Annotated in this window: 48 protein-coding genes and 1 tRNA gene; 25 read left to right on the forward strand and 24 right to left on the reverse strand. The window is 47.6% G+C overall.

Annotated elements, in window-relative coordinates; translation table 11 throughout:
* Window positions 1-286 precede the first annotated feature (286 nt).
* Window positions 287-396, forward strand: a tRNA-Asp gene (locus ACO1NU_RS01780).
* 194 nt (window positions 397-590) lie between these two features.
* The gene (locus ACO1NU_RS01785; RefSeq protein WP_448816734.1) at window positions 591-2,282 is read left to right on the forward strand and encodes an FAD-dependent oxidoreductase; all 1,692 of its coding nucleotides are present in this window, start codon (window positions 591-593) and stop codon (window positions 2,280-2,282) included.
* 62 nt (window positions 2,283-2,344) lie between these two features.
* On the opposite strand, the gene ACO1NU_RS01790 is transcribed toward ACO1NU_RS01785, so the two are convergent.
* From ACO1NU_RS01790 to ACO1NU_RS01825, 8 genes are all read right to left on the reverse strand, one after another.
* Window positions 2,345-2,758: a DUF6691 family protein gene (locus tag ACO1NU_RS01790; RefSeq protein ID WP_448816735.1), complete on the reverse strand. Its 414-nt coding sequence runs from the start codon at window positions 2,756-2,758 to the stop codon at window positions 2,345-2,347.
* 1 nt (window position 2,759) lies between these two features.
* Window positions 2,760-3,317 (reverse strand): YeeE/YedE family protein, encoded by a 558-nt coding sequence (locus tag ACO1NU_RS01795; RefSeq protein ID WP_448816736.1) that lies wholly within the window; start codon window positions 3,315-3,317, stop codon window positions 2,760-2,762.
* 5 nt (window positions 3,318-3,322) lie between these two features.
* Window positions 3,323-4,741, reverse strand: a complete 1,419-nt coding sequence (locus tag ACO1NU_RS01800) for an MBL fold metallo-hydrolase (RefSeq protein WP_448816737.1) — start codon at window positions 4,739-4,741, stop codon at window positions 3,323-3,325.
* Window positions 4,742-4,814: 73 nt separating this feature from the next.
* Complete coding sequence (locus ACO1NU_RS01805) at window positions 4,815-5,624, reverse strand: sulfite exporter TauE/SafE family protein (protein ID WP_448816738.1); 810 nt, start codon at window positions 5,622-5,624, stop codon at window positions 4,815-4,817.
* A 60-nt stretch (window positions 5,625-5,684) separates the two neighbouring features.
* Window positions 5,685-6,329 carry a Crp/Fnr family transcriptional regulator gene (locus ACO1NU_RS01810; protein WP_448816739.1) on the reverse strand — a complete coding sequence of 215 codons (645 nt, stop codon included), beginning with the start codon at window positions 6,327-6,329 and terminating at the stop codon, window positions 5,685-5,687.
* A gap of 141 nt (window positions 6,330-6,470) precedes the next feature.
* Entirely contained in the window at window positions 6,471-7,151 is a 681-nt protein-coding gene (locus ACO1NU_RS01815; RefSeq protein ID WP_448816740.1) for an MCP four helix bundle domain-containing protein, read from the reverse strand.
* A 145-nt stretch (window positions 7,152-7,296) separates the two neighbouring features.
* Window positions 7,297-8,130, reverse strand: a complete 834-nt coding sequence (locus tag ACO1NU_RS01820; RefSeq protein WP_448816741.1) for a universal stress protein — start codon at window positions 8,128-8,130, stop codon at window positions 7,297-7,299.
* Window positions 8,131-8,237: 107 nt separating this feature from the next.
* On the reverse strand, window positions 8,238-8,729 hold the full coding sequence (locus ACO1NU_RS01825) for a YajQ family cyclic di-GMP-binding protein (RefSeq protein WP_448816742.1): 492 nt from the start codon (window positions 8,727-8,729) through the stop codon (window positions 8,238-8,240).
* 160 nt (window positions 8,730-8,889) lie between these two features.
* Between ACO1NU_RS01825 and ppk1 the strand changes: the two genes are divergently transcribed.
* From ppk1 to ACO1NU_RS01875, 10 genes are all read left to right on the forward strand, one after another.
* Window positions 8,890-10,953, forward strand: coding sequence for a polyphosphate kinase 1 (ppk1, locus tag ACO1NU_RS01830; RefSeq protein WP_448816743.1), 2,064 nt, complete (start codon window positions 8,890-8,892; stop codon window positions 10,951-10,953).
* Window positions 10,950-11,831 carry a Ppx/GppA phosphatase family protein gene (locus tag ACO1NU_RS01835; RefSeq protein ID WP_448816744.1) on the forward strand — a complete coding sequence of 294 codons (882 nt, stop codon included), beginning with the start codon at window positions 10,950-10,952 and terminating at the stop codon, window positions 11,829-11,831. Before ppk1 ends, ACO1NU_RS01835 begins: the two co-directional genes overlap by 4 nt.
* Before the next feature lie 30 nt (window positions 11,832-11,861).
* A complete protein-coding gene (locus ACO1NU_RS01840) occupies window positions 11,862-12,698 on the forward strand; it encodes a sulfite exporter TauE/SafE family protein (protein WP_448816745.1) in 837 nt (278 codons plus the stop codon).
* Window positions 12,695-13,081 carry a DUF1634 domain-containing protein gene (locus ACO1NU_RS01845; RefSeq protein ID WP_448816746.1) on the forward strand — a complete coding sequence of 129 codons (387 nt, stop codon included), beginning with the start codon at window positions 12,695-12,697 and terminating at the stop codon, window positions 13,079-13,081. The genes ACO1NU_RS01840 and ACO1NU_RS01845 overlap by 4 nt, the downstream gene beginning before the upstream one ends.
* The gene (gene murI / locus ACO1NU_RS01850) at window positions 13,078-13,902 is read left to right on the forward strand and encodes a glutamate racemase (RefSeq protein ID WP_448816747.1); all 825 of its coding nucleotides are present in this window, start codon (window positions 13,078-13,080) and stop codon (window positions 13,900-13,902) included. Before ACO1NU_RS01845 ends, murI begins: the two co-directional genes overlap by 4 nt.
* A 228-nt stretch (window positions 13,903-14,130) precedes the next feature.
* Window positions 14,131-14,700: a DUF2975 domain-containing protein gene (locus ACO1NU_RS01855; protein WP_448816748.1), complete on the forward strand. Its 570-nt coding sequence runs from the start codon at window positions 14,131-14,133 to the stop codon at window positions 14,698-14,700.
* Between the two features lie 29 nt (window positions 14,701-14,729).
* Window positions 14,730-14,903: a helix-turn-helix domain-containing protein gene (locus ACO1NU_RS01860; protein ID WP_448816749.1), complete on the forward strand. Its 174-nt coding sequence runs from the start codon at window positions 14,730-14,732 to the stop codon at window positions 14,901-14,903.
* 131 nt (window positions 14,904-15,034) lie between these two features.
* Complete coding sequence (locus ACO1NU_RS01865; RefSeq protein ID WP_448816750.1) at window positions 15,035-17,689, forward strand: valine--tRNA ligase; 2,655 nt, start codon at window positions 15,035-15,037, stop codon at window positions 17,687-17,689.
* Window positions 17,690-17,776: 87 nt separating this feature from the next.
* Window positions 17,777-18,427, forward strand: coding sequence for a hypothetical protein (locus ACO1NU_RS01870; RefSeq protein ID WP_448816751.1), 651 nt, complete (start codon window positions 17,777-17,779; stop codon window positions 18,425-18,427).
* 33 nt (window positions 18,428-18,460) lie between these two features.
* Window positions 18,461-19,111: a hypothetical protein gene (locus ACO1NU_RS01875; RefSeq protein WP_448816752.1), complete on the forward strand. Its 651-nt coding sequence runs from the start codon at window positions 18,461-18,463 to the stop codon at window positions 19,109-19,111.
* A 1-nt stretch (window position 19,112) separates the two neighbouring features.
* Here ACO1NU_RS01875 and ACO1NU_RS01880 read toward each other — a convergent pair whose 3' ends face one another.
* The gene (locus ACO1NU_RS01880) at window positions 19,113-19,574 is read right to left on the reverse strand and encodes a type I restriction enzyme HsdR N-terminal domain-containing protein (RefSeq protein WP_448816779.1); all 462 of its coding nucleotides are present in this window, start codon (window positions 19,572-19,574) and stop codon (window positions 19,113-19,115) included.
* Window positions 19,575-19,640: 66 nt separating this feature from the next.
* Here ACO1NU_RS01880 and holA point away from each other — a divergent pair, with 66 nt between their 5' ends.
* The gene (holA, locus tag ACO1NU_RS01885) at window positions 19,641-20,669 is read left to right on the forward strand and encodes a DNA polymerase III subunit delta (RefSeq protein ID WP_448816753.1); all 1,029 of its coding nucleotides are present in this window, start codon (window positions 19,641-19,643) and stop codon (window positions 20,667-20,669) included.
* Window position 20,670: 1 nt separating this feature from the next.
* On the opposite strand, the gene ACO1NU_RS01890 is transcribed toward holA, so the two are convergent.
* Window positions 20,671-22,005 carry a dihydroorotase gene (locus ACO1NU_RS01890; protein ID WP_448816754.1) on the reverse strand — a complete coding sequence of 445 codons (1,335 nt, stop codon included), beginning with the start codon at window positions 22,003-22,005 and terminating at the stop codon, window positions 20,671-20,673.
* Between the two features lie 81 nt (window positions 22,006-22,086).
* On the opposite strand from ACO1NU_RS01890, the gene ACO1NU_RS01895 reads away from it, so the two are divergent.
* From ACO1NU_RS01895 to ACO1NU_RS01920, 6 genes are all read left to right on the forward strand, one after another.
* Complete coding sequence (locus tag ACO1NU_RS01895; protein ID WP_448816755.1) at window positions 22,087-23,448, forward strand: DEAD/DEAH box helicase; 1,362 nt, start codon at window positions 22,087-22,089, stop codon at window positions 23,446-23,448.
* Window positions 23,448-23,705 carry a hypothetical protein gene (locus ACO1NU_RS01900; protein WP_448816756.1) on the forward strand — a complete coding sequence of 86 codons (258 nt, stop codon included), beginning with the start codon at window positions 23,448-23,450 and terminating at the stop codon, window positions 23,703-23,705. Before ACO1NU_RS01895 ends, ACO1NU_RS01900 begins: the two co-directional genes overlap by 1 nt.
* A gap of 41 nt (window positions 23,706-23,746) precedes the next feature.
* Window positions 23,747-24,076, forward strand: a complete 330-nt coding sequence (gldC, locus tag ACO1NU_RS01905) for a gliding motility protein GldC (RefSeq protein WP_448816757.1) — start codon at window positions 23,747-23,749, stop codon at window positions 24,074-24,076.
* A gap of 9 nt (window positions 24,077-24,085) precedes the next feature.
* Window positions 24,086-24,496, forward strand: a complete 411-nt coding sequence (locus tag ACO1NU_RS01910) for a hypothetical protein (RefSeq protein ID WP_448816758.1) — start codon at window positions 24,086-24,088, stop codon at window positions 24,494-24,496.
* Between the two features lie 9 nt (window positions 24,497-24,505).
* Complete coding sequence (locus ACO1NU_RS01915; protein ID WP_448816780.1) at window positions 24,506-25,165, forward strand: heme exporter protein CcmB; 660 nt, start codon at window positions 24,506-24,508, stop codon at window positions 25,163-25,165.
* Between the two features lie 175 nt (window positions 25,166-25,340).
* Window positions 25,341-26,987, forward strand: a complete 1,647-nt coding sequence (locus ACO1NU_RS01920; RefSeq protein WP_448816759.1) for a L,D-transpeptidase family protein — start codon at window positions 25,341-25,343, stop codon at window positions 26,985-26,987.
* Window positions 26,988-27,557: 570 nt separating this feature from the next.
* Here the strand turns inward: ACO1NU_RS01920 and ACO1NU_RS01925 are convergent.
* Window positions 27,558-28,712 carry an AI-2E family transporter gene (locus ACO1NU_RS01925; protein WP_448816760.1) on the reverse strand — a complete coding sequence of 385 codons (1,155 nt, stop codon included), beginning with the start codon at window positions 28,710-28,712 and terminating at the stop codon, window positions 27,558-27,560.
* A gap of 115 nt (window positions 28,713-28,827) precedes the next feature.
* Between ACO1NU_RS01925 and ACO1NU_RS01930 the strand changes: the two genes are divergently transcribed.
* Entirely contained in the window at window positions 28,828-30,651 is a 1,824-nt protein-coding gene (locus ACO1NU_RS01930) for a MutS-related protein (protein ID WP_448816761.1), read from the forward strand.
* On the opposite strand, the gene fmt is transcribed toward ACO1NU_RS01930, so the two are convergent.
* Window positions 30,639-31,568 carry a methionyl-tRNA formyltransferase gene (gene fmt / locus ACO1NU_RS01935; RefSeq protein ID WP_448816762.1) on the reverse strand — a complete coding sequence of 310 codons (930 nt, stop codon included), beginning with the start codon at window positions 31,566-31,568 and terminating at the stop codon, window positions 30,639-30,641. The two genes, ACO1NU_RS01930 and fmt, sit on opposite strands and share 13 nt — an antisense overlap.
* Window positions 31,569-31,570: 2 nt before the next feature.
* On the reverse strand, window positions 31,571-32,848 hold the full coding sequence (locus ACO1NU_RS01940; protein ID WP_448816763.1) for an exo-beta-N-acetylmuramidase NamZ family protein: 1,278 nt from the start codon (window positions 32,846-32,848) through the stop codon (window positions 31,571-31,573).
* 78 nt (window positions 32,849-32,926) lie between these two features.
* Here ACO1NU_RS01940 and ACO1NU_RS01945 point away from each other — a divergent pair, with 78 nt between their 5' ends.
* Window positions 32,927-34,147 (forward strand): ABC transporter permease, encoded by a 1,221-nt coding sequence (locus ACO1NU_RS01945; protein WP_448816764.1) that lies wholly within the window; start codon window positions 32,927-32,929, stop codon window positions 34,145-34,147.
* 1 nt (window position 34,148) lies between these two features.
* On the opposite strand, the gene ACO1NU_RS01950 is transcribed toward ACO1NU_RS01945, so the two are convergent.
* The 5 genes from ACO1NU_RS01950 to ACO1NU_RS01970 all read right to left on the reverse strand — a co-directional run bounded on the left by ACO1NU_RS01950 (window position 34,149) and on the right by ACO1NU_RS01970 (window position 41,651).
* On the reverse strand, window positions 34,149-35,501 hold the full coding sequence (locus tag ACO1NU_RS01950) for a hypothetical protein (protein WP_448816765.1): 1,353 nt from the start codon (window positions 35,499-35,501) through the stop codon (window positions 34,149-34,151).
* Window positions 35,491-36,048: an RNA polymerase sigma factor gene (locus ACO1NU_RS01955; protein ID WP_448816766.1), complete on the reverse strand. Its 558-nt coding sequence runs from the start codon at window positions 36,046-36,048 to the stop codon at window positions 35,491-35,493. Before ACO1NU_RS01955 ends, ACO1NU_RS01950 begins: the two co-directional genes overlap by 11 nt.
* Window positions 36,049-36,167: 119 nt before the next feature.
* Complete coding sequence (gene mazG / locus ACO1NU_RS01960) at window positions 36,168-36,974, reverse strand: nucleoside triphosphate pyrophosphohydrolase (RefSeq protein ID WP_448816767.1); 807 nt, start codon at window positions 36,972-36,974, stop codon at window positions 36,168-36,170.
* A gap of 128 nt (window positions 36,975-37,102) precedes the next feature.
* Complete coding sequence (locus ACO1NU_RS01965; RefSeq protein ID WP_448816768.1) at window positions 37,103-38,290, reverse strand: aminopeptidase C; 1,188 nt, start codon at window positions 38,288-38,290, stop codon at window positions 37,103-37,105.
* 121 nt (window positions 38,291-38,411) lie between these two features.
* Window positions 38,412-41,651, reverse strand: coding sequence for an amidohydrolase family protein (locus ACO1NU_RS01970; RefSeq protein WP_448816769.1), 3,240 nt, complete (start codon window positions 41,649-41,651; stop codon window positions 38,412-38,414).
* Between the two features lie 112 nt (window positions 41,652-41,763).
* On the opposite strand from ACO1NU_RS01970, the gene ACO1NU_RS01975 reads away from it, so the two are divergent.
* Window positions 41,764-43,668, forward strand: coding sequence for a RecQ family ATP-dependent DNA helicase (locus ACO1NU_RS01975; RefSeq protein WP_448816770.1), 1,905 nt, complete (start codon window positions 41,764-41,766; stop codon window positions 43,666-43,668).
* Here ACO1NU_RS01975 and ACO1NU_RS01980 read toward each other — a convergent pair.
* The 6 genes from ACO1NU_RS01980 to ACO1NU_RS02005 all read right to left on the reverse strand — a co-directional run bounded on the left by ACO1NU_RS01980 (window position 43,659) and on the right by ACO1NU_RS02005 (window position 52,380).
* Complete coding sequence (locus ACO1NU_RS01980; RefSeq protein ID WP_448816771.1) at window positions 43,659-46,229, reverse strand: cation-translocating P-type ATPase; 2,571 nt, start codon at window positions 46,227-46,229, stop codon at window positions 43,659-43,661. The two genes, ACO1NU_RS01975 and ACO1NU_RS01980, sit on opposite strands and share 10 nt — an antisense overlap.
* A 122-nt stretch (window positions 46,230-46,351) precedes the next feature.
* The gene (gene trpA / locus ACO1NU_RS01985; RefSeq protein WP_448816772.1) at window positions 46,352-47,128 is read right to left on the reverse strand and encodes a tryptophan synthase subunit alpha; all 777 of its coding nucleotides are present in this window, start codon (window positions 47,126-47,128) and stop codon (window positions 46,352-46,354) included.
* Window positions 47,128-48,309 carry a tryptophan synthase subunit beta gene (trpB, locus tag ACO1NU_RS01990; protein ID WP_448816773.1) on the reverse strand — a complete coding sequence of 394 codons (1,182 nt, stop codon included), beginning with the start codon at window positions 48,307-48,309 and terminating at the stop codon, window positions 47,128-47,130. The genes trpA and trpB overlap by 1 nt, the downstream gene beginning before the upstream one ends.
* A gap of 5 nt (window positions 48,310-48,314) precedes the next feature.
* Window positions 48,315-48,956, reverse strand: coding sequence for a phosphoribosylanthranilate isomerase (locus ACO1NU_RS01995; protein WP_448816774.1), 642 nt, complete (start codon window positions 48,954-48,956; stop codon window positions 48,315-48,317).
* Window positions 48,956-49,948 carry an anthranilate phosphoribosyltransferase gene (gene trpD, locus ACO1NU_RS02000; RefSeq protein WP_448816775.1) on the reverse strand — a complete coding sequence of 331 codons (993 nt, stop codon included), beginning with the start codon at window positions 49,946-49,948 and terminating at the stop codon, window positions 48,956-48,958. Before trpD ends, ACO1NU_RS01995 begins: the two co-directional genes overlap by 1 nt.
* Window positions 49,949-50,274: 326 nt before the next feature.
* Window positions 50,275-52,380, reverse strand: a complete 2,106-nt coding sequence (locus ACO1NU_RS02005; protein ID WP_448816776.1) for an LruC domain-containing protein — start codon at window positions 52,378-52,380, stop codon at window positions 50,275-50,277.
* 664 nt (window positions 52,381-53,044) lie between these two features.
* Between ACO1NU_RS02005 and ACO1NU_RS02010 the strand changes: the two genes are divergently transcribed.
* The 3 genes from ACO1NU_RS02010 to ACO1NU_RS02020 form a co-directional block, all read left to right on the forward strand.
* Window positions 53,045-54,004, forward strand: coding sequence for a hypothetical protein (locus ACO1NU_RS02010; RefSeq protein ID WP_448816777.1), 960 nt, complete (start codon window positions 53,045-53,047; stop codon window positions 54,002-54,004).
* 502 nt (window positions 54,005-54,506) lie between these two features.
* A complete protein-coding gene (locus ACO1NU_RS02015) occupies window positions 54,507-55,838 on the forward strand; it encodes a TIGR00341 family protein (RefSeq protein WP_448816778.1) in 1,332 nt (443 codons plus the stop codon).
* 241 nt (window positions 55,839-56,079) lie between these two features.
* The coding region (locus ACO1NU_RS02020) for a transposase (RefSeq protein ID WP_448816781.1) at window positions 56,080-56,228 on the forward strand (149 nt) is incomplete at its 3' end.

A 56,228-nucleotide genomic window follows, 5' to 3' on the forward strand; every position in this document is an offset into this window, starting at 1 on the left:
AGACACACCTCCTTGTCTCGGTGGCGGAGAATATGGGAAACCAGCAATGGCTAACCACTCCTTGAAGGTTCGATTCCTTCCCTTACAGCTCCTTTCAATAATTTAGGTTTATAATTGGTTAGTTTGAGCTCTCGCCCATCGAGAGCTTATTTTTTGTTTACACAAATTGTACTGATAAACCTTTCGAATTAGCGTATTTTTAAATTTTCATATTTTTTCTTAAAACATTTGCAATTTACATTCGAGAGTTGTTATATTTGTTTTAACACTTCGAAAGAAGAAACACTGTAGGGTGGTGAAACTGGCAGACACACCTCCTTGTCTCGGTGGCGGAGATTATGGGAAATCCGGAAACGGGCTAACCACTCCTTGAAGGTTCGATTCCTTCCCCTACAGCCCTTTCATATAATTTAGGTTTATAATTGGTTAGTTTGAGCTCTCGCCCATCGGGAGCTTTATTTTTTTACTCCTTTTTTCCAAAAGTCCATATTCCATATAAATTAATAACCGCCATTACACTTGTATGTGACAAATGTCACCGGGATCCCTTGTTGATATTCAGGAAATTTGGATGATCAAATTAGAATAACGTGAAATACATTATCATAGGAGCTGTAGCAGGCGGAGCCAGTACCGCAGCACGCCTAAGGCGTTTAGACGAGCATGCCGAGATCGTCATCTTTGAAAAGGGACAGTATATTTCTTATGCCAACTGTGGCCTTCCTTATTACATAGGAAACGTCATCAAAGATAGGAATAAGCTGTTCGTTCAAACGGCTACCTCTTTTTCAACCCGCTTTAACGTGGATGTAAGGGTAAATACCGAAGTAATTGCCATCAACCGGCATTCCCGCTCCGTTACCGCCATAGACCTCGAAAGCGGTGAGGCTTACTCTGAGTCGTATGATAAGCTGGTACTTTCCCCTGGTGCCACTCCTGTGCGCCCTCCCTTACCGGGCATTCAGCACAAAGGCATCTTCACCGTACGCAACGTAGCTGACACCGACTATATCAAAGCTTTTGTTGCCGATTCGAACGCTAAGAAGGCCGTAGTTATTGGCGGCGGGTTTATCGGCCTTGAAATGGCTGAAAACTTTCAGGAGCTGGGCCTCGATGTCAGCATTGTCGAAATGAGTAACCAGATTCTCTTGCCGGTAGACCTTCCCATTGCAGCAATTGCTCAGAAGCATCTCCGCGAAAAAGGGATCGGGCTCCATCTGAATACCAGCGTGACGGGATTCGACTACGTGGACTCCCGGCTGCAAGTGCTGCTGAAGGACAAGCCGGCATTGGAAGCGGACCTGGTCATCCTGTCTATCGGTGTGCGCCCCGACACGCGCTTAGCCCAGGATGCTGGACTGAAGATCGGAGATGCTAAAGGCATTTGGGTAAATGAATACCTGCAGACCTCTGATCCGGATATCTATGCAGTGGGTGATGCGATCGAATTTCCGAACCCCATTTCTCATCAGCCAACAGTCACCTTTCTGGCTGGTCCTGCGAACAAGCAGGGGAGGATATGTGCAAACAACCTGGTGCACGGGCATGTGCAGCAATACAAAGGATCTATCAATACCGCCATCGTCAAAGTATTTGATCTGACGATAGCAGCTGCGGGAATGGCCATCAAGCATCTCGAGCAAAACAAAATCCCATACAAGACCACAACCATTCACGGCAACTCGCACGCAGGCTACTATCCGGGCGCGAGGCTGATGACCCTCCAGATTGCGTTCTCGCCTGACAAAGGCATACTGTTGGGCGCACAGATTATCGGTGGTGAAGGGGTAGACAAGCGTATCGATTTGCTCTCCTCCGTTATTTGCAACCAGGGGACGATCTATGACCTGAGCGAATTTGAACATGCCTACGCGCCGCCATTTTCTTCCGCAAAAGACCCGGTTAATATGGCTGGATTTGTAGCTGAGAATATTTTGCTCGACGGACTTAAGGTTGTCGAGTGCACAAGGCTTGATCCTGTTGATGAACAGGCGGCCCTGATCGACGTCCGCACACCTGTGGAATACAGCAAGGGAACCATCGACGGTGCTGTTAACATCCCGCTCGATGAGATCAGGGGACGGCTCGCAGAAATTCCTGTTGATAAGCCTGTGCATATCTTCTGCCAGCAGGGCATGCGGGGATATCTGGCCCAGCGTATTCTGGTCCAAAGCGGATTCAGAGACGTGACGAATCTTTCAGGAGGATACCTGCTCTGGAAGACCTATAATGAGGAGCTGGAACAACAGGCAGATCTGCAGGACTGGCTGAAATATAAATAAACAGGAAAGGACCTCTCGAAGGTCCTTTCTTGTGTATATAAACGGCCGCACGCGGCTATTGCCTAATGGGGCAGCTTGTCTTTGAATACGCCGTACCCATAGGTACCGAGAAGAGCACCCAGAACCACAATGAGCATCGGCCAATAACCATGTCCGATATTGACGAACATAGGACCCGGACAAGCACCTGTCAGTGCCCAGCCCAGTCCGAAGATGGATCCCCCGATCAGGTAGCGACGCCAGCTTTTGGTCTTATCGCGAAACACAATCGGGTTTCCCTGAACATCCCGGATATGGAATTTCTTGATCAGATAGACGCCGATAACTCCCAGGATCACCGCTGTGCCGATGATTCCGTACATATGGAATGACTGGAAGCGGAACATCTCCTGGATACGATACCAGGATATCGCTTCTGACTTGGACATGATGATCCCGAAAATCAAGCCTGTCAGTATATATTTTATTCCTTTCATCTTAAAAAATTAATGGCATTAAAAGGTGTGTCATAATCAGGCCGCCTATAAAAAATCCGACAACCGCGATTAGTGAAGGTACCTGCAAGTTAGAAAGTCCACTGATGGCATGGCCCGAGGTGCAGCCTCCCGCATAGCGGGTGCCAAAGCCAATGAGCAGTCCTCCGATCAATAGCAGAACAAGGCTCGCGGGCGAAGAAAATGCCTCGGAACCAAACAGCTGCGATGGGTTTAATTCACCGTCGAAAGCAATCCCTAAGGTTTTCAGGTCCGCAATCGTCGCTGCCGATAGGTCCATCGGCTGATCACTTTTCAAAAAAGTGGATGATACTATACCTCCCAGGACGGAGCCGACAAGGAACAGCAGGTTCCATTTTTGTGTCTTCCAGTCGAAGTCGAAAAACTTTACTTTTTTTCCTGCACCTGCAATGGTGCATATCGTTCGCAGGTTCGACGAGAAGCCAAATGACTTTCCGAAGAACAGCAATATCAGCATTATGAATGCCATAGCGAGACCCGAAGTGTACCAGGGCCACGGCTGTCTAAGTAACTCCAGCATTTTGATTAGGATAATGTTGTTGGACAAACAAAGGGGCTTAGTTCAAAGCTTCCTGATTCTTTCAGCGCTTTGAATCCACCCTTAACATCGATTAAATTGTTGTATCCTCGGGCTCTCAGTATAGAGGCGAAGATCATAGACCGGTAACCACCTGCACAATGAACATAATAGGGTTTCTCCCTGTCCACCTGGGCCATAGCCTCATTGATAAGGTCGAGCGCTACGTTCTCTGAGCCTATAAGGTGCTCTGAGGCATGTTCAGCAGGTTTTCTCACGTCGAGAATATTGACTTTTTCGCCTTTTTGAACTCGTTCTGCCAGCTCATCAGGGCTGATCGATTCGAGTTGGTCCATCTCTTTCCCAGCAGCCTTCCAGGCTTCGATACCCCCTTTCAGGTAGCCAATCGTGTTATCATAGCCAACCCTGGCCAGCCGTGTGACCACTTCTTCTTCGCGCCCTTCTTCTGTAATGATCAGCAGCTCCTGCTCAATATCAGAAACCAGGGTCCCTACCCATGGAGCGAAGCTTCCGTCAATACCTATGTTGATGGAGTTAGGAATAAATCCTGCAGCAAAGATCTGCGGATTCCGTGTATCGAGGAGCAGTGCGCCTGTCTCATTTGCCAGGGTCTCAAATGCCTCCGGCCCGAGCGCCTGAGTGCCTTTTTTCAATACGCTGTCAAAGCTGTCGTATCCTTCTTTGTTCAGCTTCACGTTGAGGGGAAAGTAGGCAGGAGGGGGCGTCAGGCCATTCGTAACTTCCCTGATAAATTCATCCCGGGTCATGTTTTCCCGTAGCGCATAATTCGTTTTCTTCTGGTTGCCCAGAGTGTCTTTAGTTTCCTTGCTCATGTTCTTGCCGCAGGCCGATCCTGCGCCATGAGCCGGATAAACAATGATCTCATCGCTCAGAGGCATGATCTTGCTCCGCAGTGAATCGAATAAGGTTCCCGCAAGCTGCTCCTGGGTCATGTGAGCTGCTTTCTGTGCAAGATCCGGGCGCCCCACGTCACCGATGAAGAGGGTGTCGCCGGAGAAGAGCGCGGTAGCCTGTCCCTGCTCATCGATCAGCAGGTAGCATGCAGACTCCATCGTGTGCCCCGGGGTGTGCAATACTTTAATTTTGATGTCGCCGATTGCAAACTCTTCGTTGTCTTTCGCGATATAGGCTTCAAAACCGGGATCAGCATCAGGACCGTAAATAATAGCAGCGCCTGTTTGTCTCGACAGATCCACGTGTCCTGAAACAAAGTCCGCATGGAAATGCGTTTCAAAGACGTATTTGATAGTTGCTTCGTTCTTCTGTGCCTTTTGAATATACGGGCGCACTTCCCGCAGCGGATCGATGATGGCCGCCTCATTTCCCGATTGGATGTAGTATGCACCCTGTGCCAGGCATCCGGTATATATTTGTTCAATGATCATATTAGTTGATTTTGCTGAAACTTGTTGATAGTTCAAAGTTCGACATTTGCTGAAACACCCTCGGTGATTTTAGTTACACAAGAAAAGATTTGCTGATTTCCCTGCCAAGTATGTAGAGGGCCATGATCAGGACGAACCATCCAAAGCCCTTCTTTAGCTTCTCTGCCGGAATCTTTCTGCTGAGTCGCTCCCCAATAAATATTCCGCCCGAGGCGATCGCGCTTACCGCAAGAAGGAAGCTCCAATGAATACTAAAGTGCCCAAGGTCTCCCACAAAGCCCATCAAAGAGTTGATGGCAATAATGGCGAGTGATGTTCCTACCGCCTTCTTCATCGGCAGCTTCAGCAGGAACACCAGCGCAGGAATCAGGAGAAAACCGCCTCCGGCTCCCAGAAGCCCGGTAATTAGCCCGATGCCGACACCGTACGCAATAAGCTTGACGAAGTGGAGGTCGAGGGGGCGTTCCTCTGCAGCGTCAACCGGATCCTGATCCCGGATCATGCTCGCGGAAGCCATCAGCATCAGTATGCCAAAAAGGACTAGTGTCAAAAAGGAGCTGGTAAGGGTAATGCCCCCGGGGGTGACGATATTCTGTGGGATCAAAGGCACCAGGAACTTCCGTACGGAGAACACTGTAAAAAGAGAGGCAGATCCGAAGGGCATAGTTGTTTTCCAGCTTACCAGCCCACTCCTGACATTATTGACTGCACCTACCAGACTGGTCGATCCGACAATAAAAAGTGAATAAGAGGTGGCCAGAATAGGATCTATCTGGAAGAGGTACACCAAAACCGGTACTGTCAGGATAGAGCCTCCTCCTCCGATGAGACCTAAAGAAACTCCTATTAGTGCAGATGCGATATAGCCGGTTACTTCCATCATGTTATTTTAATAACACAAAGATCGTCAGAAGCAAGTCCAGGCACGGTGACAATTGTCACACTACCTTTTCCACTCGATGTAGTTCCGGTGTAATACCACATCTCCGCGCTGCTCCATCTTCTTTAGCAGGCGGGAAATTACCTCCCGGGAGGTGCTCAGGTCATTTGCCACTTCCTGATGGGTGATGTTTAGCTGACGGGTTTGCAGCTTCTGATACTGTTGTTTCAGGTAGAATTCCAGCCGCTCGTCCATGTTTTTGAAGACAATGTTGTCAATCATCAGAAGGAGTTCTTCATAGCGGTTCCGGTATGTTTCGAGCACAAAGTAATACCAGGTTTTGTGTTCCTTCATCAGCTCATCCATCAGCTGTATCGGTATGAGCAGCGCAACGGTGTCGTCTACTGCTTTGGCCATAACCTCACTGGTCTCCTGCCTGGCGGCACATATCATCGACAATGCACAAGCGCTGCCTGGTTCGATGTAATACATAAAGAATTCGTTACCGTCTTCGCTCTGCCGGTACAATTTCACACGGCCTTCTACAATAAGCATGGTAGAACGAAAGTACTGGCCCGGTGACATCATGATATCCCCGGCGGTAAAATGCTTGACCGCGCAATTCTCAACGAGCTTTTCCCTGAGTGCAGGTTCAAACTGAGGGAAGAGCCGGTCCAGGTATCCGGATGCTGTTTGTTCATGGGTCATATACAAAGATATTGATAAAGCACCAGATGCGTGTGTGATCGGAACGTTGTTTGTACGCCAGCGTATACAGCGCGACATAAGTCCCGGGCAATCAAGCCTTGCAGGCAGAGGCAGGCTTGGCCCTGGAATGCCCGTATTTCCCTAGTTGAGGTTGTATTTATTTGATTTGATCGTGGTAACCCTTGCTGCAAATATGATGGCAATAATCAGGAGGCCTGTTATAATGCAGACACACAATTGTAAGTTAGATATCAGGTCTGATTTGGCTACATCATTCTTTAGTTCGTTGACCAGTGAAGTGCCAACGTTCGACTGAATCCGTGTGAGGCGCGAGAGGTGATCCATCATCTTCCTGTGACTTGCCAGGGCCTGTTGAGAAAAGGCCAGCTGCGCGGCTTCTCTTGAGCGGTGAGTATTGAGGTTCACGATGGTAGTCTCTAATAGCAGGTATTCTTCCAGGTTTCGTTTAAGTCCGTTAAAATGCAGCTTTTCTTCATCCACAAAGTAGGTCTTTTCATACTTGCCTATAAGCGAGCGGATCTTCTCGTTTTGCCTGATAAGCTGCTGTCTGATTAATGTAGAGGATGTGTCGGACGCATTCAGGTAAGCCTCGAGCTGGTCGCGCTTTTGATAGGTCACTTCTGCCAGAAAAAAAAGGTCGGTAGCCGGAATCAGCCGGTCAGCATATATCGAAAGTACGGCTTTGTTGATGTTGTTAATATTTCGGCTCTCCAACAGAGTGAAAAGGGTGATGCAAAAGATGATTGATCCGAGAATGCAGACGATTTTAAACTTTTGAGGAATAGCGTAGATCCATTTCATAGGGCAGAATGATTTGGGTGAGTGGACGTAATATACGTAAAATACGTGGCAGGGGCTATAAAAAGTAAAGACCGGCCTGAGCCAGTCTGTTACTACTTAATACTCCAACCCCTTGGTTCTTTACTGCGGAGGGGACCGCAGTTATTTAGTTCTTTCCAAATGGAATAGATAACAATGGTACTTTTGAGCGGGAAGCCATGATACGGGTCTTGCTTCTGTGGACGAGTGAATCCCAAAGGCCATGTTTCTGAGGAACCATGACAAGCAGGTCCGCATTATACTCGTTTACACCCCTTTCAATTCCTTCGATAACACTTGAACCGTCAATATCGCGGTAGCTATGGTTAAGACCCTCAAACTGTTCTTTCAGTGCTGACTGACCAATTGAGCCGGTAACAAGTGCTTCTTCAGTTTTCTTCATGAGCTTGTCAACGTGCAGCACCTGAACTTCGGCTTTCATGTCGGAAGCAATATCGCGAAGCTTGGTCAGTGTTGCGTTTGCTGTAGGGCACTTCTCGTCGCAAGCGAATAAGATTTTGCTCATTCCCTTGAATTTGGCGTCCTGAGGGATGACCAGTACAGGATATTTAGCATGAGCAATGATGGAGGTGGTTGTATTTCCGAAAAGTTTCTGATCGATACTGTCACCTCTCATACCCATCACGACCAGTTCAGCCTGGTATTCATCCACCATTTTGTCCAGCTCTTCCTGAATTTCAGCAAGTTTGCTTACGGTGCTCACTTCGATGTCGTATGTGCAGGCTGTTTTCAGCGCGACGTATTCGAGTGATGCTTTGTTGGATGCAATCATCTTTTCAATTCCGGAAGCAGGCAGCAGCGTATTGGCAGCATGCGTCGGAATGACAAAGGAGTTGAATAGAACTAACTTCGCATTTGCAATTCTGGCCAGTGCAGCTGCATATTCTAATGCGTTGTTTGCGTCTTTTGAGAGGTCGGTTGCTACGATGATAGTTTTCATGATCGTGGGGTTTTTGTATGTTTCAAAGATAAGCTGGCCCGGGAGAAGAAAATGTGACTTGGATTACCAAAAACCGTAATCCTCATTGCCTTCGAAGGGCGCTGAACTTAGTTTCTCATATTGATATACTGTAAAGGCTGACCGAAATCTTCTGTTCTGCACAGGGAGATCACAGCCTGAAGGTCGTCGATCTTCTTGCCCTGCACGCGTACCTGATCATCCATAATGGAAGCCTGCACTTTGGCGCCGCTGTCTTTGATCTTCTTCACGATCTTCTTTGCCGTTTCTTTATCTATTCCTTCCTTAATCTTGATCTCCTTCCGGATCATATTGCCGGAGGCATAGTGATCTTTTCCCGTTTCCAGGGAGTTCGGATCAAGACCCTGTTTGACCATCCTTGAAATGATCGAATCGATAATCGCTTTCAACCGCATGTCGTTTTCAGTCACGACAGTTATCTCATTGGTTTTTTTGTCCAGATCGACGGTACTCTTTGAGTCATTAAAGTCATATCTGTTCAGGATCTCCTTTTTTGCGTTGTTGATGGCGTTGTCAAGAGTCTGAGCGTCAATTTTACTTACAATATCAAATGAAGGCATAATACTAGTTTTATATGGTGGTAAACTTACAGATTTATATGCATAAACGAGATTCCGGAAACATGTTCAGGCGATCATGGTTTAAGAAGAATAATATTAATTTAACATTAAATTCGACAGCTTTGCGCGTTAACGGATGGTCCGTATAGAACTAATTTAAATGGCTAAGGGAAATATACAGCTCACAAATCGTGAAATCAGTTGGTTGTACTTCAATGAGCGTGTATTGCAGGAGGCGGCAGACGTAACGGTGCCCCTTATTGAAAGGATCCGTTTCCTGGCTATATTCTCTTCCAACCTCGATGAGTTCTACAGAGTGCGTGTCCCCACCCTCAACCGTCTGGCCAATATTAACGCAAAGGCGAAGGAACTGCTGGGCTATAACCCGAAGAAGATCCTGAAGGAGATCAAAGATATCGTGGTGAACCAGGAGTACCGCTTTGATGATCTTTACGAAAATGTAATCATCAAGGAGCTCGAAGCCGAACGCATCTTTATCATTAACGAACGGCAGCTGAACGTGAAGCGGGGAGAGTTCATCCGGGAATATTTCCGGGAGAAGCTTCTTTCTACCCTGGTGCCCGTGATGTTGGATGATAATAAGCCATTTCCGGAACTGAAAGACCGCGGGATCTACTTCTTTGTTCGGCTCAGCAAAAAGGATAAGCGGCAGAAGGTGCAGTATAGCCTGATTGAAATTCCCCTGGATGCTCTTGATCGCTTTGTTGTGCTGCCCGAGACCAATAACCTCAAGTTTGTTATCCTTCTCGATGATATTATCCGCTACTGCCTGGATGATATCTATTTTATTTTTGACTATCCGGAGGTGGAGGCCTATTCCATTCAGCTCACGCGGGATGCTGAGCTCAGCCTCGATACCAATGTCAGTGAAAAGTTTATCGATACACTGAGTAAGAGTTTGCAGAAGCGGAAAAAGGGAAAACCGATGCGGCTCTTATACGATAATAATATCCCCTTGTCGATGCTGAGCTATCTGGTGGCAAAGCTGGACCTGATACCGGATTCGCTTATTCCGGGCAGCCGTTATCATAACTTCAAAGACTTCATTAATTTCCCGAATGTGGGAAGGCCTGAACTGGAATATTCCAGGGATGTTCCGCTGAAGGTAAGGGACCTTGATCTGAGCAAGAGTATATTCAGCCAGATGGCAAAGCGCGATTACCTGATCAACCTTCCCTACCAGTCTTTCGACTATATCATCCATTTCATGCGTGAGGCTGCTATCGATCCGAAGGTGACCGAGATCAGCATCACCTTGTATCGTCTTGCTGCCAATTCGCGGGTGATCAACGCGCTCATCAATGCGGCTAAGAACGGTAAAAAGGTGAACTGCCTGGTGGAGTTAAAGGCACGGTTTGATGAGCAGAACAATATCTATTGGATGAATAAACTGGAAGAGGAGGGCGTGAACGTAAGCTATGGATTGCCCGACTATAAAGTTCATTCGAAGATCTGTCTCGTAACCCGGATGGAGAAGGGTAAGCCGGTTTACTATGCGAGTCTGGCTACCGGAAACTTCAACGAGAAGACCTCGCGGATCTACTGCGATCATAGCCTGTTTACAACGCACCAGGGGATAGCTAATGAATTGAAGCGACTCTTCAGGGCGCTCGACAAGAAGATGTTCCTCGACAACTATAAATACCTGGTGGTGTCGCCATTGGAAACACGAAAAAAGGTCTATGCGCTGATCGATCAGGAGATCCGGAACGCACAGGAGGGTAAGCCCGCATATATGGTACTCAAAATGAACAGTCTGGCCGACGAAGAGATGATCGGTAAGCTGTATGAGGCCAGCAATGAGGGTGTGAGAATCCAGCTGATCGTGCGGGGCATGTGCTGCCTGGTTCCCGGTGTGCCGGGCATGAGCAAAAACATCGAAGTGATCAGTATCATCGACAAGTACCTGGAACACGCGCGGGTGTGGATCTTTGGAAATGGCGGTAAGGAACTGATGTTTCTCTCATCGGCCGATTTCATGACGCGCAACCTCGATCAGCGTGTGGAGGTCGGTTTTCCGATCCTCGATCCTGTGGTCAGGCAGGAGCTGAGGGATATCATCGATATTCAGCTCAGAGATAATACCAAGGCACGCGAAATTAATGCGGCGAATACGAACCGGTATCGCCGGACGGAGGACCCCGACAAACACAGGGCACAGAAAGACATTTACTTATACCTAAAAAATAAAGCAATAAAGTGAGATACGCAGCTATAGATGTTGGATCAAATGCCATTCGCCTGTTAATCGCAGATATTAACCAGGATGGCAAGGAAGTTACATACAAAAAGAACACGTTTATCCGGGTGCCGCTGCGTCTGGGGGACGATGCCTTTCTGGATAAGAAGATCAGTGAGCGCAAGGCCGATGAGCTGGTAAAAACCATGACGGCTTTCAAGTTGCTCATGGAAGTGTACAACGTGTCGGATTACATGGCCTGTGCAACTTCTGCAATGCGGGAGGCGACGAATGGTGATGAAGTGACAAAACGGATCAAAGAGGAGGGTAATCTGGATCTGCAGATCGTTGAGGGGCAGACGGAGGCCAACATCATCTACTCGACACATATTGCCGAAGAACTTGATTTTAACAAGAACTACCTCTACATCGATGTTGGGGGAGGTAGTACTGAGCTTTCCATATTCACAAAAGGGAATGTGGAAGTATCGCGGTCTTTTCCAATTGGAACGGTTCGTATGCTCGACAATGCAGATACGCCCGAAACCTGGGAGGAGATGAACAAGTGGATCAAGGCGAACACACGCATCTACAAGAACCTGGTTGGCATCGGAACGGGCGGAAACATCAACAAGCTGTTCCGCTTGTCGGGAGAGAAGGAAGGCAAAGCGCTGAGCATCGCGAAGCTGAACGAGATGTACCAACACCTCAGTTCATTCTCACTGAAGGAGCGTATTGGCGTCCTGAAGCTGAACCCCGACCGCGCGGATGTAATCATTCCGGCGTCGGAGATCTACCTGACGGTAATGAAATGGGCTTCTGTGAAGCAGATCTATGTGCCCCGGGTCGGAATGGCAGACGGAATTATACAGGTACTTATAGATAAGAATTTAAAATCATAAGTTTGCAGCTCTTAACTTGGCATTGAGCTTATGAGCGTACTGCTTTTTACATGTATCCTCCTGATTGGCGCGATAGCGGCCGGTTTGGTGGGTGCTCTGACCGGATTAGGGGGAGGTGTAGTGTTGATTCCCCTGCTTACTTTGATCTTTGATGTGGACATCCGGTATGCGATCGGATGCGCCCTGGTTTCTTCCATCGCCACTTCGTCCGGATCAGCCGCGGCCTATATCCGGGAGGGGATCACCAACATCCGGATCGGGATGTTTCTGGAGATCGCCACCACCACGGGAGCAATCATCGGTGCTCTTATCGCTGTTTACATGCCCACCAACATCGTAGCCGTGATTTTTGGCCTTGTATTGCTGTTTTCAGCACTGATGGCACTGCGCAAAAAGAATGAAGAGGCAGATACAGTTGAGCGAAGCACCCTGGCCAGGGCACTGAAGCTTAATGGAACGTATACGAGTCCCACGGGGGCTGTCGACTATAAGGTGCAACGCGTGATGGGCGGCTACTCACTGATGACTCTTGCAGGAATTATATCGGGACTGCTCGGCATCGGTTCAGGTGCACTAAAAGTGCTGGCTATGGATACCGTGATGCGGATTCCGTTCAAAGTAAGCACAACAACCAGTAATTTCATGATCGGGGTAACCGCCGCAGCCAGTGCGGTAGTTTACCTGCAGCGAGGCTATATAGATCCGGACCTGGCCATGCCTGTAGTCATCGGGGTCTTGATCGGTGCCTTTGCAGGCTCAAAGATCCTGGTTCGGGCAGACGTGAAGAAGCTGCGCTTGTTGTTCAGCATCGTGATCGGGTTCCTGGCCCTGGAAATGATCTATAACGGTTTAACGGGAAAATTATGAGGAGCTTGATCAAGACGGACAAAGATGTGGCCACCATAGTAGGCAGGCTGCTGCGGGCAGGAGTGATAACGGCGAGTATGGTTGCCACTCTGGGTGGTATCCTGTTTCTGATCGTGCACCGGTCTGACGTTTCAGACTTCACCCACTTCAGGGGAGCACCTGAATATCTGAGAAGCCTCGATGGTATCTTCAGCGGCTTGCTGGAGCTTGACCCCAGGGCTGTTATCCAGACGGGGGTACTTATTCTGATCGCAACACCAATTTTACGGGTGGTGCTTTCTGTCTTTGCGTTCGCGCTGGAAAAGGATTACCTCTATGTGGTGATCACACTGATCGTATTGGCTATTATATCAATCGGGATGTTGGGGGATCTGGGAGGATGATCAAGCAGGGCCCCATTGGAATTTTCGATTCCGGCTACGGCGGGCTAACGGTCTTCAAGGAGATTGTGCAACGGCTGCCGCAGTATGACTATGTTTATCTGGGCGACAATGCGCGGGTGCCTTATGGTATACGCTCGTTCGAAACCGTCTACAGGTACACCTGGGAGTGTGTGCAGCGATTGTTTGAGCTCGACTGCAATCTGGTAGTTCTGGCCTGCAACACAGCTTCCGCTAAAGCGCTGCGAACCATCCAGCAAAACGATTTACCGCTTTATGATCCTTCCAGACGGGTTTTGGGAGTGATCAGGCCTACAGCGGAGGTGATTGGTAAGTACACGCAGACGGGTAAGGTGGGCATTCTGGCCACGCAGGGGACGGTAAGTTCCGAATCATACGTGATCGAGATCAATAAGTTCTTTCCCGATGTGGCGGTGTATCAGGAAGCCTGCCCACTATGGGTGCCGCTGGTGGAGAATAACGAATTTCACACACCGGGTGCGGCCTACTTCATCAAAAAAGATCTGGATAGTCTGTTTGCAAAAAATCCGGACATAGACTGCGTGGTTCTGGCCTGTACGCACTATCCCTTATTGGCTGATATCATCCGCAAGTTTCTTCCGGAGGGTGTGAGGCTGATATCTCAGGGTGAGCTGGTAGCGGATAGTTTGGCTGATTACCTGGAGAGACACAGTGATTTGCGAGCGTGCTGTTCATTGGGGGATAACCGGCAGTTTTACACCACGGGTGCGGTGCCGGAGTTCGATGAGAAGGCATCGTTGTTTTTGGGCAGCGCAGTGCAGTCGACGCAGTTGTTGCTCTGATCATTTATTTAGATAATATAGTTCAGGAACATGCTTTACTTAGAAATTCGTCGTGAACTAGCAAAACCTTTAAGCGGAGTCTTTCATCGTCATATCATGAAACGCATTTAATTAGCCATTGACTTAGGTTATTTGAAGAATATCAATAAAAATATATTGATAAACGATAAATTCTTATTGATATTAGATGGATATATATTATATTTGTTTCTCTCTAACCCTATAACGATGAAAAAAAACCCACTTCTTAATGTTGCCATGTTCACTTGCAAAGTGTTTTGCTTTATGCAGTTGGCAATGCTTTTATTGATTACTGTAGTTCTGGTACATTGGCACGTAAATCGAGAATTTTATTCTGAGATGGTATTAACATCTGGCTTCTTGAGTAAAAGTACAATTGGCTATTCTGTTACGACCCGTTGGACAACGGAAACACTCAAAGCTCCCCTAACCTTAAGTAATGTAAAACCTGCGTCTTTATACTTTTCATATATACAGATAGCAATGATTCTTCTTTTTACATTTTTAGCTTTCAAGGAGTTTTTAAAGGTTATACGGTCGGTAAGGTTAATTCAAACCTTCAAAAAGGCGAATATTAAATCATTCAGAAGCATTGGTAAATACTTTCTCCTGATTTTTATTTTAACCAGCTTTTCTGTCGTGTATTTTGAACAGGGAATGTTTTACGGTGTTTCTTTGAGTGTTACACCTTTAATTTTAATGTTTGTTGCATACATTCTTGCAGAGATATTTAAAGAAGGTAATGACTTATCTGAAGAAAATCAATTAACGATCTGAGTATGCCTATCATTATAAATTTAGATATAATGCTGGCAAAGCGGAAAATGTCTGTTACGGAATTGTCCGAGCGGGTGGGACTTACTATGTCAAATATCTCGATACTTAAGAATGGCAAGGCTAAAGCGATCAGGTTTTCTACACTTGAAGCGATATGTAAAGAGTTAGACTGCCAACCAGGCGATATATTAGAATATAAATAGCTAAATCTATACTTAGAAATTAGAAAATCGCTGAGGTGTTGGCTCGTTAGCAAGTCCCAAAACGCTTTATATTATTCGATATTTCGCATTAAAGGTTATTTTTGCGCACATAAATTTTTACTCCCTCTAAAATGAGCATTTCTAAAACATATAATCCAAAGGAAACAGAAGATAAGTGGTATCGCTATTGGCTGGAAAAAGGTTTCTTTCATTCAGAACCGGATGATCGCGAACCCTATACTGTCGTGATTCCTCCACCGAATGTTACCGGGGTGCTTCATATGGGGCATATGCTGAACAATACCATTCAGGACGTTCTGGTACGCCGGGCACGTATGCTCGGTAAGAATGCCTGCTGGGTACCGGGTACCGACCATGCTTCGATCGCAACCGAAGCGAAGGTAGTAGCTATGCTGAAGGAGCGGGGTATCGAGAAAAAAGATATCAGCCGGGAAGAATTCCTGAAATATGCCTGGGAGTGGAAAGAAAAGTACGGCGGCATCATCTTGAAGCAGCTGGAAAAGCTGGGTGCTTCATGCGACTGGGACAGAACGAAGTTCACCATGGACGAAGATTTGTCTGAGGCTGTAACGGATACCTTCATCCATTTGTACAATAAAGGGCTGATCTATCGCGGGGTGCGCATGGTGAACTGGGATCCTAAAGGAAAAACGGCTGTGTCTGACGAAGAGGTGATCCGTAAAGAGGTTAACCAGAAGTTATATTACATCCGCTATCAGGTGGCGGGAACAGGCGCTGATCAGCCGGAATATATTATCATTGCTACCACCCGCCCGGAGACGATCATGGCGGATAGCGCGATATGCGTGAATCCGAATGATGAGCGTTATACGAAACTGAAAGGTAAAAAAGTGATCATCCCATTGATCAACCGGGAGATTCCGGTGATTGAGGATGAATACGTAGAGATGGAGTTCGGAACAGGATGTCTGAAGGTGACACCTGCACACGATCTGAACGACTACGAGCTGGGTATTAAACATAAGCTTCCGGTTATCGATATTCTGAATGATGACGGAACGTTAAATGAGAAAGCAACCATTCTGGTAGGAGAGGACCGCTTTGCTGCGCGTAAGAAAATTGCGCGCCTGCTGGAGGAAGCTGAGCTGCTGGAGAAGGTTGAAGATTATAAGTCGCAGGTAGGTTTCTCCGAGAGAACTGACGCGGCCATTGAACCGAAGCTTTCCCTGCAGTGGTTCTGCAAAATGGAAGAGATGGCGAAGCCTGCTCTGGACTATGTGCTGGAAGGCGATGTGAAGCTGATTCCGGATAAGTTCATTAATACCTACCGTCATTGGATGGAGAATGTGAAGGACTGGTGTATCAGCAGGCAACTATGGTGGGGACAACGTATCCCGGCCTGGTACAATGAAAAGGGTGAGTGGGTAGTAGCAAAGACGGCTGAGGAAGCCTCCGTGCTGTTTGCAGAAGCGGGACAGTCGGCAGAAGGCCTTGTTCAGGACGAGGACGTGGTAGATACCTGGTTCTCTTCATGGCTATGGCCTGTGTCGGTATTCGACCCTTCAGTTTGCGGGCACCCTGAAAAAGAGGGAAATGCAGATTTGAACTATTATTACCCGACCAATGACCTGGTAACAGCACCGGAAATTCTCTTTTTCTGGGTGGCCAGGATGATCATGGCAGGACATGAATTCCGCTCAGAGGCACCGTTCAAGAACGTGTACCTGACCGGGATTGTACGCGATAAACTGGGCCGTAAGATGTCCAAGTCACTGGGCAACTCGCCCGACCCAATCGATCTGATTGAGCAGTATGGTGCCGACGGCGTGCGTGTAGGTATGCTGCTTTGCTCGCCTGCAGGTAACGACCTGATGTTTGATGAGTCATATTGTGAGCAGGGCCGTAATTTTACCAATAAGATCTGGAACGCGTTCAAACTGCTGAAAGGCTGGTCTGAATCAACCGTTCCGGGAGAGAATGCCGATAATAAAGCGGCGATCAGCTGGTTTGAAAACCGCTTCAATGAGGCGCTGGCTGAAATTGAATCTCATTACTCGCAATACCGCCTGTCGGAGGCCCTGATGGCTACTTACAAACTGGTATGGGACGACTTCTGCTCCTGGTACCTGGAGATGGTTAAGCCTCCTTATCAGCAGCCGGCAGACGAGTTTACAGTAAATGCGACGAAGGTATTCTTCGAAAAGATATTAACCTTGCTGCATCCCTTCATGCCGTTCCTGACTGAGGAATTATGGCATGATGAGATATTTGGTGAGCGTGGGGAAATGGATTGCTGTGTAGTGGCTGCATATCCGCGTGCTGCGGCAACTGATGAGAAGCTACTGAAAGAGATCGATGTCATTAAAAAGGTAGTTTCAGAAGTGCGTAACGTCCGCAACAGCAAGCAGATATCACCGAAGGAAGCACTGCCCCTGGCGATAAAGGTAAACTCTGATGTCGACTATAAGGCGTATCTGCACATATTGAACAAGCTGGCGAACCTTCAGGAAGTTAGCTTTGTAGAGGAAAAACTTGCTGGAGCTTCCTCGTTTATGACAGGCAGAGACGAGTTCTTTATCAGTCTCGAGGGGAACGTGGATCCCCAGGCTGAATACGAAAGAATGACGAAAGAACTGGAATATCTGGAAGGCTTCCTGGTTTCGGTTAACAAAAAGCTGTCTAACGAGCGTTTTGTGCAGAATGCGAAGCCAGAAATAGTAGCTAATGAAAAGGCGAAGCAGGCAGATGCTGAAGCTAAGATTGCTACACTGAAAGAAAGCCTGAAGGCTCTAAACTTATCTTAATAGCATCAGGCAGGCAAGAGGTCGCAATAACAGCCTCTTACCTGCCTGCTTTGTTAAAAACTATCCTGTTACACTAAACCATTCCTTATGAAATATTTCTTCTGTTCCATTTTATTGGCCGGCCTCATGAGCTGCCAGCAACCCTCTTCAAATAAAGATGCTGCCGGGCAGAGTAAAGAAGCGAAAATCGATTCATCTATCCTGATCTCATGTGATGGTATCGGAGAAATCAAGACGAACATCAGCTATGCAGATCTGGAGCAGAAAGTAGGCGCGAAAGCACTTACGGCACATGAAAATACCATTTACGGACGGTTTACGACTATCTGGGAAAATACCCCTAAGGCTATCAATGTGTATTGGAAAGAAAAAACCGCTCCCTTCAAAACAGTCGACTATCTGGAAGTTGTAGATCCGGCGTCCGTCTACCGGACAGCAGACTCCCTGCAGATCGGAATGGGCCTGCGTGATCTGGTGCGGAAGAATGAAAACATGCCTCTTACTTTTCGCAACTTCTACGCGACGGAAAAAAGTGGACTGATTACCAGCTTCAACAATGGGGCAATTGCCCGCAACAACCCTTGCCTAGCGGGCGTGCTGGAGTGGTCAAGTCAGGAGAATGTCTATAAAGATCAGTACGAAGCTTTCAAAAAGCAGGAGTTTGTGGAGTCTTACGAGAAGATCCTCGACCGGATTGAAGTAAATCTGAGTGCTATACGGATTCTGAACAAACAATAAGGCCCAAATTCCTTTTTACTAAAAAGTTCACATATGAAGAGAATAGCCTGTTTTGCCCTGTTGTTGATCGTGATGTCTTGTACGAACTCGCCTAAAGTGAAAGAGGAGGCTGGCGACTGGCTGCAGGGAGGAGATCCTACGGAAATCACCTGCTGGGGTATTGGAGATATTGAGCTGGAAGATTCTTATGACGTTCTGGTGGATAAAGCAGGTCTGAAGAATGTGAAACAGGACTCTCTTTTCAAAGAAGGAACTTTTGAGCGGATTGTTACACGCGTATGGCCGGATACGGAAAAAGAGATTATTGTCCATTGGAAGGAGGAGAAAGCTCCTCTGGCGACTATTGAAATGCTGGAGGTTTCACATCCCTCATCTGTTTATCACTTTACCAACGGTATTAAGATCGGCAGCAGCTTGAAGGATTTAATAAAAGAGAATGGTAGTGTGGAGTTTTCGTTCTATGGCTTTGGCTGGGACCATGGCGGTACATTAAAGGATTTTAATTCAGGCAAATTATCAGGCAACCTTCCTTGTTTTGAGGGTGTGCTGGCCTTACCTGAAGAAGCTTCCAAAGACGCTGGCTCGGCTGAGGTAATGGGCGACAAGCAGATTAAGTCCTCTCACCCTTTCTTTTCCAGGTTTGATCCGCATCTGGTCAACATCAAGATCAAAAGTGTTGGCTAGGCTATAGGCCACCATACGGCGGTAGCGACTCCAGGAACTGATATCCTTTTGCTTCGAAGTCGATCCGGCAATAGTAGTGCTCCAGTCCATTAGTGACTGCCAGCAGCGGGATCTTATGCACAATGTTGTACCGCGCAATCTGATCGAAGACCTTCTGGCTGATCTTTACGGATGGAGCCTTGCATTCTACGAGCAGGACTTTTTGCCCCGACGCATTAAAAGCAATGATGTCGGTGCGCTTCTGCAGGGAGTTAAGCTTCATGCCACCTTCCAGTTTAATCAGTGACTTGGGATACCCTTTTTCCCGGATCAGATATTGAACAATGTGCTGCCGAACCCACTCTTCAGGCGTTAATACCAGGAATTTCTTTCGGATCTCATCAAAAATGTAGGTGGTATCTTCGCTCTGTTTGAGCTTGAAAGGGTAGGCTGGTAGATGGAGGGGGTAGGGTTGAAACTGCACGTTCAAAGTTCATAAAAAAAAATCATTTTCCGGCTTTCGTCATTCTCCCGTATCTTCGCTGACGGTATGACAGCTTCCGCTTTATTAAATGATCTCAAGGCCAGAAAGTTCAGGCCGGTTTATCTTTTCCATGGTGAGGAGCCGTACTATATTGATCTTTTCAGCGATTACATAGAGAAGAATCTGCTCTCCGATGCGGAGAAAGGATTTAATCAAACCGTTCTCTACGGTCGCGAGACCGACGTGCTTACCGTACTGAACTCGGCCAAGCGCTACCCCATGATGAGCGACTTCCAGCTGGTACTCATCAAGGAAGCCCAGGATATGAAGTGGAGCAAGGAAGGCGACGATAAGAAGGGGCAGGACCCTTTGTTGGCCTACCTGGAGAAGCCCTTGCCCAGCACCATCCTGGTTTTCTGCTATAAGCACGGGAAGTTCGACAAGCGTAAAAAGACCTATAAAGCGATAGAGAAATCGGGCTGCATCTTCGAGTCGGCTACCATTTACGACAATAAGGTGCCGGGATGGGTGGAGGATTACGCACGTGAGAAAGCCTATCGGATCAGTCCGAAAGCCTCAGCGCTGATTTCGGAATATCTGGGTACTGACCTGTCCAAGATTTCCAATGAGCTCGACAAGCTGATGCTAAACATCCCCAGGGGAAACGAGATTACTGCAGATGATGTCCAGAATAATATTGGCATCAGCAAAGAGTATAACGTGTTTGAGCTGCAGGATGCTATTGCGAAGCGAAACGTCATAAAGGCCAATCAAATCATATCCTACTTCGCTTCTAACCCTAAAGCCAACCCTATACAAATGGTTTTAGGAGCTCTGAATACCTGGTTCACCAAGGTGCTGAAGTTTCATTATATACAAGACCGCAGTGCAGCCAATCTCGCAAAGGAGCTGGGAGTGAATCCTTATTTCGTTAAGGACTACGAACTGGCAGCGAAGAACTATGGCATGGGCAAGTTGTTCGACATCATGAGCATCCTCAGGGAGTATGATCTGAAAACGAAGGGAGTAGACTCCACCGGAAATACCGAGAGTGGAGAGTTACTCAAAGAAATGGTGTTTAAGATCGTCCACTAACTTACACGTTGAAGAGCAGTCTCTCTCCTTGCTTAGCTTCATTGAACGTTCCGTTCTCGTATGCAAGGTGTCCCGAAACAATGGTATGAGATACTGAAGATCTGAAGCTGTGACCTTCAAAAGGACTCCATTTGCATTTGGACAGGATGTTCTCTTTCGTGACTACAGATGGCTTGTTCAAGTCTACAAGTACCAGATCTGCCCAATATCCTTCTCTTATAAATCCGCGCTTTTCGATGTTGAAGCAGATCGCCGGGTTGTGTGCCATTTTTTCTACTACCTTTTCGAGGCTGATCTTTCCCTGTGCCACCATGTCGAGCATAGCGGTCAGTGCATGCTGTACGAGCGGCCCGCCTGAAGGCGCCTGCAGGTACGACTGCTTTTTCTCCTCGATCGTGTGAGGGGCATGGTCAGTAGCGATAACATCTATTCTGTCGTCGAGGACTGCCTGTAAAATGGCATCCCGGTCCTGCTCCGACTTAACCGCCGGATTCCATTTGATCCAGTTGCCTTTTTCTGCATAATCTTTGTCAGAGAACCAGAGATGATGAATGCAGGCTTCAGCCGTGATGCGCTTTTCAGATAGGGGAATGGCATTGCTGAACAGCCCGGTTTCGATAGCAGTGGAAATATGCAGAATGTGCAGTCTCGAGCCATGTTTCTTTGCCAGTTCTACGGCGAAAGAGGACGACTTATAGCAAGCCTCGGCCGTGCGGATCTGTGGGTGCATTTCCGGAGTGATCTGATCGCCGTACTGTGCCTTGAAGGCCTCCATGTTTCTTCGGATGGTCTCCTCATCCTCACAATGTGTGGCGATGAGCATGGGCGTGGAGCTAAAGATCGTCTGCAGGGTCTTCTCATTATCGACAAGCATATTGCCTGTAGAAGAGCCCATGAATATTTTGATACCACATACCTGGCGGGGATCGGTTTTTAAGACCTCCTCCATATTATCGTTGGTGGCACCCATGAAGAATGAGTAATTAGCTAATGATCTCGCTGAGGCAATAGCGTATTTATCAGCCAGGAGCGCCTGAGTCACGGTATTCGGGACAGTATTCGGCATCTCCATGAAGGAGGTGATGCCTCCGGCAACGGCGGCTCTGCTTTCTGTGAAAATTTCAGCTTTGTGCGTTAACCCGGGTTCTCTGAAGTGAACCTGGTCATCTATACATCCTGGCAAAAGGTGTAAACCCTCTGCATTGATCTCTTTATCGGCTTTCTTATCGATGTTCGAGCCGATCTGTTCAATCCGTCCCTCACGGATGAAAACGTCGGCTTCAAAAGATTTTCCTTCATTTACGATAGTTGCAGATTTGATCAGAATGGATGACATAGCGAACAGTGTATATAGGAGCGAAGTTAAGCATTTATCAATCAATGGGCAGAGCTGATAACTAAATAGTATCTTTGCCGAATGCCTTCTTTCGAAGATTTTAAATTAAACCGGCAAATTCTGAATGCAATTGCCGATGCAGGATATACAGATCCGACGCCCATCCAGCAGAAAGCGATCACACCGATACTTTCCGGACAGGATGTAATGGGCATTGCCCAGACCGGGACGGGTAAGACGGCCGCCTATGTACTGCCGATGCTGATGAAGCTGAAGTATGCACAGGGAACGGACGCCCGGGCGCTGATCCTGGCGCCAACCCGTGAGCTGGCGATGCAGATTGAATCGAACATCAAACAGTTTGCCAAATACACCGATCTGCGGACGGTAGTAATATACGGGGGATTGGGTCCGAAGACGCAGATTGCGCAGATCACTGCGGGTCTGGATATTCTGGTAGCTACTCCGGGACGTTTTCTCGACCTTTATCTGGAATCACATATCAATACCCGGTCTTTACAGTACCTCGTTATTGACGAAGCTGACAAGATGATGGATATGGGCTTTATCGGGTCCATTCACCGGATTCTGGAAGTTGTTCCGCGTAAGCGTCAGAACCTGCTGTTCTCGGCGACGATGAGCGAGCTTGTGAGGAAAATATCGGGCGACTTCCTGAAGTTTCCGACCGTAGTGGAGGTAGATCCTCAGGCTACTCCTGCGGAGACCGTTCAGCAGCTGCTGTACTATGTTCCGAATCTGAAGACAAAGATCAACCTGCTGCAGCATTTGCTGAAGAATGTGGATGATTTTCATAAGATCATGATCTTCTGTAAGACCAAGACCGTTGCAGATAATATTTACAGCTACCTGAAGAGGAGACACGGTGAGGAGCAGGTAAAGGTGATCCATGCCAATAAGGGTCAGAACACGCGAATCAATTCTATTGAAGCATTTAAGGACGGTAACGTGCGGATTCTGGTGGCTACTGATGTTGCTTCCAGGGGAATAGATGTGACGAATGTCAGCCATGTGATCAACTTTGACGTTCCGATCATCATTGAAGATTATGTGCATCGTATCGGACGTACAGGGCGTGCCCTCCAGAACGGCGATGCAATCACTTTCTGCAATGAGGCCGAACGTTATTATATCAATAAGATTGAAAAGCTGATCCGTCAGCAAATACCTGTTGCCCCTATCCCTGATGAGGTTTTTGTAGAGGAAACGCCTTACAATGAGCGTCAGGATATTGCCCGTGAGATCGATATGCAGAAGCGGAAGGATGACCCTGAATTCAAGGGTGCTTTCCATGAGAAAAAGCATGCGATTGCCGCGAAGAATAATCCTGGTAGAGGCCGCGGAGCCGGCTTTAACAAGAGCATGGGCAAAAATGCAGGAAGCAAGTCTTCCCGCTCCAAATCATCAAGAGGAGGTAAAAAATAATGGCTTCACGGGTTACTCCGCTGAATATAGCATCGGCTGTGCTGGTGGTTATACTCGGTTATAGTATCTTTGGAAGTGCTTCAGAAAGGCCTGCAATCGGCACCTGGCAGCTTGCCGGTGTGCTGCTGCTCAGCATTGTTTCAGATATCGTTTTCAGGGGAATTGTAAGGAACCTGAAGCGGATTTGGATGATCGAGCTGCTCTTTGTGAGCCTGGTAGTGGCGCTGATGCTGATCATCGGTCGCATCTGGGGCTGATGAAAGGCTGAATTTTTATTCTTTTTATACACTATACATCAATGAAAAAAGCAGAGATTAAAATAACCGTTGAGCTTGACGATAAAAATGTTCCTGAAGTGTTAACCTGGGAATCTACGGATGCAGAGACGCAGGAGAAGCTCGCTGCCAAAGCGATGATCCTGGCCTTGTGGGACCACAATTATAAAAATGCATTACGTATTGATTTGTGGACTAAGGACATGCCTGTCGATGAAATGAAGCGGTTTTTCTATGAGACGCTGCAAACCATGGCAGACAGTTTCCTGAGAGCTACCGGCGAGACAAACATCGTAGAAGACCTTAGAGATTACTGCGCGCATTTCGCGGAGAAAATGGAAATCAAACAATAAGTTAAAATCATGACTTCAAAGAATTACCTGGGCCTGTTTGGCTCCCTGCTCGTTGTCGCTGGTGCGATGAGTCCGATGGTTCATGTTCCTATTGTCGGGAACTGGAATTTTTGGGATCTGCATACGGGAATGGCCTCAGTGGTGTATGTACTGGCTGGTCTGGGAGTGCTCGCTTCTGTGTCGGGCCGGAACGGACTGCTGAAGTTCGCCGGATGGGCTGAGGTAATTCTGATTTTGCTGACGCTCCTGGCGGTTTACCTGAAGGTAAATGATTCTTTCAGCTTTATACCGTTTAAGAAACTGGCTAAAGCAGCAGCGGGCTTGGTTAAGTATCGCTGGCTGGGCTGGTCATTACTTGCTGCAGGCTCGCTTATTATGATCATCGCTTCAGGCCGCGGAAGCAGGAAGACTGATTCGTAAATCATCATGATGGATTTATTCGGTCAGGTTAAGTTTTTAATCCAGAAGGAGATCATATTGGAATGGCGATCGAAGTATGCCCTGAACGGTATATTGCTGTATGTCGTTTCGACCATCTTTGTTTGTTACCTGTCCTTTAAACAAATAAATGCCGTGACCTGGAATGCCCTGTTCTGGATCATCATGCTTTTTGCCTCTGTAAACGCGATTTCCAAGAGCTTTTCTCAGGAGAGCAAGGGGAGGCAGCTGTATTATTATACCCTTGCAAGTGCGAAAGCGGTGATCTTATCCAAGATCATCTACAACGTGTTGCTGATGTTGTTGCTTTCTGCTATCGCTATCGGCTTCTATACGCTCGTGTTCAGTAATCCTGTTGGCGATCCGCTATTTTATTTTCTCGCCGTTATTATCGGGAGTATCAGCTTTGCCTGTGTGTTTACCATGATATCGGGAATATCATCGAAAGCGGGGAACAGTGGTGCCCTGATGGCCGTTCTCAGTTTCCCCGTGATCATTCCTTTGCTCATGGTGCTGATCAAGTTCTCCAAGAATGCTATGGATGGCCTGGACCGCAGTGTGAGCTATAATGAAATTGGTGTTCTGCTTGCCATAAACCTGATTGTCATTACCGCTTCTATCCTTTTGTTCCCTTTTCTCTGGAGGGAATAACATTCATTTTTTATGTCCTGATTCCGCAGATGCGAAATCTGGTGCCTTAGGGGAATAAGGTGGATTCCGGTAGAAATCTGCGCTTTTAGGAGCCTTATGAGCCGTGTCTAAAGACCGAGACGTGCGACTTTTAAAACTAAGGTGTGCTTTTTTGGTTATCTAGGAAACACATTCTATGAAGAAAATATCCTTAACTACACAAGGACTGACGCTATTCGTCGTTCTTTTGTTCATTTTGTCTGCATCATCATGCAGCAAGAGGAAATCGGGTGAGCAACCCCTGATGGACAGTACATACATCGTTCAATACATGAGTGCAGAACCCCGCTTTAAAGATGAGCTCTATTGGGGTAAATTGTTCTACAAGGAAAGAGCATACGAGTTAGCCTGGTTTAAAGGGCACGAGCTTGTTCCCCAGGCAGAGGCTTTTATCGATGAATTAAGTAGAGCGGGAGAGGATGGACTTGATCCGAAGGACTACCAGCTCGTGGATTTCGAGAAGCTTTTTAAAGATTTCAAGGGCATTAAACGTGACCTGGAGAAACGGGATTCTCTGGAACTGGAGATTGACGCAGCATTAACCGCCTCTTACCTGAACTGGTCATCTGATTATTACCGTGGACTTTTAGGTCCATCAGAAGCGCGCAAAGCCGACTGGGATATCAAATTAAACAAGATGAACCTCAGCAATACTTTGACGAGGTTCCTTAACGAAGATGCCAAGGATGATGTTGACTTCAGACCTAATCATCCGGAATATGCGAATCTGAAGAAGGCGCTGGCGAACTTCAGAGAGGTTCAGAAGGCCGGTGGCTGGCCTAAGATTCCTGCGAATGCAGCAGTGCGGGAGGGACAGTCGTCGCCCATCGTACCACTGTTAAAAAACCGCTTGTCGAACTTCCTTGGAAAGGATAGCACCGTTATCCAGGACAAAAGTGAGACCTTTTCAAGTGATTTAAAGGCAGCCCTTAAAAAGTTCCAGGAAACAAGCGGACTTACTGCAACCGGAAGTCTGAACGCGGAAACGATACGTTTTATGAATGTTCCTGTAGAAGATCGTATCCGTCAGATAATCATTAACATGGAACGCTGGAGATGGATCCCCGAAAGCTTTGGTTCTGATTACCTGATCGTCAATATTCCCGAATTTAAGCTCCGCGTTTATGAGCAGGGTAAGGAAGCGATGAACATGAAGGTTATCGTAGGGAAAGAGCTTCATTCTACGCCTATCTTTAACGATAAAATGGAACATATAGTGATTGCGCCATACTGGAATATTCCTCCGGGAATCCTTAAGGACGAGATTGTCCCAGCCGTAACAGCCAATCCCGGCTATCTGGCTGCAAGGGATATGGAAGTGATAACCAGTGACGGAACAGTCGTGGATCCAGGCTCAGTTGATTGGTCGGCAGCTGGTACATCCGGCTTTAAGTACACAGTCAGACGGAGACCCGGTCCGAATAATGACCTCGGTAACGTGAAGTTTATCTTCCCTAATTCCAGAAATATCTATCTTCATGATACACCTGCAGATCAGCTGTTCAATGCTTCCAAACGCGATTTCAGCCATGGTTGCGTCCGTGTTGAAAAGCCTATTGACCTTGCCGTCTATCTGCTGAGGGATGTTCAGGGTTGGAATAAATCAAAGATTATGGATCAGATTGCCACAGGCCAGGAGAAGTATGTTCCCTTGAAAGCTAAATTGCCGGTCTATCTGGTATACTTTACGGCATCTGCTGACGCCGATGGTCATGTACGCTTCTTCGATGACGTGTATGGCCATGATAAGAAACTGAAGTCCTTGTACTTTAGTAAGCTTTAATTCAGAGCTTGTTATTGCAGAAACATGAAGGGGCTGTATCATTAAGATGATACAGCCCCTTTTTCTTTTGGGCTCTTTGAGGCTCTTGAGGTCTCTTTTACAGCTGGCTGATATAGTTCATGATTGATGATCCCCGCTGTTCATAGGTTTAGAAATCCTCATCAGCTATCCTCCCTGTACATACCCTCTTCATCCTCTCCGCTGTCCCGACAAGCGGGGCGGGAGAGGATGCTTTATAAAATAGGTTGGCTACAACATCTTCGTCCTCTCCCCGCTATTCCTATAAGATGCGAGAGAGGACAGTTGAAGGCGGGAAAATTCGTGAACTAGCGGCTGAAGAGTACAAAGCCCGTCAAGTCTTGCGTACGGAGCATAGGATCGTTCCATAAACTAACTTGTCCTATAATGATTCTTCAGACTAGTTTAGTGGGTGTACTTGCTTTGAATAGAAAGTATGTTTCCCCGGAGCAACATTTTCCTATAAGATTGTGTCTTCTCCTTCGACAGAGTTCTTCCTCAAAGGCTTCTTCCCCTAAGTCTTCTCTGCTGTTCTTTTCTGAAAAGATGATCTTAATCTTTCTTCGAATGATCTTCCGGAATGATATCGTTTTCTCTTTCCAGTTCTTTCCGAAGGCGATCTGACTTCATTCGCAAGCGGGTATCCTTCATGGGGCTTTCTTTTGGATTTTCATCGCCAAGAAGTACTCCCCAGGGCTTGAACATCTCAGAACGATCGAAGATGATCTTCATGACGGCTATAACCGGCAGGGAAAGGAACATACCCGACACGCCAGCAATGGCACCTCCTACAAGCACACCTACGATGGTTCCAAGCGCATTAATGCGCACCTTGGAGCCAACAATCCGTGGCATCAGTATATTATTGTCCAGAAACTGTACGAAGGCGATTGTTCCTAATACGATCAGCACCGGAGTGAGATCAGGCGATGATGCGAGTGTCAGGATAACGCCAACAAGATTTCCGATGAGGGCGCCCACGTAAGGAATGAGATTCAGGAAAGCGAAAAGCACTCCGATGAGCAGTGCGTGCTTGATCCCGAGCAATAGTAAGATGCCTCCCAGCAGAATGGTCATGTAGGTGATCTGAATGAGCAGACCGATAAGATAGCTTTTTATAATGGCCTCACTTTCCCCGAGAACATCTTCAACTTTGGTATGATCCTCTTTTTGAAACCACATGAATATGAATCGCAGAAGCAGATTCTTATACGTCAGCATCAGGAAAACATAGATCGGCAAAAGGGCGATGAACACCAGAGTGGATGTTACTGATGTAGCAGCTCCGGTCAAAATCGTGCCTGCATATGTCAATAGCTTATTGCTCTGTTCATTGATAAATTTAAGCTGCTCTGTCGTCGAAAAGTGACTGATGGAGTTCACCCAGCCGCTCAAAGAATTGAGGTGCAGGGAAACGTTCTTCTGTATTTGTGGAAAGTCGGATACCAGTCTGGCCACCTGTGATGAGAAGAACCAGCCGATAAGTGCCAGAAAAGTAGCCATCAACAAGATCGGCAGAAAGATCGCAAGCGTGTTAGGGAACTTCAGTTTTCTGAAGAACCGGTATGCCGGAAGTAGTACGATACTGATGAAGAAAGCCATCACCAATGGCATAATGATACTGTTGCCCAGGATGACAAGAGCAACGAGTAAGAATAATCCAAGAAGTTCAATAGATCTCTTGACGGTAACGGGCATTTGGTTCATTTTCTAGACTATTTAAGCACAACACAAGATAGTTAAATAGGTTGTATGCACCCCGAAGTTTTTTAATGCGGAGAGATTTGAATCTTTATTGCTATACTTAACCAGCAAAAATAACATGAAAGTTTACCAGGAAAATATAGACAGCGCCAAAGGGGCGATCCGCAGCTTGGATAAGAAGATCAATATGTACTCAGTACTTCGCGTCTGTACCCTGCTGGGAGGTGGCTTTCTTGTTTATAAGGCGGTGGAGGCTGAAGCGGTTTGGTTCCTGTACCTGTCCCTGTTCCTCACGGTGATTGTTTTCGCCTTGCTGGTCAGTAAACAAAGTAAGTTCAGCGCTGAAAAGGACTTTAATCTTGCTCTGCTGAAGGTGAATGAAAATGAAATCGGCAGTGTCAGGAACCGCACGAATATCTATGCCGACGGGAGCGAATGGATCGATGATCATCATCATTATACGTCCGATCTCGACATATTCGGCAAGCAGAGTCTCTTTCATCTGATTAACCGCTGTGCCACGGTGTTCGGCAAGGCTCAACTGGCCGGGTGGCTGCGTGCATCATCAGAGAATACGCTTATCGTCGAGCGCCAAACTGCATCAGCCGAGATAGCAGAGAAACGAAGCTGGAAAGTTCGCTTCCAGGCCTCGCTGTTATTTGCAGGATCGGAGTCCGATAAAACGGAGATCGCCGGCTTGTTCAAATATCTCGACTCCCCGGGAGAGGCCATTCAACCCTGGCTTAGGTCTTTCCTGATGCTGGGGCCCTGGTTATTTTACGGATCAGCTCTTGCTGCTTTATTCTACGCTCCCTTTCTCCTGCTGATGTTCCTTACAGGCCTGCTCAATATCATCCTCGTGATCGTTTTTAAGGAGCGGGTGAACAGGGCAGAAAGGGTGATGGGCAGAGTAGGGCAGACGCTTGCTCACTATTCGCGGGCGTTTCAAATGATCGAAGATGAACCCTGGAAATCTCCTCTTTGTCGTGAGCTTGCCGGAAAGTTCAAACTTTCTGAACCCAATAAAACGCTTTCCACTCAGATCAGGCAGCTTTCCGCAATCATGAGCAAGCTCGACTACAGGCTGAACATCTTCGTCGGCACCTTGCTGAACATCAGCTTCGCCTGGGAGGTGAAACAGTATGCCGCCATACAGGACTGGAAGGGCCAGAATAAAGATCATGTGGAGGAGGCTTTTCAATCTATCGGTACATTCGAAGGGCTGCAGAGCCTGGCTGGACTCCACATCAACTATCCTTCATGGACTATTCCGGTCATCAGCAACGATCCCTTGTATACACTGAAGGCTGTTCAGATCGGTCATCCGCTTATTGCTGAAGAGCTGCGGGTAGACAATGATTTTGATCTCTCCGACAGCCTGAAAATCGATATTATTACAGGTTCCAATATGGCAGGAAAAAGCACTTTTCTGAGAACTCTTGGAATCAATACCGTGCTTGCGCTCTGCGGCGCTCCTGTATGTGCCAGAAGTATGGAAGTGAGTAATATGAAGATATTCTCTTATATGCGGATTAAAGATTCGTTGAATGAGAGTATTTCTACCTTTAAAGCGGAGCTGAACAGGCTGCAGCTGTTGCTGGAGGTGCTCAACGAAGGTGGTAAAGTCTATTTTCTGATCGATGAGATGCTCAGGGGAACCAATTCTGTGGATAAATACCTAGGTTCAAAAGCCATCATTGAACGCCTGATCTCACAGCAGTCTGTGGGGATTGTCGCGACTCACGATTTGCAGATTGCGGAGCTTGAAAATGAATACCCCAGCTATATCCGCAATTTCTATTTTGATATCCATGTACATGGAGAAGAGATGACGTTCGACTACAAGCTGAAGAACGGAGCATGTAAAACGTTTAATGCTTCTCTTCTCTTAAAGAAGCTGGGCATTGATGTCGACAAAGAAAAAAGGGGCTACAGCCTGTAACCCCTTAAAAATTCTTCGATACCTATGCGCTTTTTGCCTTCGAGCTGAATGGTATCCAGGAGGATAAAGCCGTCGTGGCAGGCAAATTTCAAATAGGACTTACCATCGCTCAGATACTCGCCGGGAGCTATCTCAGGCTTTTCCAGCTGATAAGAAGCGGAATAGACCTTGAGTGTTTTTCCAGCCAGGTGTGTAAAGGCCGCAGGATAAGGACTCAATCCCCTGATATGGTTATATACATCTCTTACCGGCTTGTCCCAGTCGATCAGACAAGTCTCCTTAAATATCTTGGGAGCGTGCTTTGCCTCCAGCGGACTGCCATCAGCAGCCAGGATCTCATCCTGTGGTTTTTCCTGATAGTTATTTTCTTCAATAGCCGTCACTGTTTTTACAACGAGATCAGCGCCAACAAGCATCAGTTTGTCATGTACATCTCCGGCTGTTTCATCTTCACCAATGGCCACTTTCTCCGCAAAGAGAATATTTCCGGTGTCAATTTCATGCTGAAGGAAGAAGGTTGTTACGCCTGTTTCCTGCTCACCATTGATGATCGCCCAGTTGATCGGGGCGGCACCCCTGTAATGTGGAAGGAGTGAACCGTGAAGGTTGATCGTTCCTTTCGGTGGCATATCCCACACGACTACGGGTAGCATCCTGAATGCAACAACAACCTGCAGATCTGCCTTAAATGCCCTGAGCTCTTCTAAAAAATCTTCATCTTTTAATTTGACCGGCTGAAGTACCGGCAGTTGGTGCTCTACTGCGTATTGTTTTACTGCCGACTGCTGAAGCTTTTGTCCCCTGCCTGCCGGTTTATCAGGTGCCGTAACAACGGCGACCACCTCTTTCCCGCTCCTGATCAGTGCATCGAGTGATGCCACTGCAAAATCAGGCGTTCCCATAAATACTATTCTCATAACTACGGATACAACAGGTATTTTTTCCTCATTTGTTTATAGGCCGATAGCTCAGGCTCCCAGCTCGCACGGATTTCCTGCTCGCTCATTCCTGAAGCAATCTGCTTCTGCAACTTGTCGTTGCCGGCAAGTCTGTTGAAATTATTGATCTGCTTGCTCTGCTTATAGTCGAAAAACTTCTCCTTTTCCGGATAAGCCTTATACATATCGATTAGCCAGCTCAGGTTCAACCTTCCCGTTTTTTTGAATATCGAGGTATCGTATTCACGCAGGTCCAGACCGTAGCATAGCTGATCCTGGTATAGTGGCGTTTCGCTCATACCCTTGATGCTGACCGGGGTGAATGTAAAGCTGTACTTTCCTTTTAAAGCGGGACTTCCTAGTATCTGGAAAGGCATGTGTGTACCACGCCCCTGACTGATAATCGTTCCCTCAAACAGGCAGAGAGAAGGGTACAGGAGGATAGATTGCTGAGTATTCAGGTTAGGTGATGGCTTTACAGGAAGTGTATAATCCATGTCGTGGCGGTAGCCTTTCAGCTTAACGATCTTCAGATCACACTTAATCTTTCCTTTTAACCATCCTTCACCATTGACCATCGCGGCGTATTCACCGATAGTCATACCGTGAAGTACAGGGATAGGATGCATGCCGATAAACGACTTGAACTTCTCTTCCAGCACAGGGCCGTCCACATAGAAGCCGTTCGGATTAGGTCTGTCCAGAACAATCAGTTTGATCTTGTTCTCCGCACAGGCTTCCATGATATAGTGTAATGTGGATATGTATGTGTAAAACCTTACACCAACATCTTGTATGTCGAATATCATGACGTCTATTCCCTTAAGGTCTTCTACCGTAGGTTTATAGTGACTGCCATATAAGGAGACCACCGGAAGACCGGTTTTCTGGTCAATATTGCTGTTTACCTTGGCTCCCGCACTGGCTTCCCCTCTGAAACCATGCTCTGGGCCGAATACCTTCACGATCTTGATTCCCAGCGACTGGAGGCTGTCGACACTATGCGTATTCCCAATGATCGAGGTCGGATTGACAACCATTCCCACCTTTTTGCCTTTCAGTTCAGAGAGGTATTCAGATGTTTGGTCCGCCCCTGTGAGCAACTGGGAACCAGTCGGGTGTTTGACTTCGGTTGTAACGGTACTTCCGGATTGTTTAGCCTGCTGTGCCTCTACGGGCTGTTTGGTGCTTCCGCAGGATACAGCGGACTGGCTCAAAAGAACCCCGCTAAGCAGAAGAGATGTAAGGTGTTTCATCATGTAAGTAAAGATAGATCTGCCCGTTTGTTGAGGCAGAAAAATGTGCATCTTTGCTAAATTACAAAAAAACTTTATAGCGTGACTTTCGCCTCCTTTATTGCTAACAGAATAACCTTCCGGTCAAAACGCACCTTTTCCAGGCTGAGTGTACGGATCGCAGTCATCGGCATTATGCTCGGTCTGGCCGTGATGATCCTTTCTGTGGCAGTTGTTAAGGGATTCAAAAGTGAGATCAGGGAGAAGGTCCGCGGCTTTTCCGGAGACATCGTGATCATGAAATACGATCTGAATGCCTCCAACGAGAACTCGCCCTTCAGCATCCATTCCGATACGCTTCAACAGCTTTCCAGGATGCCCAATATTGCCTACCTGCATCCTTACGCGACCAAGCAGGGGATCATCAACGCCAATGATGAAATGGAAGGTGTTATGCTGAAAGGTGTTGACAAGAACTTTCACTGGGACTACTTTCGCAATATCCTGGTGGCGGGTAAAGTCATCGACTTCAGCGACAGCATCAAAGCAAAGAGACAAATCTTAATATCGAAAATGCTGGCCGACCGTCTCAGACTCAAGGTGGGCGACGATTTCCTCATGTATTTCGTGCAGGAACCTTTACGAAGGCGCAAGTTTGATATTGTAGGGATCTATGACCTTGGCGTTGAGGAGGTCGATAAAGTTTACGTCATCGGGGATCTATCTGTTATCCAACGCCTCAACAACTGGGACTCCAATACCGTTGGCGGATACGAAGTGCGTGTAAAAAATTTCGATGCGGTAGACCGTTCTGCCTTGAATGTAAATGATAATCTCGGCATAGGCCTCCGCGCGTACTCCATCAAAGATTACCATGATATCATCTTTCAGTGGCTTTCCCTCCTGGATGTGAATACCCAGGTTATACTGGTGCTGATGCTCGCCGTTGCCATTATCAACATGATCTCCGCACTGCTGATCATCATTCTCGAAAGAACGAATATGATCGGCATCCTAAAGGCCCTGGGAGCCACTAACTGGAGCATCCAGAAGATCTTCCTGCGCAATGCAGCTTACCTTATCGGACTGGGTCTTTTACTCGGGAATATACTCGGAATAGGTCTGGCTGTCTTTCAGTCGCACACGCATTTCTTCAAGCTCGATCAGGCATCTTATTACATGTCGTTCGTCCCTGTAGAACTCGACGCGCTCGATATTATTCTGCTCAATGCAGGAACACTCCTGATCTGCCTCCTGGTGCTCATCATTCCCTCAACGCTCGTTTCGAGGATCTCGCCCGTTAAAGCGATCACATTCAAGTAGCTTAGCGCGAGCCGAAGTTCCACTTCAGGTTCAGGCCTGCAGAGCTAAACCGGATATCCTGCGAGCCAAGGCCGCCTAAAGGATATTTCAGGAAGGGTTCAAGTGATAACTTGCTCTGCTTTCCGATGGGATAACCATAGCCCACAGACAGGTTCAGCATTCTTGCGAAATCAAAACTGCTGGTATTGGTGGTCGTCTTTTCATCAGGAAACGATTCTACCGAACTATCGTGAATAGAATTATAGCCGTAGTCGTAGGTATATGTCTCATCGAAGAAGAAGTTGGAACTCAGTCCCGCAACCAAATAAAGCTCATTTTTCTTCTCGAAGAAAGTGTACTTCAGATTTACGGGTACATCCAATCCCAGTAAAGATGCATCATAGCCATTGATGGAGTAGTTAATAGCAGAGGTCTTTGCTTCCGGACCTGCAACCATCAGATTGGGACTGTCTGACAGGGCCGCGCTCAGGAACGATGCTGCCGCCTGCCGCGGAATACGCGTGTCATAACGCAAAGAGTTCTGCGCAATTGCCACCCCTGTAGTGATCTTCAGCTTAGAAGTCAGATCTACCTCCGAACTCACACCCACACCGGTATTGACGCGCGATTTACTACCCTCGGCATAAGACACGTAACTGCCCGCGTACAAACTAAAAGATACTTTTGAGTCTTTTCGCTTCTCCCGCTTTTCATCTGTTCGGTTGGCGAGCATGTCACGCTTTGCCTGCTGAAGCTGATCGTAGCTTTCCAGAACGGTATTCGTCTGCCGCTTTTTAGTCTCACCGGATGTAAGCGGAGCCTGACCCGCGGGCTGTTCTTTTGCTTCAGCAGCAGCGATTGCTACGCTTTCATTAGTCGACGTCTCACTGGGAGCATCAGGTGTAATAGCAGTCGTAACAGGGGAGTCGCTAACAGGTGCCAGCTCATACGCTACAGCTACTGGTCTGGTTCTATTCTTCTCCGGCTTATTCCGATAGTTTGCAGAGCCTGCAGGGGCGGAAGCAAGTTGTTCAGGTGCATTTTCCTCCCTGGAGGCAGCCTCTTCGGGTCTTGCTACTGCGTTCCCGGAATCTTCGGGAATAGTGGTGTCTGAAGCAGCAGCAGGCGCTTGCTGCGGTTTCTCCCGCGAAGCCAGCTGAATCTTATCGTTTTCAGGATATAAGAGCCACACCCCGGCAATCAGGAGCAAAACAGCTGCAGCCGATCCAAGCCAATAAACGATAGCCGAACGACGACTTGGAGCAGGATATTTCAGGCGTAGTTGTTCCCAGCCCTGATCGGCTGAGGGATCCTCGTATTCATCGAAGACCTGAACAATGCGTTCCCTTAATTTCTTGTCAAAATTATCTTGCATAGCTATCCTCCTGATGATTCCAGTGCTTTCTCAATTTTTCTTTCGCCCGGCTCAGGTAAACACGCGATGAGCTTACCGGTATCGATAACATTTTGCCAATTTCATCATGACTGTATCCGTCAATTTCATACAGGTTAAATACCATTTTTTGTATCTCCGGAAGGTAGTTCAATAGCTTCAGTATATCCTTAGCATTGATGTTCTCCACAGCCTCCGGCGCCTGTCCCACGTAAATAGCCTCATCTATGTCCGCCTGATTCATATGCTTCAGGTTTCGCCGCCTGTGATCAATAGAAGTATTTACTATAATTCTACGGAGCCAGGCCTTAAAAGGTTGGTTTTCATCGTAAAAATTAATCGCCCTGAAAACCTTAATAAAAGAATCGTTCACCACTTCCAATACATCATCTTTGTTCTGTAAATACCGCATTCCAACACCCATGGCATATCCATAGAAATGCCTGTAAAGTCTTTCCTGAAACTTTATCTCACCCGACTTGCACCTTAAAATCAGCTCGGTTTCAGAAAAACTCTGAGGTTTATGCATAGAGTTGGAATCGTTTTTAATCAATTCTTAATTACCTTATTTCTGATTTAAAACGATCTGCTTTCATTACTTCTTGAGTACGCAGATCCTGGTACTTACGCTACAAACGATGACGAAATTTACAGCGATTTTGCTTCGTTCCAGAAGATGTCCATCTCAGCCAGTGTCATATCCTGCAGCGACTTACCATTTTCTGCCGCCTTCGACTCCAGGTACTGGAAACGCTTGATGAATTTCTTGTTCGTCTTTTCCAGAGCATTCTCCGGATTGATCTTGATAAAGCGCGCGTAATTGATCAGCGAGAACAGCAGATCACCGAATTCGGCTTCTGCCTTTTCGATGTCTACAGGGATGCCTGAGGTTGTGTTGAATTCCTGTTTGAACTCCTCCATTTCTTCCTCCACCTTTTCCCAAACCTGCGATTTGTCCTCCCAGTCAAAGCCCACACCACGTGCCTTCTCCTGTATTCTCGACGCTTTGACAAGGGCCGGTAGGGAAGGAGGGACACCTCCCAGTACGGATTTATTACCTTCCTTCAACTTGATCTTTTCCCAGTTCTGCTTTACATCATCTTCATTCTCCACCACGGTATCACCGTAAATATGCGGATGTCTGATGATGAGCTTCTCGCAAATGCCGTTCAGCACATCCACCACGTCAAAGTCGCCTTTTTCAGAAGCAATCCGCGCATAAAAGACCAGATGCAGCATGATATCACCTATTTCCTTTTTGATCTCATTGGTATCACCTTCCAGGATCGCGTCAGACAGTTCGTAAGTCTCCTCAATCGTCAGATGTCTCAGGCTTTCCATGGTCTGCTTTTTATCCCATGGACACTGCTCTCTGAGGGTGTTCATAACAGTCAGGAGCCTTTCGAATGCAGAAGCCGGTGTGTTGCCGGCAGATGGAATAATGTTTTGAGACATATGGATTAATATTTAAACAAAAGTAGAGAAATTCCCAGACCATATAAAGCCGCCTGGCAGCAGTACAAACAGAAAAGGCTGCCGACATCATTTGCCGGCAGCCTTTTTTTCTATCTTTTCAGGAGTGTCTAAACACCCATTTTCTTTCTCAGATCTGAAGAGATCGCTTTCTTATTTAAAAGAAGAGTTGTGGTCTTCAGCTTCACGAAGTTCTTGGTCACATACAGGAAGCCTTTATAATCATTCGACAGTCCCCATGAGTTTTTCACAATGTAGTACTCCTTACCGTTCTGATCTTTGGCAAGTCCCACAATGTGCATACCGTGGTCATCTGTAGTATTGTAGTTGTCGTACTCCTGCTGTCTCAGCTCTTCCGTGATGTTCATCTCAGCCTTAGGGCCATTGAACATATCGCTGATTTCCTGAGTACTCATGTCTTCGTACTTCTTCTCCGGGATATAAGCCACACCATTCTTCCAGCTGAAACCTTTCTCGCTCACGTCTGTCGCCCATGCAACAGTATAACCATTCTTCAGTGCATTATCGATCGTGCTGGTCAGCTCATCCATCTTCACGTTATAAACCTGATCGAATGACCAGTTATCCGGTACCAGCAGCGTGAACTTCTTGTAAAGCGGGTATTCTTTGAAGGATGAGATTTCAACATAGTCGTCAGGATTCAGACCAACAACTTCCTTGGCAAAGCTCTTTGGTGTGTAAGTCTTTCCCTCGAAGTTGAACGATTGAGGAACTTTTCCCAGATATGCATCGATAGCAGCTGTATAGGCATCGATCCAGTTTGGAGTTAATGTTCCGTTCGGATTCTTCACCACCGCCTGAAGGATGCTCTGTGTTACGGCAGCCATCTCAGCAAACTTATTCTTTGAGGTACCATAGTTCAGTCCGGTGTAAGCGCTCTGTGGTAAAGCACCGTACTTGCGGTACATATTGATCACGTCATGAAAAGCACCACCGTCGCCCAGGCTTACTGCACCCTGCATACGCACATAGTTTCTGCCTTTCTCAATATACGCGCAACGTGCAGGGAAGATCTGCGAAAGCTCAACCGGCTTGCGTCCCTGCTTGATCATTTCTGACTCCAGGAAAGAGTTGGTGGAATAGCTCCAGCAGGTTCCTGATGATCCCTGATTCTTAATAGATGTCGTCTCCAGATTGATGACTTCGGTAAATTTAAAGCCTGCTTTACTGTTGTTACTCTGATTTGCGTCTAATGACTTTACTAAATTGTCCTGTGCAAAGGAAAAACTTGCTGCTGAAACAAATACAGCAGCCAAAATGGATGGTCTGAACTTCATTCTTTAGTTAATGATTAAAAACGCTTCTTCAAACAGGCAAAATCCCGCTGTTTGAAGAAGCGTTTCATTTGATTTAATCAAAAATACGATCAATTCGGCAAAATTGAAAACTTCAAAGCCTCTAATCACACTTTGGATGTGTAAAAATAAAGGTATCTGATGTTCCTTCCGGGCCCATCGTGTCGCCTTTCAGCTGTTGCCACCAGAATTTTCCGTGTTGCTTCGGATAATTGCCATCTTCATTCATCGTCTGTGCATCGAAGAGACGGCCATTTACCATCACATATTTGATCTTTTCTGTATTCCGGATATCATCCAGGGGATTCGCATCCAGCACGATCAGATCGGCCAGCTTTCCCACTTCCAGTGACCCGATCTCTTTTGACATGCCCAGATAAGCGGCACCATTGATGGTTGCTGCACGAAGAATGTCATGCGAACTCATGCCTCCCTGAGCCAACATCCAGAGCTCCCAGTGTGCTCCGATTCCCTGAATCTGTCCATGAGAACCCAGGTTGATTTTTGTTCCTCCATCTGCAATGTGTTTCACGGCTTTCGATACTTCGATATGGCCGTAGTCGCCAAACTCCGACGTGGTCCTTCTTCTCGAGCGGCTGTCAATAATACCACGTGGCGTAAAGTTCAGCAGCTTTTCGTTTTCCCACACATTGGTGCGGTCGTACCAGAAATTCTCTCCCGACTGTGAGCCATAGCTCACGATCAGCGTGGGTGTATATCCTGATTTGCTGGCGTTCCATAGCGACTTCACATCTTTATATACCGGAACAACAGGTATGTTGTGTTCAATGCCACTATGACCGTCCAGGATCATCGACATGTTCGTGAAGAACGTTGATCCTCCTTCAGGGAAAACCTCCATCTTCAATTCGCGCGCCGCCTGGATGATTTGCTGTCTTTGTTCTCTTCTTGGTTGATTGTAGGATTTTACAGATAAGGCACCCGACATCTTCAGTCTTCTTAAATGTGAACGTGCATCATCCGCACCGTTGATCACTGCCTTGAAGTCGCCGTCTGCACCATACAGGATCGTTCCTGTCGAGTAGATCCGCGGACCTTTCAGTGTTCCGGCTCTTACCATTTCTGCCTGACTCAATACCATTTCTGTATTGCTCGACGGGTCGTGTGCAGTGGTTACCCCATAAGCGAGGTTGGCATAATAGCTCCAGTCCTGCTGTGGTGATATGCCATCAGGACTCGTCGGCAGGTGTGCATGTACATCTACCATACCAGGCATAATCGTCTGGTTGTCGGCACTGATCACCTTGGCATCTTCAGGTACTTTCACCTGATCAGCCGGGCCAACCGCCGTGATCTTGTTTCCTTCAATCACAATGGTTCCGTTCTTGATCACTTCCTTGCCCTTCATCGTGATGATGCGCGCATTGGTCAGCGCGATCTTGCCTTCGGGCACATCGGCTTTGATCTTTAGCCCGATATCAATTCCCGAGGTATCGATAGCCGGGAGGCTGTTAGGTGCTCCTTCTGCAAAACTGAAGCTGTTCTTCACGTCGCAGCTGAAATATTGCGAGCCCATCGTCCAGTTCAAACTCTTGCTGTCACGGCTCCAATGCAGATAAATTCCCGCATCCCGCGTTACCTTGGTTACTGGCAGCGACTTATTGGTTGCCGACAGCTCAATGCCATTGGCAGTATTCAGCAGTGGCGTTACATACGCATTGAAGAGCTCCGTAAAGGCCAGCCATTTTCCGTCAGGACTAGGTGAAAACTGGGTTGCATATTGCGAATGGTAATGCACCCGCTCGCTGCCACCACTCAGGTCCACACTCATAAAAGCCTTTTTGCCTTCATGCGTACTCTGGAAGAATATTCTTGAATCTGTTCCGTTGAAATTAGGGTCTACACCCTTGTTCACCACACGCTGCATAGCACCTCCGCTGGCGGGCATGATGTAGATACCGGCGTTTTTACCATGGGTATAGCCCAGCATGGCGTTGCCGCCGCCTTTAGCGAAAACAATCTTGTCTCCTTTATTGGAGTAGCGGGGGGTATAATAGAAACCTTTTTCCGTCGTCAGCAGTCTCGACTCCTGTGTTTGCAGGTCCAGCTTTCTGATCGATCCCTTGTCGTCATCATTCCATCCTACATAGACGAGCGACTTCCCGTCAGGACTAAAGCTCGGGTCAAACTCAAAGTCTGTGCCTTTGCTTATCCTTCTGGGCTGCCCGGAAGGCAGGTCCTTGAGGTATATAAAACCACCTGAATTGAATGCAATCATCTTCCCGTCAGGAGATGTTGCGAGCTGCCGGATCATCTTTGAATCAAACTCCTCCGAAAATACAGGATGCTCAAAGTGCAAGGCTTCTGTGATGGTATGCGAGGAGTTCACCTCAAAAGGAACGATGCTTACCGTTTGCGATAAGATGTCCAGGTTTCTGATCTTTCCTTTTGCATAGAAAATGATGTTCTTGCTGTCAGGGGTGAACGCATAAGTAGGATAAACTCCGAAGATGGCCCAGGTCTCCTGCTGGTCGCGCGACAGGTCATCATATACAGGCCACTCTTCTCCGCTGGTCAGGTCGTGCAGGTAGAGAACAGACTTCAGGCGTACCCGTCTCACAAAAGCAAGGAGCTTTCCGTCTGGCGAAACTCTCGGACGAACCGCGCCGCCCGGACCTCCGGTGATCTTCTCCGTTTCTCCCGTCTCGCGGTTCAGGCGTTTGATCGCGTAGATCTCCCCGTTCGGATCCTTGTTGTATTGAAAATAGGGGCCCGGACTCACATCCTCGCTGTAGTAAACATATTTTCCGTCGGGTGATACCTCCGGTTCTCCGGTATCCTGCTGATCATTTTTACGCTTGGTCAGCTGTACGCCTTCTCCACCCGAAATATGGTACATCCACATTTCCCCGGCTCCGAGAGAACGGGTGTTGGTGAAATGCTTGCGGGCAATCAGGAACTGATTGTCCGGCGTCCATACCGCATTGTTCAGCAGTCGGAAAGTCTCTTTTGATACCGCGCGCTTGCCGGTACCATTGCTGTTCATGACCCAGATATTGTCGCCGCCTTCGCGATCACTGGTATAGGAGATCTGTTTTCCGTTCGGACTGAAACGGGGCTGTACATCAAAGGCATTTCCGCCCGATAACAGAGTCGCCCGTCCACCTGCTATGGGCATTTTGTAGATATCACCCAAAAGGTCGAATACAATCTCCTTGCCGTCCGGACTCACGTCCAGGTTCATCCATGTTCCCTCATCTGTGGTAAAGGATACTGATTTGGACGGACCTCCCGGTCTTTCCACGTTCCAGTTTGACTTTACCTGTGCAGATGCATATTGAAATAAAAATGTAAGAAGAATAAGTGTGTGTCTTTTCATCATCAATCGGTAAGGTATGCAAATATACTTTCTTATCCCACACGGCAAGCAATGTCATCAAAGTTTGACCCTCCCCAAACCGTATCGAAAATATTTGAACGCACAAAAAATATGTATGTTTGAAGTGATGACGATATACGAAGCGCTGAAAACATACTGGAATTTCGATTCCTTCAGGCCCCTTCAGGAAGATATTATCCAGTCGGTGCTCGACGGGAAAGATACGCTTGCCCTTATGCCAACGGGTGGGGGCAAGTCCCTCTGCTTCCAGGTACCGGCCCTCGTACAGCCGGGTATCTGCATCGTTGTATCTCCTTTAATTGCGCTCATCAAAGACCAGGTCGAAGCCCTCAAAGCAAGAGGGATAGAAGCCGTTGCTCTGGTCTCCGGCATGACCAAACGGGAAGTGGATATTCTGCTTGATAATTGTATCTACGGCCATATCAAGTTCCTGTACGTCTCCCCCGAACGGTTGTTGTCGCCGATCGTTCGCGAACGCATCAGTTACATGAAAGTGAACCTGGTCGCCATCGACGAAGCACATTGTATCTCTCAATGGGGTTACGATTTCCGTCCGCCCTATCTGCAGCTGACCGAATTGCGGCAGCTTCAGCCTGAAGTGCCTGTGCTCGCACTGACGGCGACTGCCACACTCCGGGTGATAGACGATATTCAGAAGAAACTTGCATTCAAAGCCCCCAACGTCTTTACCAAAAGCTTCAGCAGGTCCAACGTCAGTTATGTCGTCTCGGACGACGAGAACAAGATCCGCAAGCTGCTTTCCATCGCGAATAAGGTTCCGGGTACCGGTATCGTCTACGTCAGAAACCGCCGCGAAACCCAGGAGATCGCGCGGCTGCTCCATGCTGCGGGTATTCAGGCAGATTTCTATCATGCAGGACTGGATACACCCCTGCGAAGCCAGAAGCAAGCCGCCTGGATGAGCGGACAGATCCGTGTTATCGTCGCCACCAATGCATTTGGGATGGGCATAGACAAACCGGATGTGCGCTTCGTGGTCCACATGGATGTTCCCGAAAGTCTCGAAGCTTACTACCAGGAGGCCGGAAGGGCAGGGAGGGACGAAAAAAGATCATACGCTGTCCTATTATACAGTCCCGGCGACCGGGAACTTCTCGAAAAGCGCCTGGAGCTCGATTTTCCACCCATTGCTGAGATCCGCCATGTGTACCAGTGCCTGGGCAATTACTACCAGCTGGCCCACGGCGCCGGCGAGGGACTGGTCCTCGACTTCGACATCGGCGATTTCTGCTCTCGCTTCAAGCTCGATGCTGTCAAAACAATCAATGCTCTCAAATTTCTGGAGCATGATGGTTATCTGTTGTTGTCGGAAAGCATCTATCAGCCTTCCCGGGTTCAGATTGAAGTTTCTTCCGAAGAGCTCTACCGCTTTCAGATTGAAAATGCTTTCTTCGATTCCTTTATCAAAGTTCTCCTGCGCTCCTACGGTGGTATGTTCGAGCAATACAGCCCCATTCAGGAGTTTGAACTCGCCAAGAAGATGGGCAAGACCAAGGACGATATCGTGGTCATGCTGAACAAGCTGCAGGATTATAAGCTCTTAACATATCTTCCTCAAACAGACAAGCCTCAGCTGCAGTTTCTAAGGGCGAGGATGGATGCCGCTACCATGTACCTCGACGCCAAGTATATGAGGGAGCGAAAAGAGGTGATGAATGAACAGGTGCAGGCCATACTTCATTACGCAGAGACCAATACCTGCAGAAGTGTGATGCTGCTCCACTACTTCAATGAGCCCGATGCCCGAAAATGTGGTACTTGTGATGTCTGCCTTGAAGAGAAGAGAAAAGCGAATGCCGCCGGACTCGATGAACTGATCACCGTCGAACTGATCGACACTCTGGCCGATCAGCATCTCAACCTGGAAGAGCTGATCGGCTCCATGCGCTCCGGTACCGAAAAAGAGCGCGTAGCCATTCTCCGCCACCTGCTCGATGCCGGCAAGGTCAAGACCGATGGTGAACGCTATTATCTCTGAGTTTTCACAGTGTTCTTAGGCCTCGTCAGGTACTTGATCAACTCGACCAGGATAGCCGAAGCGGCGGTGATGGCCAGGATGATCTCGAAAGATTTCAGGCTTAAAGGCGTAGTTTTGAATATCCTGTCCAGTGAGGGTACATAAATGATCAGGATCTGCAAACCCACCGTGAGCAGAATCGCTCCCCACATCCTTCCGTTTGAGAAGATCGCTCTGGAGAACAGGCTGCTCGTGCTTGAACGTACAGAAAGCGCATTCACCAATTGAACAAAACACAATACCGTGAAGACCATCGTTTGCTGCGTAGCGGTATCGTAGCCGTGAAGCCGGGCAAAATATTGGGTAAATAATGCTGCTGCCGCCAGCACGACCCCCGTAGCCAGGATCTTGACTACCAATCCTCCCGCAAAAAGGTTCTCTTCCGGTGGACGAGGCGGGCGGTTCATAATGTCCTTTTCCGCAGGCTCAGCAGCAAGCGCCAGTCCGGGCAAACCGTCTGTCACCAGGTTGATCCACAAAATGTGAATAGGAAGCAGCGGAATAGGGAGTCCCAGCAAGGGAGCCAGGAAGATGGTCAGAATCTCGCCGAGATTGCAGGATAATACATAAAGTACAAACTTCCGGATATTATCATAGATCCTCCGGCCTTCTTTAACCGCTTTAACGATGGTCGCGAAGTTATCATCCAGCAGGATCATGTCCGAAGCTTCCTTCGTTACGTCAGTCCCCGTTATGCCCATGGCAACACCAATGTTGGCCTGCTTGAGCGATGGCGCATCGTTAACACCGTCGCCGGTCATGGCAACAAATTCTCCGTTCGCCTGCAAAGCCTTAACGATGTTCAGCTTCTGCTCCGGCGACACGCGTGCAAATACCGCAATATCTTTAATCTCGCGTCTCAGCTCTTCCTCAGACATCTGCGTCAGATCCATGCCCGTTCTGCTTGCAGCACTGCCATCGCGCACGATGTTCAGTCGTTCGGCTATTGCCAGGGCCGTCAGGGGCTGATCTCCCGTGATCATCACCGAGCGGATTCCTGCCGTCTGACATTCCTTAACAGCCTCAATCACCTCTTCCCGTGGTGGATCGATCATCGCCGTCATGCCCAGAAAGCCGAGCTCAGTCTCCAGCGCCTCAGTGAGCTCTGGCCGCTCATCAAATGTCCGGTAGGCAAAGAACAAAACACGCAGTCCGTCTGCGGCCCATTGCCTGTTTACATCCAGCCAGGCCTCCTTTTCGGCACGATAGCTTTCCTTCAGTACCTCAGTGATCCGGGCAGGGGCACCCTTTACAAACAGGATCCATTTACCCTCATGCTCATGCAGCGTGCTCATGCGCATTCTCACAGAGTCGAACGGTAGTTTGGCCACCAGCGGGAATTGCGTTGCCGAATCATTCCGAGTCTTTCCCTGCTTTGCGGCATAACTCACCAGTGCCGTTTCCGTAGAGTCGCCCAGAAGCTCATTTTCTGCCGAATAGCGCACCTCATTATTTAGCACCATCGCATGCAGCAGCAGATCATCCTGGCCGTCCATCGCCTGGAATTTTTCCACCGTCATCACGTTCTGTGTAAGCGTTCCCGTCTTATCACTGCAGATATCGGTGACCGAACCCAGGGTTTCCACAGCGGGCAGTGCCCGAACCAGCGCGTTCTGCTTCACCATCCGGCGTGCTCCTCCCGCCAGTCCAATCGTGATCACCGCCGGCAGTGCTTCCGGCAGCGCGGCTACTGCCAATGACAGGGCAGTCAGGAACATGGCGAAAGGCGGTTCTCCCCGCCAGAGGCCCACGCCAAACAGTACCAGACAGATCACCACCACGATCACTGCCAGCTGCTTACTGAACACCGCCAGCCTCTTCTGTAGTGGCGTCTGCTGATCCTTCACTTCCAGTAGTCCCGCAATCTTTCCGATCTCGGTATTCATGCCGATACCGGTGACCACGGCCTTTGCTGTGCCATTACTCACCGTAGTTCCCTTGAAGATCATATTGTGCTGATCACCCGGAAGAAGATCCTCGTCACCGATAGGATCGGTCAGCTTTTCGATCGAATGACTCTCCCCTGTAAGTGCCGCCTCCTCGGTCTTGAAGGAACTCACTTCCAGGAGCCGGGCGTCGGCGGGTACGATGTCACCTGCTTCCAACAGGATGATGTCGCCGGGAACAAGTTCCGAAGCTTCCAGTTCCGTAGGATGATGGTCGCGCAAAGCCAGCGCCGACTGTGCCGACATCTTCTGCAGCATGCGGACCGACTCTTCTGCATTGTATTCCTGCACGTAACCGATCCAGGCATTTCCGAGGATAATGGCCAGAATCACATACGCATCCGTATGCTCACCTACGGCAAATGACACCCCTGCTGCAACGATCAGGATAATGATCATGACATCTTTAAATTGAGAAAGCAGTATGCTGAGCCGGCTCTTTCGCCTGGCTTCTTTGAGGGTATTCTTTCCGAACTTTTCCTGAAGAGCAGGAATGGAAGCGGTGCTTAAACCGTGGATTTCAGTTTGAAGTTCATTTAATACTTCTTCTTTCTTGAGCTGATACCAGATTTTCATGAACAATGTTTGATGATGAAGCCCAGAAGGTTAATCATCAAACATTGTTTTTGTTTTCAGAATAAAATGAAAACGCATATGCAATCTTATATCCTAAAGCGGTATAAGATTGCATGTTATGATCAGGCGGGGTTCTTCAGCGACTGAATGAAACCCGGGATCTTTTCTTTATAGTTTTCCGTCGCCAGCAGCCTGACGAATGCAGTTCCCACAATGGCACCGCTGGCATATTCACTGGCCTTGCTGAAGCTCGCATGATCTGAAATACCAAAGCCGATCATGGCCGGGTTTTTCAGGTTCATGTTCTTAATCCTGGCGAAGTAATCGTCTGTCTTAGATGACAGGTCCAGGTTCTTCCCTGTCGTAGATGCTGACGAAAGCAGGTAGATGAAGCCATTGGTCAGACCATCAATATGGCGGATCCGCTCGTCGGATGTTTGCGGCGTGATCAGGAATACATTGCTCAGGTTATGCTTCGTGAAGCAGTCCTGATAAAGATCCTCGTACTCATACATCGGCAGATCGGGAATGATGACCCCGTCAACGCCCACTTCAGCACAGGCCGCACAGAAGCGCTCCACACCGTATTGCAGTACAGGATTGAAATAACCCATCAGCAATACCGGGATATTTACCCGTTTACGAAGTTCTTTCAGCTGTTCAAACAGCACCTTAATCGTCATCCCATTGCCTATCGAGGTCAGCGAACTGTTCTGGATCACCGGGCCATCGGCCAGTGGATCCGAGTAGGGGATACCGATCTCCAGGAAATCTGCTCCCGCCTGCTCCAGCGCTTCAGCGATATCGACGGTGTCGTTTAAAGCAGGGTAGCCTGCCGTGAAATATATAGATAGTACGGATTTATTCTTTTGTTCAAAAAGCTTGTTAATTCTATTCATTACAGTCCAAAATAGCTCATATATGTACTCAGATCCTTATCGCCTCGTCCCGACAGGCAAACCACAACCGTTTCATCTCCCTTGAAATCCATCTTTGACAGATACGCAAGCGCATGGGAGCTCTCAATAGCCGGGATGATACCTTCCAGCTTCGCCAGTTCCAGACCCGCCTGCATCGCTTCATCATCAGTAATGCTGACGTAGAGCGCACGTTTGGAAGTATGGAGGTGTGCGTGCTGAGGGCCAATTCCAGGGTAATCCAGACCGGCAGAGATGGAATAAGGCTCCACCACCTGTCCGTCTTCTGTTTGCATCACGATGGAACGGCTGCCATGCAATACCCCTTCCTTGCCCAGCAGGGTTGTTGCTGCCGACTCGCCCGAGTCGACACCTTTTCCAGCCGCTTCAATGGCGATCAGCTTGGCGTGCTCATCATCCAGGAAGTGGTAGAACATTCCCATGGCGTTGCTGCCTCCGCCTACGCAGGCAAGAACATAATCCGGACTGGAGTTGCCGGTTTTCTCGAGTAGCTGCCACTTGGTCTCTTCCGAAATGATCGACTGAAAACGTGCCACCATATCCGGGTAAGGGTGCGGACCTACTACTGATCCGATGATATAGTGCGTGTCGGTGGGATTATTGATCCAGTCGCGCAATGCTTCGTTCGTCGCATCTTTCAGCGTCTGGCTTCCTGAAGTTGCCGGGATCACCGTAGCACCCATCATCTTCATTCGCGCCACGTTAGGTGCCTGGCGCTCAATGTCGACAGCTCCCATGTACACGATGCATTCCAGGCCTTTCAGCGCACATACCGTAGCAGTAGCCACGCCATGCTGACCGGCACCCGTTTCCGCAATGATGCGCTTTTTACCCAAACGCTCCGCAAGGAGGATCTGGCCTACGGTATTATTGATCTTATGGGCACCTGTATGGTTCAGGTCTTCCCGTTTCAGGTAAATCTTTGCTCCGTATTTCTCAGACAGGCGTTCCGCCAGATAGAGGGGAGAAGGACGGCCTACATAGTCTTTCAACAACTGCAGGTACTCATCCCGAAACTTAGGATCATGAATATATTCCAGATATTTCTCTCTTAGTTCCTTGATATTCGGATACAGCATTTCAGGGATGTATGCACCTCCAAATACGCCGTAATAACCTTTTTCATCTACTTGATAGCTCATAATATCTATTTAAATATCGCTTTTAATTTAGTGTAGTCCTTCAATCCCGGAGCCAGCTCGAACTTGCTGTTCACATCTATGGCATATAAACGGCTGTCGTTGATCTCGCGTATTTCATCTACCTGATCAATATCTATTCCACCACTTAAGAAGAAGGGTTTCGATGTTTTGTTTTGGCTCAGGAGGCTCCAGTCGAACCGCTGTCCCGAACCTCCATGTGCAGGAGTCTTCGTGTCAAACAAAAAATAGTCCACATTCTCCTCATAAGCATTCAGCAGGCCGAAGTCAAAATCTTCATCCACGCCAAAGGCCTTGATTACCTCCACACCCAGATCAGCAATTTCCCGGCAGAAGTCAGGCGACTCCGAGCCATGCAGCTGCACGGCGGTTAATCCCAGCTTTTCCACCCAGGAAGCAATCTCTGCCGCGTCCGCATTAACAAATACACCCGTTTTTTTTATTTCTTCCGGAAGCGTCTTCAATAATCCGGCATCCACGTTTTCCGCAAACCGGGCCGAACGGGAATAAAAAATAAAGCCAAGATAGTCGGGCGATAATGAGGCCACCTCCCGGATGTTCCCGGAATCCCTCATACCGCAGACCTTGATCTTGAACGGGCGGGTCGATATGTTCAAAGGAGCAGCCATTAGTTCAGGCCGATTAATGTATTGAAGCTGTTCAGGGCTTTTTTAGAAAGAAGTGCTTCTTCAGCCTCGTAGAAGCAGTCGGCAAAGGATTTCTCCGGGCAAATCGTTTTGATGCCGAGCGCCGCATTGGTAAGTACCACATTGCTTTGCTCCGTCGTTCCGCGTCCGTTAATCACCTCCATAAATATCTTCGCTGATTCTTCAACGGTACTTCCACCGCCAATCGTAGCCGGGTCAATCTTGTCGAAGCCGATCTGCTCCAGGGTGTAGATCTTTTCCCCCGTATTACTGAAGGTTTTGAAGTTTCCCGTCAGAGAGATCTCATCATAACCATCCAGGGCATGCAGGATCGTGTACTGTTTATCTGATTTCTGATACAGGTATGCATAAAGGCGTGCAATCTCCAGGCTAAATACCCCTACGACCTGGTAAACAGGATTAGCCGGATTTACCATCGGTCCCAGCATATTGAAGAATGTTTTTACACCCAGTTCTTTACGGATAGGCGCCACATTTTTCATTGCGGAGTGAAAGAGTGGAGCATGCAGGAAACAGATGCCTGCCTTTTCAACGCTCTTTTGCAGAAACGAAGGATCGTTACTAAACCGGCAGCCCAGGAATTCCATCACATTGGAGGATCCACATCCGGAAGAAACACCGTAGTTTCCGTGCTTAGCCACCTGGTATCCCGCTCCGGCTACCACAAAAGAGGCCAGCGTGGAGATATTGAAGGTGTCTTTACCATCGCCACCCGTTCCGCAAAGGTCAATGAGTTTGTACTGCTGGAGTCCAGGGTCCAGACAAAGATCAAGCATCGCATCGCGGAAGCCTTCCAGTTCTTCAACAGTCATGCTCCTCATGCAGTATGCCGTCATGAAGGCAGCCATCTGCGAGCTATTGTACATCCCGGTGGTGATGTTTGTCAGAATCTCTTTAGCCTCCCGGGAATTAAACGTTTTGTGCTCGAATAAGCGGTTTAAGATTTGTTTCATGTAATGTTTTTCTTGTCCCCGGCAGGACAAAAAAAAGGTTGCCTGCCGGGCAACCCTGTTTATTTTCTTTTTATAAAAATATACATATACAGTTTGCCTCTACGATTGCTCGAATTGCCACCACCAAAGCTTATGTATAGTATTTGTCTTCATACCTGTAATGACAAATATGCTAAATTCTTTCAGATATATGAAATGTTTCCCGATCTAAGTAAAATAAGTTCCCGGCGGGGTATGTCGATCATAAAAAGCGTTAAACCTGCTTATAAACAACAAAGGCTCCTGCATGGGAGCCTTTGTTGTTTTATAATGCGAACGATATAATCCTATTTGGTGTAGATCTTACTTGCATCCCGATAGCCGGCAGCCGTATTGCTGTACCAGTCTGTGAAGGAGAGACCTCCGGAAACTGCCCAGTCAGCAAAGTGAGGGTAAGCCGCTGTAACCGGACTCATTTCTACCGGATACTGATAGGAGCCCACAAAGTTGATTGCCCAGGGGTAGTTCTCCTTCGACAGGTAGTATTTGCTGCTGCTTTGACTAGAAGCATCGTCAGCTGTGCCAAAGAGCTTGGTGTCGGCCTTGTCAGTTGGTAGAAATCCCGGAAGGTGGATTTCGTATCCCCTGCGCAGGTTGCTGATCAGGAATGGATTAAACTTAGATACCTGTAAGCTCGTTGTGGGCAAAGGTGAGGTGAATGTTACCATCACGGTACTCGTGTTGCCCGTTACTTTTGCTTTGCCCGGACTCACGTTCACAAAGTATGATCCGTCAGGGTTTTTCAGCAACGCTTCATGATTATCGAAAGGTACGATGACCGCGTTGGTCTGACCTGCTTCAACGCCGTTTGCCGCGAAAGTAAGATAGTTGCTGATCGTTTGCTGACCAGTCACTGAACGTACTGAAGATGCAGGCACCGGCAGTTGAATCGCAAACCCGTTGCGGTATGATGCCCCGGCAGCTACCGGAGTAAATTCGCCCTTCATATCGACTATCTGATTCTGAGCATTGCTCGTAAAGGTATAACGATAGTTGACAACAAGGTCATTCAGGTCGAAATCACCCTTCGCCGGCCAGTTATCTTCAAAGCCGATGCTGGCAGTTCCTGTTTGAGAAGGATAGAAGCTGATGTAGGCTCTGCTAGGGTCGTTCGGGAATGCATCCTGCGCGTCCTGTATGCCGTCACCGTCACTGTCGCCTCCTTTATCTATTGGCGGTACACCTCCGGTAGAAATACCGGTTACCGGATTCGATGTAGCATAAACAACCAGATCATTAAAGTCATTATCCGATTCTGTCTGACGGTTTAAATCTTCAAAGCCTATCAAAAACAGCTTATGTACATCATCATAGAGTGTGACTGTATGCTTTTTTGTAGCTGCGGTAGTTTCCGGATTGAAGCTCGGATTAGAATAGAACTTAACCGTAGAGGTCATGACACCGGTAGAGCTCCATGCATTCTGCAGCAGCACAAAACCGATGGAGGTGCCTGCATTGAAGCGTCCCAGCTTCACTTTATCACCGGAGTTCAACCCGCCTGCAGAACCTATAGCGGAAGAGTTCGGGAAAATAAGGGTGATCTTGCTGATATCATCTACGCGTGTCGGCGGAGTATTAGTCGGATAAGTATAGTAGCCCAGCGAATTGAGTAAGCCGGCACCTTCCGATACGAACGTAATCCATACATCTGATGTGGCATTGATATGCAGGTCCGGCACAGCCGTGCTGCTCAGATACTCAGGGTGAGTTCTGGTCAATGCCGAGCCTTCTGGCAACGACGCATTTACATAAGATAGCAACGAAGCCGGGATCACGTCAGGAGTGCTCTCCAGATATACCGGTCTCCCCAGCTTGAACGGATACGCAGTGGTATTCAGGACAGCGTTGCTGGAAGACGTATACGGACTCGGGTAAGTGATGGTTGGAGTTGCTGATGTGGTTGCTGTGGCTGTCACCAGGCTGCTTAGTTTAGCTACCTGAGTGCTGGCCGTGTTTGTAATTTCTTCAGGAACAATATCACCCGAATAGCCGTCTTTGCCGCCAATAGTGGCAACGATGCTGTTAGACGATGAAATGACGGCCTGCGCATTGCGGATCAGGCCTATATAAGCCGGATCAATAATCAAGCGGCTTACAGAAGCGGGCACCGTGACTATACCGCTAAGCTGTCCGTTTTGATTAGTTGCACCTTTATAAATCGGCTCCTGAGTATCGGGGAGGTAAACGGCCACTACAACTCCGGCTAATGCTTCGTTATTGTTCGTTTTTAGGTTAAGGTTTAAGCTGACATTTTTGGTGGTGCTGAAGTTAAAACCTTCCGGTGCAATCTTGGTAAGGGGAGTGGTTTCCTCCGGCACAGAGGAGCCTTCTTTTTTGCAACCCGCCAATGCTCCTAAGGCAGCAAGTAGAGTGAACGTTAAAAATTTTCTCATATAGTGTTTCTCAAAAGGTCATTACTCCATTGCGAATAATGTGATCCTGATTATTTACTTCTACGAAAAAGTTACATACTTGGTTTTTGAAAATGTGCAGTTAATATGATTATTTTTTGGCCATGCGAAAGCTGCCGGAGCAAACAAATTGAACCACAAGGAAGCGGCCGTAGGTTCATGCAGATTAATCCTTTTGTGCTATTTTCTATTTTATCGCTAGTGCTTTTGGTAAATGCAGCCCATTAGCTACTCCGTTTTTCCCCCTATGAGTCCGACCCTGGGATCTAAAAGTCGGACTTCCATCAGTATCTTATCAGCCGCTGTGCTAGCTGATAAAAAATGCTTTATACTGAATTTCACCTTACAAAAATCAGACACTTAAACAGCTTTGTATTTACAACGATTAAAATTCGTACGATATAATTTTTACACCAGACGTAAATCAAACAGATTTACTTTGACTTGATTTTGTTGCTCTTTATTTTCTTCTTGATGTTGATTTGTGGATCGGCTAAATGGCAGTCTAGATGAGATCTTATGTGAACAGGCATCGTATCTATGTCCTTATTTAGGAAAAATGCGCTGTATTTGAGAATATTGAGTCGCGAAACTCTAAAAAATCGACACCTTCCGGTAGTCAGCCTATCTTGTCGCAAAAAAGAATATGGCAAAAGTAGACAACAGAGGTATGGTGCGTGGCACTGCAGGTTCGGTGGTGTATCGCCGGTATCGCGAAATGAACATCATTCAGGGGAAACCCCGCAAATTCAAACAGACCAGCGAAAGCATTCGCGCTTCGACGGAGTTCGGGCTTTCCAGCAGCACAGCTGCGGTGATTCGCCGGGCATTTCAGCCCGCTTATGTCCACCACGATGGTCAGGCGGTGAGCCGGAGCACGCAATTGGTGTACCGGGGTATCCGGGGAAGCCTGACCCGGCAGGTGGGCGAGCGCGACCTGCATGATGCAGACCTTAAAAGCATCATCGGGATGGAGTTTAATAACAATAGTCCGGTGAGCGCTGTGCTCCAGGTCAACCACCGGATAGAACGTGATGAGCAGGGGAGGATCCGCGTCCTAATGGGAGCTTTGAACGAGAGAACAGATCTCCGGGTACCTCTGAGCATCGATAAAGTTGTTAGCAAGTACTGCATCCGTTTCAGCCTGATCGGCTTCAATTTCAGGAAGGAGTATTATGAATATCTGGAGGTAAAGGATCTGGAGCTGAACAAATACGGAGAGCTGGAAGCGCAGGAAATTTGGTTTGAAACACAGCCTGCCCCAGAGCAGTTGCTGATGTTGAGTGTTTCGGTACTGGCTTACAGGAAAACAAGAATGGACGAAGGATACGTGTTGCTGAACAGCAAGGAGTTCAGTCCCTCTGCGCTGATAGCAGTCTATGCGGCCGAAGAACCGGGAGAATACCCGTCGGGGCCAGTGAATATGGAGCTCAGCGAGGCGCAGCTAGCACAGGAAACCATTTGCTACATGGGTTACGCGGGCAACCGGCTGCTGCGTGACCTGGAACGAAAGTTTGGACCTTACATAATAGCGCCTAAGAAGCGAACGACTCATGATAAAGAACCGCAGCTCTTCCCGGTTGGGAAGCGGGTATCGTTTTCTTGAGATGTGCGGGCGCCATAAACTGTAGAAGCCTTCTGTCGGGGGAATTCGGTCGATTGACATCGTGTCTGCCAGGATGGTCCAGCCGAGTAGTGACTTTACTTTCGGCTAACTAAAGAAGATCTGATCCACACTGAATCATTTCGATAATGTAGCCTGTCCCATGGATAAAGCCTATCCATATGAAAAAATGTACATAGTTGATTCCGTAGGGGAGCAGAACTGCAACGAGTGAGCGTACTGCAACCTATGGCTCGGAAATGAGACTAACTATTAGCATCGAGTAACGTATCCTCTAAGTATATATCCATTTGGCGGGGCTTCAACTGTTTTTTTAAGTGTCTTAAGAGGTCGGTAAAGGTTGGCTCAATGGCGATTCGGCAGCAGACATGAACATCTGCTTTTGCTTGAAGATCAAGCTTGGCTGCAAACAAACAAGCGATTGCATTGTCACCCTTCGAACAATTGGGCCTATCTTTGTTGGAAATATGTTCTTTATTGCACTATGAAAGAAATCTACTTAGCCGTTAAAAATTTCATCATTTACCGCTTTAATCTTCATGAAGACACGGAAGATAATGAGCTGACCATTGAAGCAATCAAGAAGAATGTTGAATTCAGGGGCGCCAATCTCTGGACCTTGATCTTTGCTATATTTATAGCCTCTATTGGTCTTAATGTAAACTCCACAGCTGTTATTATCGGTGCAATGCTCGTGTCTCCTCTGATGGGTCCGATAATGGGCATAGGCCTGGGAATAGGTATTAATGATTTTGATCTTGTAAAAAAGGGACTGAGAAACCTCGGTATCGCCACAATAATCAGTATCGCCACCTCTTATCTTTATTTTTGGATTACACCATTGCATGATGCCTCTTCAGAGATCCTTGCCAGAACTTCACCTTCTATCTGGGATGTATTTATAGCAGGACTGGGTGGCCTGGCGGGTATTGTTGCTGCTACGCGTAAGGATAAAAGCAACGCTATCCCGGGTGTTGCCATTGCGACTGCATTGATGCCGCCTTTATGTACTGCTGGTTACGGCCTGGCGTCCGGGAATATTTATTTCTTTTTCGGGGCATTATATCTTTATTTCATAAACAGCATTTTCATCTGTGTAGCAACATTCCTGATCGTTCGCTTTCTCCAATTTCCAAAAAAGGAGTTTCAGGATAAATCGTATGAAAAAAAGGTGAGCAGGTATATTCTTATTATAGTTCTACTGACTACAGCCCCCAGTATCTATCTAACCTACCAGATTTTAGAAAAAAGTATATTTGAGACTAACGCTGAGGCTTTTGTTCAAAAGGAACTGAATTTTACCAATACGCAGGTTATTACTAAAAACTACAACTATGGCCGAAGCGGTCGTGAAATAGATCTTTTACTTCTGGGTGCCGATCTAACAGGTCGCCAGATTGACTCCCTGACCGCTAAATTGGGACTATATAAGCTCGACGGCACTAAACTCACTATAAGGCAGGGGTTAAACGCCAAGAATGAGATCGATTTGTCTCAAATAAAGGCGAGCATTCTGGAAACCGTCCACCAGAATAATAATCCTTCGAATCGAAAGGAAAATAGCAGGTATACAAAGATTGATAAACCCATTCCTGACATTAGAGAAGAACTCAGGTCATTGTATCCCGAGATGAACGAGTACAGCATTTCCAATGTTGAAGTTCATAAAACAGATACGAACAGAGTGGACACGCTTACCCAGGTTGTAGCCAGTTTTGACAACACAATCTCTAAAACCGAAAGGACTAGAATGGCCACCTGGCTTAAAAGGAGGCTTAAGGTCGATTCTTTACAAATTATTGTGCAGTCGAATTAGATCCTATCTCCTGGAATTCGGGTCCAGCGATTTGACTATTGGCTGCTATGTTTGGTGGAGGTACCTCTCTCAGGAAACGGGCAGTACAATCGAAGCGTATCAATTCTCTGTTTTCTTAACACTAAACCGGAATTGAATGATCTATAAGTTTTTATAAGTGGATTTTAATAGATTGTACTAGCCCCCCTAAAAGCCTGGACTAAATTTAGAAAACAATTTAGAACCATTAAATTAGGGAATCATGAAAATAGAAAGAAGGGCGTTCACGCCTGAAGACAGGCTTTCTATCATTCAGGAAGGCGAGCGAGAGGGAATCACATCCACTTGCCGGAAGTATAATTTAGCACCCTCACTATATGCCAGATGGAAGAAGAAGTATCAGTGTAAGGG

Source organism: Arcticibacter sp. (assembly GCF_053551015.1).

Coding starts and splice junctions, on each gene's coding strand:
- ACO1NU_RS01790 (WP_448816735.1), bottom strand. CDS start 2,758: ATGAAAGGAATAAAATATATACTGACAGGCTTGATTTTCGGGATCATC.
- ACO1NU_RS01795 (WP_448816736.1), bottom strand. CDS start 3,317: ATGCTGGAGTTACTTAGACAGCCGTGGCCCTGGTACACTTCGGGTCTC.
- ACO1NU_RS01800 (WP_448816737.1), bottom strand. CDS start 4,741: ATGATCATTGAACAAATATATACCGGATGCCTGGCACAGGGTGCATAC.
- ACO1NU_RS01805 (WP_448816738.1), bottom strand. CDS start 5,624: ATGATGGAAGTAACCGGCTATATCGCATCTGCACTAATAGGAGTTTCT.
- ACO1NU_RS01810 (WP_448816739.1), bottom strand. CDS start 6,329: ATGACCCATGAACAAACAGCATCCGGATACCTGGACCGGCTCTTCCCT.
- ACO1NU_RS01815 (WP_448816740.1), bottom strand. CDS start 7,151: ATGAAATGGATCTACGCTATTCCTCAAAAGTTTAAAATCGTCTGCATT.
- ACO1NU_RS01820 (WP_448816741.1), bottom strand. CDS start 8,130: ATGAAAACTATCATCGTAGCAACCGACCTCTCAAAAGACGCAAACAAC.
- ACO1NU_RS01825 (WP_448816742.1), bottom strand. CDS start 8,729: ATGCCTTCATTTGATATTGTAAGTAAAATTGACGCTCAGACTCTTGAC.
- ppk1 (WP_448816743.1), top strand. CDS start 8,890: ATGGCTAAGGGAAATATACAGCTCACAAATCGTGAAATCAGTTGGTTG.
- ACO1NU_RS01840 (WP_448816745.1), top strand. CDS start 11,862: ATGAGCGTACTGCTTTTTACATGTATCCTCCTGATTGGCGCGATAGCG.
- ACO1NU_RS01845 (WP_448816746.1), top strand. CDS start 12,695: ATGAGGAGCTTGATCAAGACGGACAAAGATGTGGCCACCATAGTAGGC.
- murI (WP_448816747.1), top strand. CDS start 13,078: ATGATCAAGCAGGGCCCCATTGGAATTTTCGATTCCGGCTACGGCGGG.
- ACO1NU_RS01855 (WP_448816748.1), top strand. CDS start 14,131: ATGAAAAAAAACCCACTTCTTAATGTTGCCATGTTCACTTGCAAAGTG.
- ACO1NU_RS01860 (WP_448816749.1), top strand. CDS start 14,730: ATGCTGGCAAAGCGGAAAATGTCTGTTACGGAATTGTCCGAGCGGGTG.
- ACO1NU_RS01865 (WP_448816750.1), top strand. CDS start 15,035: ATGAGCATTTCTAAAACATATAATCCAAAGGAAACAGAAGATAAGTGG.
- ACO1NU_RS01870 (WP_448816751.1), top strand. CDS start 17,777: ATGAAATATTTCTTCTGTTCCATTTTATTGGCCGGCCTCATGAGCTGC.
- ACO1NU_RS01875 (WP_448816752.1), top strand. CDS start 18,461: ATGAAGAGAATAGCCTGTTTTGCCCTGTTGTTGATCGTGATGTCTTGT.
- holA (WP_448816753.1), top strand. CDS start 19,641: ATGACAGCTTCCGCTTTATTAAATGATCTCAAGGCCAGAAAGTTCAGG.
- ACO1NU_RS01890 (WP_448816754.1), bottom strand. CDS start 22,005: ATGTCATCCATTCTGATCAAATCTGCAACTATCGTAAATGAAGGAAAA.
- ACO1NU_RS01895 (WP_448816755.1), top strand. CDS start 22,087: ATGCCTTCTTTCGAAGATTTTAAATTAAACCGGCAAATTCTGAATGCA.
- ACO1NU_RS01900 (WP_448816756.1), top strand. CDS start 23,448: ATGGCTTCACGGGTTACTCCGCTGAATATAGCATCGGCTGTGCTGGTG.
- gldC (WP_448816757.1), top strand. CDS start 23,747: ATGAAAAAAGCAGAGATTAAAATAACCGTTGAGCTTGACGATAAAAAT.
- ACO1NU_RS01910 (WP_448816758.1), top strand. CDS start 24,086: ATGACTTCAAAGAATTACCTGGGCCTGTTTGGCTCCCTGCTCGTTGTC.
- ACO1NU_RS01915 (WP_448816780.1), top strand. CDS start 24,506: ATGGATTTATTCGGTCAGGTTAAGTTTTTAATCCAGAAGGAGATCATA.
- ACO1NU_RS01920 (WP_448816759.1), top strand. CDS start 25,341: ATGAAGAAAATATCCTTAACTACACAAGGACTGACGCTATTCGTCGTT.
- ACO1NU_RS01925 (WP_448816760.1), bottom strand. CDS start 28,712: ATGAACCAAATGCCCGTTACCGTCAAGAGATCTATTGAACTTCTTGGA.
- ACO1NU_RS01930 (WP_448816761.1), top strand. CDS start 28,828: ATGAAAGTTTACCAGGAAAATATAGACAGCGCCAAAGGGGCGATCCGC.
- fmt (WP_448816762.1), bottom strand. CDS start 31,568: ATGAGAATAGTATTTATGGGAACGCCTGATTTTGCAGTGGCATCACTC.
- ACO1NU_RS01940 (WP_448816763.1), bottom strand. CDS start 32,848: ATGATGAAACACCTTACATCTCTTCTGCTTAGCGGGGTTCTTTTGAGC.
- ACO1NU_RS01950 (WP_448816765.1), bottom strand. CDS start 35,501: ATGCAAGATAATTTTGACAAGAAATTAAGGGAACGCATTGTTCAGGTC.
- ACO1NU_RS01955 (WP_448816766.1), bottom strand. CDS start 36,048: ATGCATAAACCTCAGAGTTTTTCTGAAACCGAGCTGATTTTAAGGTGC.
- mazG (WP_448816767.1), bottom strand. CDS start 36,974: ATGTCTCAAAACATTATTCCATCTGCCGGCAACACACCGGCTTCTGCA.
- ACO1NU_RS01965 (WP_448816768.1), bottom strand. CDS start 38,290: ATGAAGTTCAGACCATCCATTTTGGCTGCTGTATTTGTTTCAGCAGCA.
- ACO1NU_RS01970 (WP_448816769.1), bottom strand. CDS start 41,651: ATGATGAAAAGACACACACTTATTCTTCTTACATTTTTATTTCAATAT.
- ACO1NU_RS01975 (WP_448816770.1), top strand. CDS start 41,764: ATGTTTGAAGTGATGACGATATACGAAGCGCTGAAAACATACTGGAAT.
- ACO1NU_RS01980 (WP_448816771.1), bottom strand. CDS start 46,229: ATGAAAATCTGGTATCAGCTCAAGAAAGAAGAAGTATTAAATGAACTT.
- trpA (WP_448816772.1), bottom strand. CDS start 47,128: ATGAATAGAATTAACAAGCTTTTTGAACAAAAGAATAAATCCGTACTA.
- trpB (WP_448816773.1), bottom strand. CDS start 48,309: ATGAGCTATCAAGTAGATGAAAAAGGTTATTACGGCGTATTTGGAGGT.
- ACO1NU_RS01995 (WP_448816774.1), bottom strand. CDS start 48,956: ATGGCTGCTCCTTTGAACATATCGACCCGCCCGTTCAAGATCAAGGTC.
- trpD (WP_448816775.1), bottom strand. CDS start 49,948: ATGAAACAAATCTTAAACCGCTTATTCGAGCACAAAACGTTTAATTCC.
- ACO1NU_RS02005 (WP_448816776.1), bottom strand. CDS start 52,380: ATGAGAAAATTTTTAACGTTCACTCTACTTGCTGCCTTAGGAGCATTG.
- ACO1NU_RS02010 (WP_448816777.1), top strand. CDS start 53,045: ATGGCAAAAGTAGACAACAGAGGTATGGTGCGTGGCACTGCAGGTTCG.
- ACO1NU_RS02015 (WP_448816778.1), top strand. CDS start 54,507: ATGAAAGAAATCTACTTAGCCGTTAAAAATTTCATCATTTACCGCTTT.